We start from the raw sequence: 54902 nt of genomic DNA, 5'->3' as shown, positions 1-54902 counted from the left end.
CGGTCGGTTCGTCCAGCACCAGCCAGGGCGCGGAGCGCAGATAGGCGCGGGCCAGGCCGAGGCGACGGCGTTCGCCGCCGGACAGGCGCTCGCCATTGGGGCCGACGCGGGCGTCCAGACCGAGCGGGTCGGCGCGGACCCGGTCGGCCAAGGCGGCGTCTTCGAGCGCGGCCCATAGGGTTTCATCGTCCGCAGGACCGGCCAGCAGCAGGTTTTCGCGGATCGTGCCGTCGATCAGGCGGATGTCCTGGGCCGCGTAGGCGAACAGGGACAGTCGGTCGTGGGGGGCGATGTCGGCGATGTCCAAGCCGCCCAGTCGAGCCTCGTCCGCGACGGCGTCGCGCAGACCGACCAGGCGTTCGATCAGGGTGGTCTTGCCCGCGCCTGACGGACCGATCAGGCCAAGACGCAACGGCGGCGACATGCGGTCGCCGTCTGCGGAAAGGGTCAAGGTTGCGGTGGTCGGAGCAGACCCCTGCCGCGCCGACGAGGGCGAAGCCAGGGCGTCGAGGCGGGCCGTGGCCTCCACGGCGGCGCCGTTCTGCAATAGGGCGCCGACCAGACCGGCGGCGGATTCGATGCCCATGACGGCGGCCAGGGCGGCGAGGGCCGTCATCGGCAAGGGCGCGCCCAGGGTGGCGGGAATGACGGCGGCGACGGCGAGGCCCGTGACCGCCGCCTGCCAGGCGGCCATCCAGCCGCCGGCCTGGCTCAGGGCGATCTGGGCGCGGTCGAGACCGGCGGCGGCGTGGGCTGCCTCGCCGGCCGCCCAGCGATCCAGGCCATAGGCCTTCAGCTCCGGGGAGACGGCCTCGAGCGCGGACAGCCGATCCTTGAGCGCGCCCGTGGCGATCTGAACCTGGCGACCGGCGGGGGCGGCCAGGCGACGGGCGAGCAAGACCGAGCCCGCCGCGCCGAGACCCATGGCGAGCAGCAGCATCAGACCGGCGAGGGGGCTGGCCATGCCCGCGAGCAGGGCGGACGAGGCGACGCCCGCACCCATGGCCCAGGGCGCCGAGAGCCGGACGAACAGGGTCTGGACCGCGTCCACATCCTGCACCAGTCGGGCCGAGGCCTCGCCCGAGGACAGAGCCAGGGCCTGGGCCGGAGGCGTGGAGGCGAGGGCGTCGAACAGTTGCGGTCGCAGCCGCGCCAGAGCCTTCAGCGCCGCCTCATGGCCGGCGACGCGTTCGATATAGCGGGCGCCGGTGCGCAGGACGGCCAGCAGACGGATGGTGGCGCTGGGCATCATATAGTTGAAGGCCTGCACGGCGGCCGATCCGGCGACGCCCGCGATGGCGGCGCCGGTGATGAACCAGCCTGACAGGCCCAGCAGACAGGCGGCCGCGACCGCAACAGTCGCGCCCCCAGCGGCGGCGAGGCGCAGGCGGCTTCGTTGAGCCTGACGTTGCGCGGCGATCAGGGCGCCGACGCGCGAGGGAAAGGGACGGTTCGTCACAGGCGCACCACGCGGTCGGCCATGGCCGCGACGGCGGCGGAATGGGTGGCGATCAGGGTCGTGCGGCCCCGCGTCGCCTGACGGATCAGGTCCAGCATGGCCTCTTCCGAAGCGGGGTCCAGATTGGCCGTCGGTTCGTCCAGCAGCAGGATGGGGGCGCGCTTCAGAATGGCGCGGGCCAGGCCCAGACGCCGCCGCTCGCCGCCCGACAAGCCGCCGCCGCGTTCATCGATGGGGCGGTCCAGGTCGCCGAACAGGCCGGCCTCTCCGGCGGCGACCAGAATGCGGCCGGGGCAGGCGGAGGGATCGGCCAGACGGATATTGTCGCCCAGCCCGCCCGGCACGACGACGGGGTTCTGGCTGGCCCAGGCGATCTGGCCGGCGAAGCCACCCGCCTCGCTGAGCCGCGCGCCGCCGACTTCGACCTCGCCGGCGGTCAGGGGCGACAGGCCCAGGAACAGGTGCAGCAGGCTGGACTTGCCCGAACCGCTGGCGCCGACCAGGGCCACGATCTGGCCGGGGCGGACGTCGAGGTCGAAATCGGCGATCACGGGGGCGGCGTCGCCATAGGCAATGGCGACCTTGGTGAAGCGGATCGCCGGGGCGTCTTCAGGCAGGATATGGCGGTCCCGGGCCCGGGCCTCGGGCGTGATCAGGGCGGGGACGGCGGATTCGGCGGCCTGACGGTCGTGATAGGCGGCGGCGAGGCGACGCAGGGGCTGATAGACCTCGGGCGCGAGGGCCAGGACGAAGAAGGCGCGGCCCAGGTCCAGCTGTTCGGGGGCCGGGAAGGGGAGCAGTTTCAGCAGGTTGAAGCCACAATAGACGGCGATCAGGGCCACGGACAGGGCCGAGAAGAACTCCAGCACCCCTGACGACAGGAAGGCGATCCGCATGACGCGGTTGGTGCGCCGCTCCAGCTCGTCGGAGGCGCGGGCGATTTCAGCCGTGGTGCGGGCGCGGGCGTCGAAGGCCAGAATAGCGGGGAGGGCGCGCACCCGGTCCACGAACAGGCCCGACAGCCGTTCCAGCGCCTGGAACTGGCGGCGGCTCTCGCCCGCTGCGGCGGTTCCCGCCAGGATCATGCCGAAGATGAAGGGCAGCAGGGTGAAGATGAGGATGCCGGCCGAGAAGGGGCTGGCCACGGCGGCGACGGCGATGATCAGCAGGGGCGACAGGCCCGCAGCCATCTTCAGCGGGGTGAAGCGGGACATGTAGCCGTCCAGCGCGCCGACGCCTTCGACCACGGCGGTCAGGCGATCATCGGAACGGGCGCCGCGTCCGAACAGGTCGGCCAGCAGCCGGTCGCGCACGCTGGTCTTGACCGAGCGGCCCAGGCGCGCGCCGACCACGACTGCGGCCTGGCCCACCAGGCCGCGCGAGATCAGGCTGACGACCGCCAGCAACAGCCAGGGCAGGGCGGCCAAGGGCGAGACGCCGAAGGTGGCCACGGTCATGGCCAGGCCGCCGGCGAAACCGACCGCCGGAACCACGTCCGCCACAGCCAGAAGACCCGCCAAGGCCGTCAGCCGGCGCCAGGGCGCGGCGGCCTGTTTCAGCCAGGCTGCGGGGGAAGCCGTGATCGGCGCCGAGGTCATTCGAACACTCCAGCCTCGGGACGCCCCGAAAGCCATTGGACAAACCGTCGTTGGGCGAAATGTCCAAGGACGATCAGTCCACTACGACCGACCGTGCAACAGGGCTTTGATCGAAATCAAGGCGACCGCCCCGCCTTGGTTCTAGGGCGGGAGAAACGTCGGTCGTCGTGGCCGGCGGCTTAGGAGCCCAAGCCATGATCGACCTCGCGGTCGTCGACCTATCCAGGCTGCAGTTCGCGCTGACAGCCCTCTATCACTTCCTGTTCGTGCCCCTGACGCTGGGGCTGTCGTTCATGCTGGTCATCATGGAGTCGATCTATGTGATGACCCGCCGGCCGATCTGGCGAACCATCACCCGCTTCTGGGGCACGCTGTTCGGCATCAACTTCGTGCTCGGCGTCGCGACCGGGATCACCATGGAGTTCCAGTTCGGCATGAACTGGAGCTACTACAGCCACTACGTCGGCGACATCTTCGGGGCCCCGCTGGCCATTGAAGGACTGATGGCCTTCTTCCTTGAAGCCACCTTCGTCGGGCTGATGTTCTTCGGCTGGGAAAAGCTGAAGCCGTCGGCGCACCTGTTCGTCACCTTCATGGTGGCCCTGGGCACCAATCTGTCGGCCGTGTGGATCCTGATCGCCAACGGCTGGATGCAGAACCCGGTCGGCGCCGCCTTCAATCCCGACTCGATGCGGATGGAAGTGACGGACTTCATGGCCGTGATCTTCAACCCGGTGGCTCAGGCCAAGTTCGTCCACACCGTCAGCGCCGGCTATGTCTGCGCTTCGGTGTTCGTGCTTGGGGTTTCGGCCTTCTATCTGCTGCGCGGCAAGCATGTCGGCTTCGCCAAGCGGTCGATGACGGTGGCCTCGGCCTTCGGCCTGGCGGCCTCGCTGTCCGTCGTCGTCCTGGGCGACCAGTCCGGCTATGCCCTGACCGATAACCAGAAGATGAAGCTCGCCGCGCTGGAGGCCATGTGGCACACCGAGCCCGCGCCGGCCGGTCTGACCCTGATCGGCATCCCCAGCATGAAGGACCGCGAGACCCACTACGGCGTTCATGTGCCGTGGGTCATGGGCCTGATCGCCACCCGCACCATCGACAAGCCGGTTGAGGGCATCTTCGAACTGGTCGCCACGGCCGAGACGCGGATCGAATCCGGCGTCATCGCCTATGACGCCCTGGAGAAGGTCAAGGCCAACCCGGCCGATCCCGTCGCCCGCGGCGTCTTCGAGACCCATCGCCGCGACCTGGGCTATGGCCTGCTGCTGAAGCGCCACGTCGCTGATCCGCGCCTGGCCTCGCCCGAGCTGATCCAGCAGACGGCGTGGGAGACGGTGCCGAACGTGCCGGCCCTGTTCTGGAGCTTCCGCATCATGGCCGGCGTCGGGATGTTCATGATCCTGTTCTTCGCCACCGCCTTCTTCCTGTGCACCGTGCGCAAGCATGACACCCGCTGGTTCCTGCGCCTGGCCGTCCTGGCCATCCCGCTGCCGTGGATCGCGATCGAGTTCGGCTGGATCCTGGCCGAGTTCGGGCGTCAACCCTGGGCGGTGGAAGGCGTGCTGCCGACCTTCCTGGGCGCCTCGTCCCTGACCGTGCCCCAGCTGTGGGCGACCATCATCGGCTTCACCGCCCTGTACGGCGCCCTGGCCGTGGTCGAAGTCCGGCTGATGCTGTTCGCCATCAAGAAGGGGCCGTTCCACGAGCAGGAAACCTTTGCACCCGCCCCCGAGGCGCCCGCGACGACCGTCGCCGCGCCCGCCGTGGCCTGAACCAGAGAGATTTTAGGACATCCGACCATGGATCTTCCAATCGACTTCGCAACCCTTCGCCTGATCTGGTGGGCCCTTTTGGGGGTTCTGCTGATCGGCTTCGCCCTGACCGACGGTTTCGACCTGGGGGTCGGCTCGCTTCTGCCCTTCGTCGCCAAGACCGATGAAGAGCGCCGGATGGTGATCAACACCGTCGGCGCGACCTGGGAAGGCAACCAAGTGTGGTTCATCCTGGGCGGCGGCGCCATCTTCGCCGCCTGGCCCTTCGTCTACGCCGTCAGCTTCTCGGGCTTCTACCTGGCCATGTTCCTGGTCCTGTCGGCCCTGATCCTGCGGCCGGTGTCGTTCAAGTACCGCTCCAAGCGGGCGTCGCCCAAGTGGCGGTCGTTCTGGGACTGGTGCCTGTTCATCGGCGGCTTCGTGCCGGCCCTGGTGTTCGGCGTGGCCGTCGGCAACGTCCTCTTGGGCGCGCCCTTCCGCCTGGATAGCGACCTGCGCTCCTTCTACGACGGCAATCTGCTGGGGCTGTTCACGCCCTTCAGCCTGATCGCCGGCCTGCTGTCGGTGGCCATGCTGGTGCTGCACGGCGCGGCCTGGCTGTCGGTCAAGGCCGAAAAGGGGCCGGTGCTGGAGCGGGCGCGTCTGTACGGTACGATCGCCGGCGTCCTGGCCCTGGTGCTGTTCGCGGCCGGCGGACTCTATATGGCTTACGGCGGTGTCGGTTACCGGATCACGGGCGACCTGGACATTCAGGGCTTCTCCAACCCGCTGCGCACGACGGTCGAGTCCGCGTCGGGCGCCTGGCTGGACAACTACGGCCGCTATCCGTGGATGATGATCGCCCCCACCCTGGGCTTCGTCGGCGCGGTGGTTGGACTGTCGGGCATGTGGCTGCGGTCGGCGCCCCTGGCCTTCGGCGGTTCGTCGATCTCGACCGTCGGCATCATCTCGACCGTCGGCCTGTCGATGTTCCCCTTCATCCTGCCCAGCTCGATCGATCCGCAGTCCAGCCTGACGGTCTGGAACGCCTCCTCCAGCCACCTGACCCTGTTCATCATGCTGGTCTGCACGCTGGTCTTCCTGCCGATCGTCCTGATCTACACCAGCTGGGTCTATTCCGTGCTGTGGGGCCGCACCTCGACCGCCGCCCTCAAGACCAACCCCGACCTGTACTGATCGCAAGGAGCATCAAGTCATGTGGTATTTCGCCTGGATACTGGGCCTGGGTCTGGCGGTGGGCTTCGGCGTGCTGAACGGCCTGTGGCACGAGTTCCACCTGTTCGACGAGGGCGACCAAGGCCTGTCGGTCGATGCGGCGAAAGAGGGCGATGTCCCTCTCTAGCCCCCCCGGCGCGCTCCATGGCGGCGTGAAGACGACTCGCGAGCTGATCGACCGCTACGACGCCCACGCGCCGCGCTACACCTCCTATCCGACGGCGGCGCAGTTCACGCCCGCCGTCGGGGCCGCCGACTGGGGGGCGTGGCTGTCGGCCGCGCCCCTCGACCGCGCGGTGTCGCTGTATCTGCACATCCCCTTCTGCAAGCGGCTGTGCTGGTACTGCGGCTGCAACACCCGGGCGATGAACCGGATCGCGCCGATGAGCAGCTATGTCGACCTGCTGCTGAAGGAGGCCGACCTCGTGCTGTCGCGGATCGGTCGCCCGGTGCGGGTCGGCTCGATCCACCTGGGCGGCGGCACGCCCAATATGCTGCCCCCCGAAGAACTGGAGCGGCTGTTCGCCGGTCTGGCCGCGCGGTTCGACCTGGGCGACTGTTTCGAGATCGCCGCTGAACTGGACCCCGAAGTCCTGACCCAGGACTGGGTCGAGACGGCCGGGCGGATCGGTTTGAGCCGCGCCAGTCTGGGCGTGCAGGACCTGTCGCCCAAGGTTCAGGCGGCGGTGAACCGGCCCGAATCCTTTGAGACCATCCGATGGGCGGCCGAGGCGCTGAGGGCGCAGGGGGTCACCTCGCTGAACCTGGACCTGATGTACGGCCTGCCGCTTCAGGCAGTCGAGAATGTGATCACCACCGTGGCCCAGGTCGCGGCGCTGCGGCCCGACCGGATCGCTCTGTTCGGCTATGCCCATGTGCCGTGGATGAAGCCGCACCAGAAGCTGATCAACGAGGCCGACCTGCCGGGACCCGAGGCGCGCTTCGCCCAGAGCCAGGCGGCGGCGCGGTATCTGGTGCAGAAGGGCTGGCAGGCGGTCGGCCTGGATCATTTCGCCCTGCCGCACGATTCCATGGCCGCCGCCGCGCGGGCCGGTCGGCTGCGTCGCAACTTCCAGGGCTATACGACCGACGAGGCGCCGGTGCTGATCGGGCTGGGGGCGTCGTCGATCAGCCGTACGCCGCAGGGCTTTGTTCAAAATCTGACGCAGGAGCGCGAATGGCGCGCCGCCGTCGAGGCCGGAGACCTGCCGGTCGCGCGGGGCGTGGCGCTGGACCCGCGCGACGCCTTCGTGGGCGAGATCATCGAACGGCTGATGTGCGACTTCGCCGTCGATGTCGCCGCGATCGCCGGACGACACGGGCGAGCCTTGAGCGAAGTCGACCGGGCCTGGCCCCGGTTGCTGCCGTTCCAGCTGGACGGACTGGCCGAGGTGAACGGGTCGATGGTGACGGTCACTGATCTGGGTCGCCCGTTCGTGCGGGCGGTCTGCGCCGCCTTCGACCCGGGCGCCGTCGATCTCGAGAAGCGGCACGCCCGCGTGGTCTGATTGGACAGATTGTCCAACCCCTGCATGGGTTTGCGCTGGATCAAGGCCGGGCCCGTGCAGGGGGCGCATCTCCCCCTTCAAGACGCTCGGAACGGGTCGCATGAGGCGACAGCGGGCGTCGGGGATGAGCAAGATGAAACTGAAAACCCTGATCCTCTCGGCCGTCGCCGCCGCCGCTTTTGCTGCACCGGCTCTGGCGCAAACCGCCGCCTGGGAAATGCCCAAGAAGGGCGACTGGATCATCACCGGCCGTGTGACCGACGTCTTCTCCGACGCCGACAACGCCATCACCACCGCCGCCGGCGTCGATTCCGGCCTGAAGGTTGATGTGGGCGACAGCGTCATGCCGACCCTGGGCTTCACTTATTTCCTGACCGACCATTTTGCGGTCGAGGCGATCCTGGGCACGACCAAGCATGAGATCCGCGCCCAGGGCGGAACGACTGACGTCGCCGTGCACGAGACCTGGGTCGTGCCGCCGATCGTGACCCTGCAATATCGCCCGCTGACCGAGGGCCGGTTCAGCCCCTATGTCGGCGCGGGGATCAACTACATGCTGTTCTACAGCGGCGAGGACAAGAACGGCTTCACCGTCGATCTGGACGACGGCTTCGGCTACGCCCTGCAGGCGGGCGCCGATGTCGGCATCCAGGGGCCGTGGAGCCTGAATGTGGACGTCAAGAAGGTCTGGTTCAACACCGACGCCGACGTCAACAACGGCGCTCTGAAGAGTGATGTGGATCTGGACCCGTGGGTCGTTTCCGTGGGGGTGGGCCGTAAGTTCTAAGAAAATCGACATCGGAAATGCGTTCGAAATGGAAGCCCCGCCGGTCCGCCGGCGGGGCTTTCGTCCGTTTGTGGAGGCGCTCGACAAATCCCGCGTCGCGCCCTAGGCGGGGTGCGGCCGCGTGTCGCGGCGCAATCTGGGGATTCTCGCATGCCTTCCGGTCTGATCGCCCTGCTCGACGATGTGGCGGGGATCGCCAAGATGGCGGCGGCGTCGATCGACGATGTCGGGATGGCGGCGGGCAAGGCCTCCACCAAGGCCGCAGGGGTGGTGGTGGACGATGCGGCGGTGACGCCGCGCTATGTCACCGGTCTGTCGCCCAGCCGCGAACTGCCGATCATCGGCAAGATCGCCCTGGGGTCTTTCCGTAACAAGCTGCTGCTGATCCTGCCGGCGGCGCTGCTGCTGAGCGCTTTCGCCCCCTGGGCTATCACCCCGATCCTGATGTGCGGCGGGGCCTATCTGTGTTTCGAGGGCGCCGAGAAGCTGATGGAGGCCTTTGGGCACGCCGGCCACGAAGAAGAGGCCGCCGCCGAGGGCGATCCTGCGTCGCTGGAAAAGGCGACGGTGGCCGGGGCTGTGCGAACCGACCTGATCCTGTCGGCCGAGATCATGGCCATCGCCCTGGCTGATGTCGCCGACCAGCCTATCGTGACCCAGGCGGCGATCCTGGTGGTGGTCGGCGTCGCCATGACGGTCGCCGTCTACGGCGTCGTCGGCCTGATCGTGAAGATGGACGACATCGGCCTGCATCTGGCCGAGCGCCCCAATGGTGCGGTGCGTGCTCTCGGTCGCGGCCTGGTCAAGGGCATGCCGGTGGTGATGGACGCCCTGTCGGTCATCGGCACGGCGGCGATGCTGTGGGTCGGCGGCGGCATTCTGGTGCACGGAACCCATACGCTGGGGCTGCACTGGCCGGCGGAGCCGCTGGAGCAGCTGGCCCATGCGGTCGGGGCGGCGACTGGGCCTCTTCACGGCGTGGTCAGCTGGGGGGTGACGGCGTTCGGGTCAGCCGTCATCGGCGTGATCGTGGGCGGGGTCATCGCCCTGCTGGTTCATCAACTGGGGCGTCTGCGGTCCACGCCCGCCCACTGACCGTTCGACCGGCCGGCTGTCACGCGATTGCCATCGCCGGCCCTTAGAGCGCCTGCCTGAATATCGGAGTAAGCTCATGTCCTTGTCGCGCACCATGGTTGCGGCCCTGGCCGCCCTTTCGATGGGAGCCGCCGTCCCGGCCATGGCCCACACTGGGGCGCTGCAGGCGGCCGCTCCGCAGACTGCGCGCGCGGCCCTGACGCCGCCCAAGCTGATCGTGACCATCGTGGTGGACCAGTTCAGCGCCAATCTGTTCGACCAGTATCGCGGCCGCTACACCGGCGGCCTGCGGCGGATGGCGGATCAGGGACTGGTGTCGATCAACGGCTATCAGACCCACGGCCTCACCGAGACCTGCCCCGGCCATTCGACGGTTCTGACCGGCATGCACCCGACCGAGACCGGCATTCCGGCCAACGACTGGATCGACGGAAAGACCGGCAAGGAGGTCTATTGCCTGGCGGCGCCCGCCAACCATCTGGCGAACGGTCGTGACGACGTGGACAACGGTCCGGTCGGGCCGGAACAGCTGCGCGCCACGACCCTGGGCGACTGGCTGAAAGCCGTCAGCCCCCAGAGCAAGGTCTTCGCGGTCTCAGGCAAGGATCGGGGCGCGATCAATCTGGCCGGCCATCAGGGCCAGGCCTTCTGGTTCACCGAAGGCTTCGGCCTGACCACCTATGTCGAACCGGGCGAGACGGCGCAGGCCAAGCTGGCGCCGGTCAATGCGTTCAACAGCGGGTTCCGGGCGTGGGCGGCGGCGACGCCGGTCGCCTGGGACTATGCCCACAACCAGTGCCGGGCGCTGGCCGGCGACTGGACCATTCGCGGCCAGACCTTCCACTCGACCCTGCCGCCGGCGGGGCTGAAGTTCGACACCTCGCCCCTGCTGGACGAACAGACGCTGAAGGCCGCCGAATATCTGCTGGACAGCCAGAAGCTGGGGCAGGGGGCGGCGACCGACATGCTGGGCGTCAGCTTGTCGGCGACGGACCGGATCGGCCACATGTACGGCACCCAGGGGCCGGAGATGTGCGAGCAGATGCTGCGGCTGGACGCGGCCCTGGGCGCGTTTCTGGACCGGTTGGCCCAGGTTCCGGGCGGCGCCCTGGTGGTGCTGACGGCGGACCATGGGGGATCGGACTTCGTCGAACGCCTGCACGATCACGGCTATCCGCATGCGCGCCGCGCCGATCTGGCCGCGATCCAGGGCGTGAACGACGCGCTGAAGGCCCGGTTCAATCTGAGCGCCGACCCTCTTCAGGTCGGGGGCAGCGGCCTGATGGTCGCCGACGCCCAGCATCGGTCCTTGCCCGAGCCGCTGCGGACCCAGGTGGCCGAGGCGGCGGTCGAGATGCTGCGCGCCCTGCCGGACGTGGCCTTCGCCGAGACCCGCGACCGGCTGCTGGCGGAGCCCCTGCCAGACAGCCGCCAACCGGAGATGATGAGCCTGCGCGAGCGGATGCGCCTGTCGACCGTCCCGGAACGGTCGCCGGACATCCAGTTCGCCTGGGCGCAGAACGTCACGATGGGCGGGCGGGTCGGCTCGACCCTGGCCGGGCATGGCACGCCGTGGGAGTATGATCGCCGCGTGCCGATCCTGTTCTGGTGGCCCGGCGCGACCGGCGAGGAGCGGTTCCTGCCCATCCGCACCATCGACATCGCCCCGACCCTGGCGCATGTCATGGGGGTGGCGTCGCCCAAGGTTGAAGGGCGTTGCATCGACCTGAACGGGTTCGCTGTGGCCGATTGTCCGGCGACGGAGATGACGCCGGCGCGATAAACTCCTGTTTCGCACCCGTAAACTCGTGTTTCCCAGCGGGGGCGCGGCCTTACGTCGGGACAGTTTCATCGGCAGAAGGGGGCAAATCGTCCCAGCTGTCCCTTTCCGGGGCGGGACGACCCAGAAACGAACAGGAAGCGTCCCCCATGAACAGAGCCCGCCGCGCCCGCATCGTCGCGACCCTTGGTCCTGCGAGCCGCGCCCCCGGCACGGTCAAGGCCCTGGCCCAGGCCGGGGTGGACGTCTTCCGCCTGAACTTCAGCCACGGCACGCACGAAGATCACGCGGCCGCCCTGAAGGCCGTGCGCGGCGCCGAGATGGCGCTTCAGCGTCCGCTGGGCGTGCTGGCCGACCTGCAAGGGCCCAAGCTGCGGCTGGGGCGGTTCAAGGACGTCGAGATCGCCGTCAAGCCGGGTCACAAGATGCGGTTCGACCTGGACCCGACGCCCGGCGATGAAACCCGGGTGCAGATGCCGCACCCCGAAATCTTCAAGGCCCTGCGCACCGGCATGCTGCTGCTGCTGGACGACGGCCGGGTGCGGCTGCGGGTTAACGACCGGGCCGACGACTGGGCCGATGTGACGGTCGAGAGCGGCTCCAAACTGTCGGACCGCAAGGGCGTGGCGGTCCCCGAGGCCGTCATCCCCGTCTCGGCCCTGACCCCCAAGGACCGCGAGGACCTGGCCTTCGCCCTGCGCCAGGGCGTGGACTGGGTCGCGCTCAGCTTCGTGCAGAAGCCCGAGGACATGGCCGAGCTGAAGCGGATCGTGAACGGTCAGGCGGCCTGTCTGGCCAAGATCGAGAAGCCGGCGGCCCTGGCCGATCTGGAGGCTATCCTCGACTATTGCGACGGGGTCATGGTGGCGCGCGGCGACCTGGGCGTCGAACTGGACCCCGAGGACGTGCCGGTGGCGCAGAAGCAGATCGTTCGCGCGGCCCGTAATCGCGGCGTGCCGGTGATCGTGGCGACCCAGATGCTGGAGTCGATGACCAGCGCCCCGTCGCCGACCCGCGCCGAGGCCACCGACGTCGCCAATGCCGTCTATGAGGGCGCGGACGCCCTGATGCTGTCGGCCGAGACGGCGTCGGGCGACTATCCGCTGGAATCCGTCGAGATCATGAGCCGGATCATCGAACGGGTCGAACGCGATCCCATGTGGCCCAAGCTGATGGGCGCCGAGCACGCCGGCATGGACGAGCACGACGTCGACGCCCTGGTCGGGGCGGCGGCCATGGCGGCCAGCGCGCCGTCGACCGGATGTCTGGTGGTGTTCACCACCCTGGGGGGGACGGCCCGGCGGATGGCGCGCGAGCGGCCGCTGAAGCCGATCCTGGTCTTGACACCCAATGCGAACACGGCGCGTCGTCTGGCCCTGGTCTGGGGTCTGGAGCCGCGGCTGGGGGAACAGCCCGCCTCGCTGGAGGACGTCACCGACGATGCGGTCAACAGCGCGGTGAAGTATGGCCTGGCCGAGCCGGGTCAGCGGATCCTGATCCTGGCCGGCACGCCGTTCGGGGCCCCCGGCGCGGCCAATCTGCTGCGTCTGGCCCACGCCCCGGCGGCCAAGGCGGCGGCGCGGAAGAAGGGCTGAAGCCGCCCTGGGTCAAGACTCTGGCGCGGGCGCTCGATCCGGCTACTGTATGCGGATGAATCGGCGGTCCGCATGATCAAATATATCGGCTCCAAACGCGCCCTGCTGGGGCATGTGACCGGCGCCGTGGCCGGCGTGCTGCCGCAGGGCGGGCGGGTCTGCGATCTGTTTTCGGGCACGGCGCGGGTCGGTCATGCGCTGAAGAAGCAGGGGTTTCAGGTCTGGTCGAACGACCACAACGCCTATGCCCACACCCTGGCGACCGCCTATGTCCAGGCCGATCGCGAGCGCTGGATCGAGCGGGCCGAGACGGTGCTGGCCGAACTGCGGACGGTTGCGCCGCAGGCCGGCTGGTTCACCCAGGCCTTCTGTCACGACGCCCGCTACTTCCATCCCGACAACGGCGCGCGGATCGACGCTCTGCGCGACCGGATCGAGGCCATGGGGCTGGAACCCGAGCTGAAGGCGGTGGTCCTGGTCAGTCTGATGGAGGCGGCGGACCGGGTCGATTCCACAGCCGGGGTGCAGATGGCCTATATGAAACAGTGGGCCCCCCGCGCGCTGAAGCCTTTGGAGCTGCGCCTGCCCGACCTACTGCCGTCGGTCGGCGCGCCGTGCCGCGCGACGCAGGGTGACGCCGTCGAAATGGCCGAACAGGTCGAGGCGGACCTGGTCTATCTGGACCCGCCGTACAACCAGCATTCCTATCTGGCCAACTACCACTGCTGGGAAAGCCTGGTGCTGTGGGACCGGCCCGAGACCTATGGGATCGCCAACAAGCGGGTGGATGTGAAGACCCGCAAGAGCGCCTTCAACAGCCGCCCCGGAATCGGCCCGGCCCTGCGGTCGGTTGTCGAGCGGATCAAGGCGCCCAATCTGATCGTCAGCTTCAATGACGAGGGCTATCTGAGCCGGGCGGACCTGGTGGAGATGCTGTCGGCGCGCGGCCATGTCCAGGTGTTCGAGATCGCTCACCCTCGCTACGTCGGCGCCCGCATCGGCATCCATAATCCGCGAGGGGTGAAGGTGGGGCAGGTGGGGCGGTTGCGGAACGTCGAACATCTGTTCGTGGTCACGGACCGGCCAGTCGAACTGCCCGTCGCGGCCTGACGTCAGGTCAGCTAGCGTCGGGAACCCGACTCGGCGGGCGCCGTTGATCAACCATGCAACCGCCCGTCACACACACTGGAATTCCCACTCGCGAAGACGATTATCGCGTGCGCCCGGCCGCCGAGCCGAAGTCCTGGGTGTCGGATCAGCCGGTCGAGGCCCTAAGGGCTGACGCCCAGGTCTGGCCGGATCGCGGCGCGGGCCTCTATACCCACAATGTCGAGCATTTCTGCCGCAAGGACGCGACGCCGGCCGAGGCGGCGGAGCCGGATGTCGAGCCGACTTTAAGTACACCGCCCCATTGGATGATCATGATCGCCGGCGCCGCCGTCGCCGCCCTGATGGGCGCGCTGCTCGGCGGGTTCATGCATATCTGAGGCGAGCCTCAGGCCTCTTCCAGCAGAGCCTTGATCGGCGCCCAGCTGCGGCGATGGGCGGGGCAGGGGCCCAGCGCCTTGAGGCCCGCCGTATGGGCTGGGGCGTTGTAGCCCTTGTGCCCCGCGAAACCGTAGCCGGGATACTGGGCGTCCAGTTCGATCATCAGCCGATCCCGCGCCGTCTTGGCCAGGATGGAGGCCGCCGCGATGGATAGGGACAGGCCGTCGCCGCCGACGACGGTCTGGATCTCGCACGGCAGTTTGAACCGATAATTGCCGTCCACCAGGGCCGCGACCGGCTGGACCGACAGGGCCTCGATGGCGCGGCACATGGCCAGGCCGGTGGCGTGCAGGATGTTCAGGTCCTCGATCTCCTCCACCGAGGCGAAGCCGACGCCCCAGGCGACGGCGCGGGCCTTAATCTCGGGCTCGAGGGCGGCGCGGCGTTTTTCGGTCAGGGCCTTGGAATCGTCGATGCCCGGCGGCAGGTCGTCGGGATTCAGGATCACCGCCGCCGCCGACACCGGCCCCGCCCACGGCCCGCGCCCCGCCTCGTCCACGCCGCAGACGGGGCCGCTGACGCGCTGGATCAGCACGGTCTCGAGCGCGAGGGTGGGGAAGGCTTTCGGATTCGCGGGGGCTTTAGCCATGGCCCGCCATCGCACGAACCTGGGCGTGACGGAAGCGGAGCAGTCAGGCGTTTTGCGGAGAGGTCTCGTTCGCCTACTTGGCGCACGTCCTTTCTCCGGGGCTGGGCGAGGCGGAGAAGGCCTGAATCTCTTCTACCGCGCAGGCCTCAGCCGTCAGCAAGACGAAATGCGGCGCGCCTTCAATACGCACGAACCTGACTACGCCCGCACGGGAGAGCCGCTCGGCATGCGCGAGGGCTCCGGCATAGGGGGTCTTCGGGTCCATATCGCCCTGGAGCACTAGAACGGGCGGCATGGACCGGGGGGTGACGCCGAACGCGGCGTCGCGCGGATAGGCGAGCGACGCCCCGCCGATCAGTTGCGACGGGATGCTGCTGGTGAACAGCAATTCGGCTTCCTCGGCCGTGATCATATCGCGGGTCAGGTTGGGGCGGGCGTTATTCTCAGACGCCGAGATCAGGGAGACCAGGGGGATGGAGGAGGCCGCCTGGGCCGCCTCGAAAGGCGCGCCGAAACGCTCGAGCCGACCTCTCGCTACTTCCAGCTTCGACCAGTCTCCGACCCTTGCGCCTGCAATCACATCTGGGATGAGCGCCCGTGCGTCCTGACTGTTCAGTAGGGCGCCGAAGACCAGTTTGGGGCGACCGCCTGGGAACTTCGCCGCCATCTCCGGATCCTGTTCGAGCGCCTTCAGAGCGTCCACCGCCGACCCGCCGAGGCGTTGCCGACAGTCGGCGTCCCGGTCGCATTCCGTCAGGACCTGGCGTCCGACCGCATCGACGACCTGGGAGCGTCGGCTCAGGTCCCAGACCTCATCGGTTTCCGGCGGGATGAGGGAGTCGAGAATGATGCTGTCCACCGGCGCGGCGTCGGCCACGACCCGCGAGCGCAAGACCAGCTGGGTGCCGTAGGAAACGCCGTAAAGGACCGTCTTTCGGCCCGCCGAGACCTGGCCGATCAGGCCGTTCAGATCGTGCGCGGCATTGGTGATGGTGAAGGCCTGCGTCCGCGCCGACCGGCTGTTGAGCAAATCGAAGCAGGTCTTCCATTCCGCACCTTCCAGCTGATAGCCGCCGGGCGAGGTCTCCGCCTCTTCCTCAACGCACAGCCGGCTCGAAAGGCCGGTTCCCCGGTGATCGGGGATGATCAGGTCGTAGCCGGGGAACGCGGTTCGAAGACGATCGATCAATGGATAGAAGCTGACGCCCGCTTCGCCTGGACCTCCGGCGATCAGCCAGACGTCCCCCTTGCTGACGCCCGGTGCAGGAAACTTGCGCACGAAGAGATCGACCTGACCGGCCTCCGGTACAGCCGGATCCAGCGGGGCCTGCATCGTCGCGCAGAGGCTGCCCTCAAGCGCCTCGCCGACGGCCGCGTCGCGGCAAGGCATGAAGTCGCCATCCGACGCCTGCACCGCCACGGGCAAGGCAAACACAGCCGCCGTCACTGCGGCGAACACGGTGGGAATCTGCATCTTCATTGTCATGGGCGGGGCCTGACAGATTTTACCGATCGCTACAGCTTAACGATTGATAATGATCCAAACGCCGGTCCGAGCGCAGACTGCCGGGAAGTCGCCTATGAGTGGATTGAGGACGTCAGGCCCGGCTTTCGGTACCGAGGCGGATGGGATGCAGGCTATACCAGACGACGAAGCCGACCATCGCCGCCATACCGACAGCGGACGGCAGAACCTGGCTCAGCGGCTGCCACTCGGCCAGCAGATTGCCGGCGCCGGCCGAAAGCATGGCGAAGTAGAAGCCGATCATCTTTACACCGTGGTCGAGGGAGCGGACCCTGCGATACCAGACCCCGACCCACAGCGGCCGGCTGAGATCATACGCCGTCATCGTCAGCAGGTAGCCGATGGTTGTATAGCCAATGGCCGGGGTCCAGGACGCCGTGCCGTGGCCCATCTGGAAAGCCACGAGCAGGGCCATTCCCACGCCGAGGATCGACAGCAGGGTGTCCGGCAGGCGCGGCCCGCGCCGAGTCAGCGAAAGGGTCCGCAGGCCACTCAGATACTGATACCCGGCCGTCAGGGTCGCGGCGACCAGCGGCGCCGGCGGTCGAAACAGGATCACCGCCAGCACCGCGCAGGACAGGACCACAAGTCCCAATCCCGCAGTGGCGCGCCCCGACCAGCGATGCAGCGGACCGCCTTTGCGGCTGAACAACGGTATGAGGCCGATGAGCAGGGCCAGCGCTCCGGTCGATACGTGGGCGAGAATGTTCAACGTGTGTGCATCGGTCATTCGAAGACCATGCTGAAGCGAAACCCACCATGGCAAGCAAAATAGGGATAGTGTCGGCCTAGTATCCCGCACCGCGAATGTCCGACTTGGGTCGATCTCGGTACATCGTTCAAGGCCTGAATCCAGACCTTGGAATCAGAGGCTCATCGCCCGGACTTCCCTATGTCGGAAGCAGGTCGTCTGGTGGTCGTTGACCATGCCCACGGCCTGCATGAAGGCATAGACGATGACCGGGCCGCAGAAGTTGAAGCCGCGCTTCTTCAGGGCCTTGGCCATGGCGACGGACTGTTCGGTCTGGGTCGGGGCCTGGCGGAAGTCGGCGAAGGGGGTGTGGATCGGTTGGCCGCCGACGAAGGACCAGAGCCATTCGGAGAAGTCCTCTCCGTCATCACGCATCTGAAGCCAGATCTGGGCGCCGCGGATGGCGGCGTTGATCTTGGCGCGCGAGCGGATGATGCGGGCGTCGCCCAGCAGGCGCTGGATGTCGGCCTCGTCATAGCGGGCGACGATCTCGGGGTCGAAGCCGTCGAAGGCGTCGCGGATGCCCTCGCGCTTTCGCAGGATGGTGATCCAGGCGAGGCCGGCCTGGAAGCCGTCGAGGACCAGCTTCTCCCACAGGGCGCGGGGATCGCGTTCCGGTACGCCCCATTCGGTGTCGTGGTAGGCGATGTAGAGCGGGTCGGTGGTCCCGCACCAGCCGCAGCGGCCCGAGGTGTGTGAGTCGGTCATGCGGCGATGTTGCCGGTTTGTTCGAGCGTGTCCAGTTCCCTCTCCCGCTGGGAGAGGGCTTGAGCGCCCGGGAGCGTAGCGATCGGTCTTGCGCGACCCGAAGGGCGGCGCGAAGCAGCCAAAGGGTGAGGGGTGAGGTGGTGCGAGTTGGCCCACCGCTGGACCCCTCATCCGGCCCTTCGGGCCACCTTCTCCCGCAAGGGGAGAAGGGAAGGGAGTGGGGTTCAGTCCCGCACCAAACCCCCGTCCACCACCAGGTTTTGACCCGTCACCGCGCGGCTCCAGGGGGAGGCGAAGAACAGGGCGGCGTCGGCGAACTCTTCGGGCGTGGTGACGGACCGCAGCGGGGTCATGCCGGCGATCAGGTCGAAGACGGCTTCCGGCGTGGCGGCGCTGGCGTCGGTGGTGCGCAGCAGGCCGCCGGAGACCATGTTGACGGTGATCCCGTCGGGGCCCAGGTCGCCGGCCGCGGTGCGGGTGAGGGACAGGAGCGCGGCCTTGGCGGCGGTATAGTCGTGATAGGGCACGACCGGGTTCTGGAACAGGTTGGTGCCGATGTTGATCACCCGCCCGAACTTGCCGGCGGCCATGCCCGGCGCCGTGGCCTGGATGGTGTTCAGGGCGCCGCGCACCACGGTCGAGAACTGGGCCGCCAGTTCGTCCCAGCCGATGTCGGTCATCTGCGAGCGGGCGTCGCCGTTGAAGCTGTAGTCCAGGGCGTTGTTGACGACGGTGGTGACGGGGGCGCCGAAATGGGCATGTGCGGCGGCGACCAGGGCGTCGACGGCGGCGCGGTCGGTCACGTCAGCCTGAAGGGCGACGGCGCGGTCGCCGATCTCGGCTGCCAGTGCGGTCGCGGAATCGCCGCTGGCGCGCCAGTTGATGATCACGCGCGCCCCTTCACGCGCGAAGGCGCGGACGGCGGCGGCGCCGACGCCGCGCGCGCCGCCGGTGACGAGGACGATCTGGTCGGCGATCTTCATGGGAGACTCAGTCGGTTGAGGAGGGAAGGACGTCCTGACCCATCCAGGCGGGTTTGCGCAAGCGCACGGGACGCCCCGCGACGGTCAGGTCGCCGTCGAGACGGTCGATGCGCACAAGCGCCATGGCCGAGCCGTCTCGGCCCGACAGCACCTCGCCGGCGCGCAACTCGCCCTTCAGCACCTCGGCGCCGAAGGCGGGCGGGGGGCCGTCGAAGTCGAGCGGCATCATCCGGTTCTTGATCACGCTCCGGCGCTTCATGCGCGACGTCGTCTCCTGGCCGACGAAACAACCTTTCTGGAAGTCGATCCCGTTCAGCAGGTCGAAGTCCGCCTCGATCGGGTAGGTCTTGTCTTGGGGGGCGTCGGCGGTCGGATCGGGGACGCCGACCGACAGACGGTGCAGGTCATAGTCGGCCTCGGTCGCGTTGGCGGCAGCCTCGCCATACCGGCGGCCGCCCATCAGGGCGGTGCGGGGGTCGGGAATGAAGCCGGCGGCCGCATCCGGCCAGGCGGCGAAGACCGGGCGGTCGTCGGCGGCCACCTGGACCTTGGCGCGCAGCTTGTACATCGACAGCCGCTGGATCAGGGCGTCGCGGCGGTCGGCGGCCACGTCCAGTAGGACGCCCTCGGCCTCGCCCAGAATGAACAGGTCGAACAGCAGCCGTCCGGGCGGCGACAACAGGGCGCCGAACCGCAGTTCGCCGTCGCCCAGCGTCTCCACGTCCTGGGTCAGCAGATTGTGCAGGAAGGGCCTGGCCTCCTCGCCCGTGACGGAGATGAGGGCGCGGGAGGAGAGGCGGGCGATGGGCATGGCGCCAAGATAGGGACGCGCACGCCTGGGCTCCAGACCTGTTGTCGCCGCAAGCCGTCAGTGGGGCGTTCGGGCCTGGATGAAGGCCGCCACATCCTCGACCACGCCGGGCGCCAGGGGCAGGTCGGCGTTGGAATAGGCGGCGATGTTTGCGGCCCGGTCGGCGGGGGCGGTCTTCAGCACATGATTGACGCCGTCCCACAGTTTCAGCGTCGCCTGCGGATCGGCGGCGGCCAGGCTCTGGGCGTCGACGACGCCGACCTGAATGTCGGTGGTCCCCTGTCCTATGAAGACCGGGCCTTCATAGGCGGCGATTAGGGCGGCGGGGTCCAGCGGCAGCCACGAGATCAGATAGGGTTGGACCGAGGGACGGAACAGGGCGGCCAGGGCGGGCGGCGTATCGGCGACGGTGCGGCCGGCCTCCAGTTCGGTCAGGGCGGAAAAGGCCTGGGCCTTCATCGGTTCGGGCAAGGCGGCCAGCTGTTCGCGGATGACCGCGCCCGCCGGACGGCCGGCGCCGGACAGCAGGACCAGGCCGCAGACTTTGCTGGATTCGGGGCCGTCGCCGCCCTCGACGGCCTTCAGGGCAATAAGGGCGCCCTCGCTGTGGCCGATCAGCCAGGCGCAGGGCTTGTCGGCGCGGCCGGCGGCCTCGGCGGCCCAGGCGCGGGCGTCGGCGACATAGGCGTCAAAGCGCAGATCGATCTCGGCCGGACCCGCCGCAGCACTGGCGGCGATACCGCGCTTGTCGATGCGGACCGTGGCGACGCCCTTGGCCGCCAGCCCCTCGGCCAGCAGGCGGTAGGTCGAGGCGGAGACGCCCATAGGGCTGTTCCCATCCCGATCCGTCGGGCCGGAGCCGGGCAGGATGACCCCGACGGCGCTGGGATTTTCGGGCGCCAGCAGGGCGCCGTGCAGGGGGGCGGGCTGGGCGGGCAGGGCGATCTCGGTGGAGACCGGTCCGGCGAGGAATGCGGCTAGAAGGCTCAGCATGGCGTGTTTCCAAACGGCGATCAGGGAGCGGGCGCGACGAAGAGGGGCGCAATTCGTCGCGCGGTCAATCTAGGTGCGGCAAGACGCGCGGAGGCAAGACAGGGCGCGCCATTGCAAGGCAATCGCATCTGGGGGTATGCAGCCGTCTCCCTCCCTGATCTTGAGAATATTTCGCAAACCATGGCTCGCTCGACCCGCCGTTTCGCCTGCGCCGCCAGCCTGCTGGCCCTCACTGTCGCCACGCCCGCCCTGGCCCAGCAGGCGACGACCACGCCCGCCGAGCTCGGCGAGATCGTCGTCACCGGCTCGCAAGTGCGGCTGACCGGTGTGGCGGCCGGTGGTCAGGTGGCTACGGGCGGACGGGTCGGTCTGCTGGGCAATATGGATGTGATGGACACGCCCTTTTCGACCAGCAACTACACCGAGAAACTGATCCGCGATCAGCAGGCGCGCGGCATCGGCGACGTGCTGCAGAACGATCCGACGGTGCGGGTGTCCAAGGGGTTCGGCAATTTCCAGGAGCTATATGTGGTCCGGGGCTTCCCGGTCTATTCGGACGACATGAGCTATAACGGTCTGTACGGCGTGTTGCCGCGTCAGTTCGTGGCGGCCGAACTGGTCGAACGGGTCGAGGTGTTCCGAGGCGCGACGGCCTTCCTGAACGGCGCCGCGCCCGGCGGCAGCGGCGTGGGCGGCGCCTTCAACCTGACGCCCAAGCGGGCCGGCGAACCTCTGACGCGCCTGACCGCCGGGGTGTCGGGCAACGACGAGATCTACGCCGCCGCCGACCTGGCCCGCCGCTTCGGGGCCGAAGACCAGTGGGGCGCCCGCCTGAACATCGCCAGCCGTGACGGCGAGAGCTCGGTCGAGGGCGAGAACGGCCAACTGCGCGTGATCGGCCTGGGCGTCGACCGCCGGGGCGCCCGCGCCCGCTTCTCGGCCGACTTGGGCTGGCAGGACCACCGCCTCGACGCGCCCCGTCCGACGGTGACGCCGTCCGGCGGCATTCCCGAGGCCCCCGCCGCCGACAAGAACTTCGCCCAGCCGTGGACCTATACCGACGAGGAACAGCTGTTCGGCGCCGCGCGCGGCGAGTTTGACATCACCGACAGCGTCACCGCCTGGGCGGCCTTCGGCGGGCGTCAGGGCAAGGAGGACAATGTCCTGGCCAACCCGACCGCCCAGGCCGACGGAAGCCTGAGCGCCTATCGGTTCGACAATGTGCGCGAGGATACGGTCTGGTCGGGCGACGTCGGCGTGCGCGCCGATGTGACCACGGGGCCGGTCGAACATCGTCTGGTGGTGTCCGCCTCGCAGGTGCAGTCGAAGTCCAGGAACGCCTACGCCTTCTCGAACTTCTCGGGTTTCGCCAGCGACCTGTACAATCCCGTCTCCGTCGCCGCCCCGACCCCCGACTTCTTCGTCGGCGGAGATCTGGACGATCCGAACGTGACCGAGCGGGTGCGCAACTCTTCGGTCGCCGTGGCCGACCGACTGTCGTTCCTGAACGGCCGGTTGCTGGCGACCGTCGGCGTCCGTTATCAGGAGATCAAGACCGGCTCCTACGACTACAATACCGCCGCGAGGCTCTCGTCTTATTCCAGCGACGCGACCACGCCGGCCTTCGCCCTAGTCTACAAGCCCAGCGACAAGATATCGCTCTACGCCAACTATGCCGAGGCGCTTGTGCCCGGCACGACGGCGCCGGCGGTGGTCAACGGCGTGACGGTCTCGAACGGCGGCGAGGTCCTGTCGCCCTTCCGCGCGGAGCAGGCCGAGATCGGCGCCAAATATGACGCCGGTGCTTTCGGCGGAACCTTGAGCGTCTTCCGCACCACCCTGCCGAGCGCCTATTTCGATACCGACACCGCCGTCTATTCCGACGGCGGCGAGCAGGAGAACCAAGGCGTCGAGCTGACCGTCTATGGCGAGCCGTTCGCCGGCCTGCGCCTGATCGGCGGCGCGACCTGGCTGGACGCCGAGATCAATCGCTCGCTGACTGCCGCCAACGAAGGCAAGTCGGCCATCGGCGTGCCGGACTTTCAGACTAATCTGAATGTCGAATGGGATGTGCCGGCGGTTTCGGGTCTGACGCTGGAAGGCCGGGCCGTCTACACCGGCGCACAGCCCGCCGATTCGACGAACACTCTGGAGCTGGAGGAATGGACCCGGTTCGACGCCGGCCTGCGCTACGCCTTCGTCGCCGGCGGTAAGGATCTGACGGTGAGGGCGCGGGTCGAGAACGTCGCGGACGAGGACCAGTGGGTCGCCGTCGGCGGCTATCCGGGGTCGAACTATCTGACCCTGGGCGCGCCGCGCACCTTCCGGCTGTCGGTTTCGGCGGAATTCTGATCGGATGAAGACGCGGACGATCCGCGCCTGGTCGTGGACGCACAAATGGTCGAGCCTGGTCTCCACGCTCTTCCTGCTGATGCTGTGCGTCACGGGCCTGCCGCTGGTCTTCACTCACGAGATCGAAGAGGTGCTGCTCGAGCAGGCCTGGGTTGCCGCCAACCCGGACGGGCCGCTGCTGAGCCTGGACGAGGTGCTGGCCGCAGGCCTGGCCCTTCATCCGGGCGAGGTTCCCGCCTTCATGAGCTTCGACGAGGACCGGCCGGTGGTGAACGTCACCAGCGTGGATCCAAACGGCCCGGCCGGCGCCTACAGCTTCGAGCCGATCGACCAGACCAGCGGGTCAGTGGCCCCGCCGGTGGCCGGCCATCCGGTCATGGAGTTCCTGCTTCAGCTGCACACGGACATGTTCCTGGGCCTGCCGGGGATGCTGTTCCTGGGCCTGATGGGGCTGATGCTGATCGTGGCGTTGGTGTCTGGGGTGGTGCTGTACGCGCCCTTCATGCGTCGGCTGCCGTTCGGCACGGTGCGCGCGGCCAAGGCGGCGCGAACGCGGTGGTTGGACTATCACAACCTGCTGGGCGTGGTGACCGTGGCCTGGGTGCTGGTGGTCGGGGCGACGGGGGTGGTCAACACCCTGGCGACGCCGATCCTGGCCTATTGGAAGAACACGGCGCTGAAGGAACTGACCGTCGCCTATGACGCCCCGGCGCCGGCCGGTGAGCGGGCCTCGCTGGATGCCGCGGTGGAGCGGGCGAAACAGGCGCTGCCGGGCATGAAGCTTCAGTTCGTGGCGTTTCCGGGCACCGAATATTCCACCGATCACCACTATGCCGTCTTCTTCCACGGCGACACGCCGCTGACGACCCATCTGACCACGCCCGCCCTGATCGACGCCCGGACGGGGGCGCTGGCGGCCGTGGCTCCGACACCATGGTATGTGAAGGCCCTGTCCCTGTCCCAGCCGCTGCACTTCGGCGACTATGGCGGGCTGGGGCTGAAGATCCTGTGGGCGCTGCTGGACCTGGCGACCATCGTCATCCTGGGGTCAGGCCTCTACCTCTGGCTGGTCAAGGCGCGGCGGAAACCGGCATGAGCCGCAAGGATCTGAGTACCTGGGCCATCTTCGGCGTGCCTGTCGTGGTGTTCGTGCTCAGCCTGACGGGGCTGGTCGGCGCCTTGCTGGGGGACGGCGTCTGGGATGCGGTCTTTTCGATCCTGCTGGCCTCGACCGTGATCGTTACGGTTTGGGCCTTGATCCGACGCCGACGCTGACCGTCGTCAGATCGAGAAGCTGACGCCGCAGCCGCAGCTGGAGGCGGCGTTGGGATTGCGGACCACGAACTGGGCGCCGGCCAGTTCGTCGACATAGGCGATCTCGGAATTCTTCAGGAAGGGGACTGAGACCGGGTCGATCAGGGCGGTCTGGCCGTCGGCCTGGATGCGCAGGTCGTCGTCCTCGGCCGTCTCGACCAGTTCGAACCGGTACTGGAAGCCCGAACAGCCGCCGCCGTCCACCGCCACGCGCAGCATCAGGGTCTTGCCCTCGGCCGCGCCCAGCTTGGCCAGGCGTTTGGCGGCGCTGGCGGCCAGGATTATGCCTTCCGGCGCGCGCGTGGCGACCGTAAAGGCGGGTGTGGACGGTTCTGTGGATTGGACGGTGCTCACGGCTGTCTATATGAGGCGCGCAAGGGCGTTCGCAAAGGCCCGACCGCTTCAAAGTTGATGACTTGAGCCAGACACCTCTCGCCCCCTACGCCGAACGCGCCGATCTGACCCAAGGCCGCCGCTTCTTCGAGCCGCCCAGCCGGACCCGCACGGCCTTTGCCCGCGACCGCGACCGGATCATCCATGCGACCGCCTTCCGCCGCCTGAAGGAGAAGACCCAGGTCTTCGTCGCGCACGAGGGGGATCACTACCGCACCCGCCTGACCCATTCGCTGGAGGTGGCGCAGATTGCGCGCTCCCTGGCCCATGCGCTGAGGCTGGACGACGACCTGGCCGAGACGGTCGCCCTGGCCCACGACCTGGGCCACCCGCCCTTCGCCCATGCGGGCGAGGACGAGCTGGTCATCCAGATGGCCGACCACGGCGGCTTCGACCACAATGTCCAGAGCTTCCGCGTCGTGACCGAACTGGAGAACCGCTATCCGCAGTTCGACGGGCTGAACCTGAGCTGGGAGACGGTCGAGGGGGTCATCAAGCACAATGGTCCGGTATTGCATCGGCTGGACGAACCGGCTTGGTCGGTGGTGCGCCCGTACCGGACGGACGGCGAGGCGGGCTGGGATCTGCGCCTGGGCACCTTCGCCTCGCTGGAGGCCCAGTGCGCCGCCATCGCCGACGACATCGCCTATAACAACCACGACGTGGACGACGGGGTGCAGGCGGGGCTGATCACGCTTCAGGATCTGGACCAGGTGCCGCTGATCGGGCCGATGCTGGCCGAGGTGCGGCGTGACTGGCCCGCCATCGACGACCGAATGCTGCGGATCGAGGCCGTGCGGCGGATGATCGGGGTCATGGTCGAGGACGTCCTGGCCGAGACGGCGCGGCGGCTGGATGAGGACCGGATCGGCTCGACCGAGGATGTCCGCACGGCGTCGCGGACCATGGTGGACTTCTCGCGGTCGATGCACGCGGACCTGGCCATTCTGCGCAAGTTCTTGTTCGAGCGGATGTATCGCCACTACCGGGTCAACCGCACGCGCAGCCAGGCGCGACGGGTGCTGTCGCAACTGTTCGAGCTGTTCATGGCCGAGCCGGAGGTGATGCCGCCGGAGTGGAGCGTGCCCGCCATGACCGAGGACCGGACGGCTCGGGCCCGTGCGGTGTGCGACTATATCGCCGGGATGACCGACCGCTACGCGATAGAAGTCCACCAGAAACTGTTCAGCCTCGACCTGGCGCTCGATCTGTGATTCGAAAGACGGCGGCGGGGCGTTAGACTAACCGTTCGACGCGCCGATTCGCTGCGTCGGACAGAACGGCGGAGCGCGACCATGTCTTTTGATGACGACAACCGACCCGGCCAGGGCGCCTATACGCCCCCTACCGACGACGACCTGCCGTTCCGTCGCAATTCCTATGATCCGCGCGCCGGCGGTGGCGGCGGCCGCAATGTCGGGTCGGGCGGGGGCAAGTCGCCGCCCGTGACCCTGATCGTCAGCGCGGTGATCCTGCTGGTGCTGATCATCGCCGTGATCTTCTTCTATCGATCCGGCATGCGCGCCTCGACCGATGCGCCGCCGGCCGTCGGCCAGCCCGTCGGCGAGATGAAGACCGCCGCCCCCATCGACGCCCAGCCGGTCGATCCGGCCGCAGGCGTGCGCGTCTATCGCGACGAGGCCGAGACCACCGACGCCCCCGTCACCTTCACCCCGCCGCCCGAGGCGCCCCAGCCGCGTCCGGCCGCGCCGCCGGCCGCCGCTCCGACCGGCCAGGGCCTGCCTCCGACCAAAGCGACGACGCCAACGGCTCCGCGTCCGACCACGCCTGCGCCGGCCGCTCCGGCGCCGACTGCTTCCGCCGCCGCCGGCGGTTCGGCCTCGGTCCAGATCGGCGCCTTCTCCTCGACCGAGATCGCTGACCGGGAATACGCCGCCGTCGCCGGTCGCTTCGGCCAATATGCGTCGGGCGCCGAGAAACGCGTGACCGAGGTGACCTCGTCCAGCGGCTCGACCCTTTATCGCACCACCTTCACCGGCCTGTCGCGCGAGCGTGCGGTCGCCTTCTGCAACGCCCTGAAGGCCGCCGGACGGGATTGCATCGTTCGGTGACATCCGCCGCGATCTACGGCTGTTCGGGCCATCGGCTGACGGAGGACGAACGCGCCTTCTTCGCCGAGACGCGTCCCTGGGGCTTCATCCTGTTCCGGCGCAACATCGACAGCCCGGAACAGGTGCGGGCCCTGACGGACGAACTGCGCGCCGCCATCGGCGACGCCGACGCCCCCATCTTGATCGACCAGGAGGGCGGACGGGTCCAGCGGATGGGGCCGCCGCACTGGCCCAAATACCCGCCGGGGAACGCCTATCTGAAGGCGACGAACGACTTGGCGGACGCGCGCGAATTGGCGCGGCTGGGCGCGCGGCTCATGGCCCATGATCTGCGCGAGGTCGGGATCACCGTCGACCTGCTGCCCGTGCTGGACGTGCCGGTTCCGGGCGCCCACGACATCATCGGCGACCGCGCCTATGGTCCCGATCCGCAGACCGTGGCCCTGCTGGGACGGGCGGCGGCGGAGGGGCTGCTGGCGGGCGGGATTCTGCCCTGTATCAAGCACATGCCGGGGCACGGCCGCGCTTTCGCCGACACCCACAAGGACTTGCCGACGGTCCATGCTGATCTTGAAACGCTGGACGCCTGGGATTTCGCCCCGTTCAAAGCCCTGTCCGACATGCCGATCGGCATGACGGCGCACATCGTCTTCACCGCCATCGACCCAAAACGCCCCGCCACCCAGTCGAAGAAGGCGATCCGGCTGATCCGCGAGCGTCTGGGCTTCGGCGGTCTGCTGTTGTCGGACGATCTGGTGATGAACGCCCTGTCCGGCAGTCTGACCCAGAGGGCGCACAAGGCGTTGAAGGCCGGATGCGACATCGTCATCCACTGGAACGGCGACATGAACGAGATGCGTCAGGTCGCCGAGGGCGTCGGCGCGCTGAAGGGCGGGGCGCTTCGCCGCGCCGAAGCGGCCCTGGCCCGGATCGTTCGAACGCCGGAGCCGCTAGATCCCGTTGCGGCCCATGAACGCTTCTTCCGCGCAATGGCGGGCAAGACGGACGCAGCCAAGGGGCCGGACGTGGGCGAGGCGCAGGCATGAGCCGCCTGAACCCGATCGGCCTCAAGCCGCGCGAAGCGCGGTAGGCCAACAAGAATGACCGACGCCTTTCAGCCCAATCTGGATTTCAGCGCCGTCGCCGAGGTCGAGGAGCGCGAGGCCTTCGTCGTCGATCTGGACGGCTATGAGGGACCGCTGCACGTGCTCCTGGCCCTGGCGCGGACCCAGAAGGTCGATCTGCTGAAATTGTCGATCACCCGGCTGGCCGAACAGTATCTGGCCTTCGTGCATGAGGCGCGGCGGCGCAACTTCGCCCTGGCGGCCGATTATCTCGTGATGGCGTCGTGGCTGGCCTATCTGAAATCGCGCCTGCTGCTGCCGCGCACCGAAAAGGACAAGGGCGAGGAGCCGCCGGCTGAGGCCCTGGCCGCCGCCCTGGCCTTCCGGCTGCAAAAGCTGGAGGCCATGCGCAAGGCGGTGGACCAGCTTTTGGCCCGGCCCCAGCTGAAGCGCGACGTCTTCACCCGAGGCGACCCCGAGGCGACGGTGATCGTTCCGTCCGACCGGATCGACGCCAGCCTGTATGACCTGATGAGCGCCTATGTGACCCAGCGCCGCCGCGAGGAGTCGCGGCGCTATTCGCCCGGTCAGCGGGTCGAGGCCTTTCCGCTGGAGGCGGCGCGCGACTGGTTGCGCGAGATCATGCCCCGGCTGGCCGACTGGACCCCGCTGGACCAGGTGGCGCCCCATCGCGACGACGACGAAGGGCCCAGCCAGGCCAGCTATACCGCCTCGACCCTGTCGGCCAGCCTGGAGCTGGTGAAGGAGGGGGCCATGGACATCCGCCAGACGGCGCCGTTCGCGGACCTGTATCTGAAGCAGCGGGGCGGCGGGCATCCGCTGGAGCTGACGCCGTGATCCGCGGATATCCCGATGTCTGACCTCTCCTTCCAACCCGACGACGGCGAGATCGAGCGCCGGGTCGAGGCCCTGCTGTTCGCCGCCGCCGGCCCCCTGAGCGCCGCCGAGATCGCCGCCCGTCTGCCCGAAGGCGCCGACGTCGCCCGCGCCCTGTCGGGGCTGCGCGCCCGGTACGAGGGGCGAGGCGTAGAACTGGACTGCGTCGCCGATCGCTGGCGGTTCCGCACGGCGGCCGATCTGGCCTTCATGATGACCGAGGAGCGCGAGGAGCCGCGTCGCCTGTCCCGGGCCGCGCTCGAGACCCTGGCCATCATCGCCTATCACCAGCCCGTCACCCGCGCCGAGATCGAAAGCGTGCGCGGCGTCACGCTGTCGAAGGGCACGTTGGACCTGTTGTTGGAGATGGGGTTCGTCCGGTTGAGGGGGCGTCGGCGCACGCCGGGCCGGCCCGTCACCTACGCCACCGCCGACCGTTTCCTGGAGCATTTCGGCCTGGCCAGCCTGTATGATCTTCCCGGCGTGCAGGAGATGAAGGCCGCCGGCCTGCTGGATCTGTCGCTGCCGGTCGGGTTCGAACTGCCTGACCCCGGCCGCACCGACGCCGCCGAGGATGAGGGGCCCGTCATGGACGACGACGCGCCCGAGTTCGCCCAAGACTTCGTCGGCGACTAGGGGGAAGCCCCTATAGCTCCATTAACGAGGGTCTAGCGCGCACCGCCGTTAGCTTGCGGCAGTATACGGGGGACGCTGCGTGAAGTCAGATTTGACCGGGTTCCGGCTTGTGGCCGTGCTGATGCTGGCGGTCGTCGTCGGCATGATCGGCGTGTTGAGCATCGTCAGCAAGGGCATCGACGACCACCAGCGCGCGCTAGACCGGGTTAGGGTCGGCATCAAGCTGACCCGTGTCGTGGAAGCCATTGGAGAAGACCTCGCGCCGGTGACGGTCTGGGACAACGCGGTGCGGGAACTGAGCGCGCCGACCCCAGCGCCCTGGTTTGATCACTTCGTGGGGGGCGCATCCGCCGGCCGGCGTGGACACCTGGCCACGCTCAGCTTTGATTCGTCAGGCCGTCAGGTTCGCGCGAACGCGAACGGGCCGCTCAATGTGAGTAAGACTGATTTTCTGGCCCCGGCTGCGCGGCGCCTAGTCGAAAAAATCGCTGCCCAAGCCCAGAAGCGCGATCGTTCGACCTATGGGCCGGCGGCGGCCCTGGTCAAGACAGGCTTCATTAGCGTCAATGGCGTCGTCTATGTCGTCGGCGCCTCGACCGTCGTCCGGGACACGCCCGATGGACCTGTTCCAGCCGCCGACCCGATCATCGTTTCCTTCAAATCTTTCGACGCTGAGTTGGACTGGATCCGCAGCCGCATGGGGAAGGCCGACGCCAAGTTTTGGCCCGGAGCCCAGCCGCCCGACGGCATGACGGGGGTCACGATTTTCGATCCCGATGGCCTCCCGCTAGGACTGGTGGTGTGGACGCAGGACCGCCCCGGATACAGTATCCTGACCCATGCCCTGCCGCTTCTGCTGTTGATGATGGCCGTGCTGGCGGCGGGCGGCGGGCTGCTGATGTGGCGGATGTTGAAGGACATGCGGCGTCTGCGGGCCTCGGAGGCCGCGCTGTTGGCCGCCCTGCAACACGCTGAGGCGGCGAACGCGGCCAAGACCCGCTTCCTGTCCAACGTCAGCCATGAACTTCGCACGCCGCTGAACGGCGTCCTCGGCATGGCCGAAATCCTCGGCCAGGACGTCCTTACGCCTCGGCAGCGGGAGCGCCTGAATATCCTGAAGGAGTCCGGCAATCGCCAACTACGGTTGATCGAGGACTTGCTCGACGTCATCAGGCTGGGCGACGGCGCCGTGACGCTGGACGAACGCCCCTTCCGACCCGTTTGCCTTTTGCGCGGCCTCTATGGGGATCATCGCGGCGAGGCCGCCGCCAAGGGGCTGAAGCTGAAGGTTGAGGCGGTCGAAGGCGAATGGATGGGGGATGTCGTGCATCTCGAGAAGCTGCTCGGCGCCCTGGTCCACAACGCCATCCGCTTCACGGCTTCGGGCGAGGTGGTGGTGCGCGCGCTGGACCGCAACGGTCTGACCTTCGAGGTTCAGGACACGGGGCCAGGCATGACCAAGGCGGAGGCGGCGGTTCTGTTCGAAGCCTTCGTCCAGGGCGATGACAGCAGCACCCGTACGGCCGAGGGGCTGGGCCTCGGCCTGACGGCGGCCAATGGTCTGGCGCGGCTGATGGGCGGTCGGATCGAGGTCGAAAGCAGCCCGGGCTGCGGCAGTCTGTTCCGCGTCACCCTGCCGCTGGCGCTCGCGCTCAGGTCGTCAGAAGCCGAGGCAGCTTGAAGGTCACGGTCTCGCGCGCGCCCCCGTCCTCTGTCACCGTGGCGTCGAACCGTTCGGCGATAGCGTCCACCAGGGCGGCGATTAGCGGCTCGGGCGCCGAGGCGCCGGCGGTCACGCCCACCGTCTGAACCCCGTCGAACCAGGCCCAGTCCACCTGTGAGGCGTCATCCACTAACCGGGCGTCGCGGGCGCCGGCGCGCATCGCCACCTCGACCAGCCGCGCCGAGTTGGACGAGTTCTTCGACCCGACGACCAGCACCAGTTCGCAGCCCTCGCCCAGGACCTTGACCGCCTCCTGGCGGTTGGTGGTGGCGTAGCAGATGTCTTCCTTGTGCGGATCGGGCAGTTCGGGGAAGCGCCGCTTCAGCACCTTCAATATGCCCGCCGTATCGTCGACCGACAGGGTGGTCTGGGTCGCATAGGCCAGGGGGGCGTCGCCGGGCCGTTCGAACGATTCGGCGTCGGCCTCGGTCTCGATCAGGCTGATGGCGCCTTGCGGCAGTTGGCCCATGGTGCCGATCACCTCCGGGTGGCCCGCGTGGCCGATCAGGATGATGTGGCGGCCTGCGTCATGATGACGCTCGGCCTCGACATGGACCTTGGACACAAGGGGGCAGGTGGCGTCGAGGAACAGCAGGTCGCGCGCCCGGGCGTTGGCGGGCACCGACTTCGGCACCCCGTGGGCGGAAAAGACGACCGGCCGGTCGTCCGGGCATTCGTCCAGTTCCTTGACGAACACGGCCCCCATGGCCTTCAGCCGCTCGACGACGTGGCGGTTATGGACGATCTCGTGGCGCACATAGACGGGGGCGCCGAACTTCTCGATGGCCCGCTCGACGATCTGGATCGCCCGGTCCACCCCGGCGCAGAAGCCGCGCGGCGTCGCCAGCCGCACCGCGATGGAGCGGCGTTCGGACGAGGGGGAGGGGACGTGCATGTTCATGGCCGCCAACCTAGTCGTTCGCGCGCCATATCGCCATGAGGGGCGAGCGAATCCCCGCCCTCAGACAGCGACGCATCGCCACGGTCAGGCCCTGTCCGGCGAAAATCGAGCTCGAACAAAGATTTAGCCCGTATTCACGACGCCTTGACCAACCGGCCGCTCACGATTAGTTTCCGCGCCGAATTCAGACCCGCCCGAACACCTTGTTCAGGCGCTGAGCGCACAGGTCCTGTCCCCTATGTCGGAATCGCGCGAAGAGGCGATCAAACGCCTCCAAGACAGCGCATCCGCATTGGAGGCGCGGACGACGGCGGAGAAATCCGCCGAGCTGACCGGCCATCAAGTGGCGGGGCAGGCCTACAAGATCATCGCCGAACTTCTCGGTGGGGTTCTGATCGGTCTGGCGTTTGGTTTTATCGCGGATTGGGTCTTTGGGACTCGCCCGTGGGGTTTGATCGGCGGGGTCCTGTTGGGCTTCGCCTTGTCGATTTACATGGCGCGTCGCACAGCCAACCGGCTGATGGCGCAGGCCAAGGCGTTAGGGACACCGGCTCCGGCCGATCCTTACGTCGAGGCCGACGAAGACGGGGAACGATAGGGCTTCATGGCCGATCCGATTCATCAGTTTCAGATTCAGAAGGTCATCGACCTTCCTGACGTGAGCCTGCCTGTGCTGGGCGTCGTCGATCTGGCGATCACCAACTCGCACATCGCCATGACGGCCGCCTTCGTCGTGATCGTCGGCTTCTTGGCCGCCGTGACGTCGAATGCCCAGGTCGTCCCAGGCCGTCTGCAGGCCGCCGGCGAGGGGCTGTTCGGCCTGATCGACAACTTGGCCGACTCCATCATCGGTCACGAAGGCCGCAAGTATTTCCCGTTCGTCTTCACCCTGTTCATCCTTATCCTGGGCATGAACATCCTGGGTCTGTTCCTGACCTTCACGGCGACGTCGCAGTTGGCCATCACGGTCACCTTCGCCCTGATCACTTTCGGTCTGGTGCTGGTCGTCGGCTTCGCCAAGAACGGCCTGGGCTTCTTCAAGCTGTTCTGGCCCATGGGCGCGCCGCTGGCGCTGCGTCCGGTCGTCGGCCTGATCGAGTTCGTCTCCTTCCTGCTCCGTCCGGTCACTCTGGCGCTTCGTCTGTTCGGCAACATGCTGGGCGGCCACGTGGCGCTGAAGATCTTCGCCGGCTTCGTCGTGTCCCTGGGCCTGCTCGGCCTGGGCGGCGGCGTGGGCCTGCTGGCCTTCCCGGTTGCGGCCCTGTCGCTGGGCATGGTCGTCGCCCTGACCGCGCTGGAGTTTCTCGTGGCCTTCCTTCAGGCCTTCGTCTTCGCCGTTCTGGCCTGCATCTATCTGAATGATGTGGTCAACCTGGACCACGCCCACTAAGGGCAGGCCCAGTCTCTTCACCCCAACCACCAACGACTTTAATCTAGGAATACAATCATGGACGCTGAAGCCGCCAAGTACATCGGTGCCGGTCTCGCAACCCTGGGCATGATCGGTTCGGCCCTGGGCGTGGGCAACATCTTCGGCCAGTTCCTGGCCGGCGCTCTGCGCAACCCGTCGGCCGCCGCCGGCCAAGTCGGCAACCTGTTCGTGGGCGCCGCCCTGGCCGAAGCCCTGGGCATCCTGGCCTTCGTGCTCGGCATCCTGATGATCTTCGGCTGATATCAGCCGATACCGGCGCGCGGGGTTCGCCCGCGCGCCGTTTCATCTGATTCTGCAGCAGACGGTTCATGGCCAGCACCCACACCAACGACGCGCTTCCCGCTTCGGTCGAAGCGGACCTGCACGCCGAGACGGCGACCGCCGCCGAGCACGGCTCGGGCGGCCTGCCGCAATTCCAGTTCGAACACTGGGCGGGCCAGATCGGCTATCTGCTGATCCTGTTCGTCATCCTGTACGTCCTGGTCTCCAAGGTCTTCGCGCCGCGCCTTCGCAAGGTGATGGACGAGCGGGCCGATACGATTTCCAACGCCGTCGCCACCGCGCGTCAGGTTCAGGCCGAGGCCGCCGAACAGGCCGCTCAAGCTCAGGCCGAGGTCGCCAAGGCTCGCGCTGACGCCCGCGCCATGGCCGCCGCCGCCAAGGCCCGCGTGACCGAAGACGCCAACGCTCGTCAGGCCGCTGAAGAAGCCGTGGTCAACGATCGCATCGCCGAGGCCGAGACCGCCATCGGCAAGACGCGCGACGCGGCCATGGCCAATGTCGCGACCATCGCCTCCGACGCCGCCGCCGCCATGGTCGAGCGCCTGACCGGCAAGGCCGCCACCTCGGCCGAACTGGCTACGGCTAAGGGAGCCGCCTGATGAATCTGATCTTTGAACACGGCATCTGGAGCTTCGCCAATGCGGAGATCTGGGTCGGGATCGGCCTGCTGATCTTCTTCGGCATCCTGATCGCCGCCGGCGTGCCCAAGATCGCCGCCGCACAGCTGGACGCCAAGGGCGCCAAGATCCAGGCCGACCTGGACGAGGCCGCACGCCTGCGCGCCGAGGCCGAGGCCCTGCTGGCCCAGATCCGCAAGGAGAAGGCCGAGGCCGAGGCTCAGGCCGCCGAGATGATGGCCCAGGCGGAAGCCGACGCCCGTCGTCTGGAAGTCGAGTCCAAGGCCAAGCTGGAAGAAACCCTGGCCCGTCGCCAGAAGATGGCCGAGACCCGCATCGCCCAGGCGGAGGCCCAGGCCTCGGCCGAGGTCAAGGCCGCCGCCGCCGACTTGGCCGCCAAGGCTGCGGAACAGATCCTGGCCGCCCGCCTCGCCGGCGGCGCTAAGGACCCGCTGCTCGACGCCGCCATCGCCCAGATCGGCGACCGCCTGAACTGAGCGCGGTTGGCTTAGCCGAACGAAAAAAGGCCCCCGGCGTCGCTGGGGGCCTTTTCTTGTATCCTGAGGCTCGCTGTCAGTGGGCGGTGGCGCCGCCCATGAAATGCGCCGCCTGGCGCTTCTCGCGCGTCACCAGCCGCGCATAGACATTGCCCAGCACGATGCCGAACACCGCATGGGTGATCAGCAACCAACCGAAGGTGCCGAAGCCGGCCGCCGCGGTGAAGGTGCGGTAGTCGCCGAACATCATGATGGCGCCCATCATCACCACCCAGGCTCCGACGGCGAAGACTATGCCCTTGGTTTCCGGGGTGTCGGTGGGCAGGCGGGGACACAGCACGCCGAACAGCGGCCCCAGGATGAAGACGCCGCTGACGGCGTGGATCGCCCAGCCGACGGCCATGTTGCCGGGCATGCCGATCATGGTGGCGATGACACCCTGGAAGGGATCGAACCAGTTCAGGAACAGATTGGGTATTTCAAGCAAGGAAACGGCGATGGTGGCGGCTAGCCCCGCAATCATGCCCTTTTGTACGCGTGACATCATGACCTTAGCGCCTCCCAACGCATTGGTGGTTCTCTGATAACGCCCAGGCAGAATACGCTTGTAGAGGGAGAAGGGCGTTCACGATGATGTGGTTAGCAGTTGCGATAACGCAACCGCGAGACGACGCATCAACTAGCGGAAAAGCTTCCGGAAATAGCGGCGCAGCTTCTTCCGCGCCCGGGTCAGGCGACGACGGGGTCTCTTGAGCACGACCTTTTCGGCGCGCAGGGCCTGCTGCCAAAAGACCGGGGCGAACTCGGGCTTCTTCCGCATGAGTCGGCGGAAGGGATAGACCCATTTCGGCCGGGCGTACTGGGCGCGAATGAACTGGCGCTTGGCCCAGAAGGAGCTCTTCAGAATCAGCATCAGGCCGACGGCGATGACGGGAACGCCGCCCGGACCGGGCAGGGGCGCGATCAGAATGCCCAACAGGACCACCAACAGCCCGCCGACCATCAAGGCCCAACGCTTCAGCGCGCGCAGCGTGCGGCTGCGCGAACGGAACGACGGAAGGCGGATCGCAGTTGCGAAGGTCAAGTCGGGGCCAGACGGAGAGGAGGGAGGTCCAATGACAACGATCGTCACGGCCGCCCGATCCCGGCTCGGGAGAGGAAAGAGCGACCGTGGCCAGCCTGCCACATGCCCCGTTAAGACCGTGCGTCCATGGCCGATCCGTGTCTGCGATGTGAAGCTTTGGTCATGATTGACCGAGGGTCGATGCCTGTTGCCGAAAGGACACGATACCGGGCGTTCACCCTCTAAACCGCCGTCATCCTCGTCCTTGTGGCGAGGATCCATACTCCCGGTGCGTCCACAGTAGGCGGACCCGTCGACCACCGGGAGTATGAATCCTAGGGACAAACCCTGGGGATGACGGGACGTTGTTTGTCGGGCCTTAGGCCGCCTGGTTCGAACCTTCCGGCGCGGTCCAGCGCAACACCGGCGAGCGGGCGGCGCGGGTTTCGTCCAGGCGCTTCAGCGGGGCGTGGAAGGGCGCGCCCTTGAAACGGTCGACGTCGCCGGCTTTCGCCGCCTCGGCCAGCAGGCGCATGGCGTGGATGAAGCGGTCCAGCTCGGCCTTGGACTCGGTTTCCGTCGGCTCGATCAGCATGGCCCCGTGGACGACCAGCGGGAAATACATGGTCATCGGGTGGAAGCCCTCGTCGATCATCGCCTTGGCGAAGTCGAGCGTGGTGATGTCCGTGCCCTTCAGCCATTCGTCGTCGAACAGGGCCTCGTGCATGCAGGGGCCGTCGGGGAAGGCCGCCGACATCAGGTCCGACAGGCGGGCCTTGATGTAGTTGGCGTTCAGCACCGCATCCTCGGCCACCTGACGCAGGCCGTCAGCGCCGTGCGACATCATGTAGGAGAGGGCGCGCACATACATGCCCATCTGGCCCTGGAAGGCGCACAGGCGGCCAAAGGCCTGAACCGCCTCGTCTTCCTCGCGCTCGATCAGGCGATAGCCGTCCGCGTCATGCACGACCCAGGGGGCCGGCGCGAAGGGAGCCAGGGCTTCGGACAGCACCACCGGACCGGCGCCCGGACCACCGCCGCCGTGCGGCGTCGAGAAGGTCTTGTGGAGGTTGATGTGCATGGCGTCGACGCCGAGGTCGCCCGGACGAACCCGGCCGACGATGGCGTTGAAGTTGGCGCCGTCGCAGTAGAAATAGGCCCCCGCCTCGTGCGTCAGGCGGCTGATCTCCAGGATGTCGCGCTCGAACAGGCCGCAGGTGTTGGGGTTGGTCACCATGATGGCGGCGACGTCGTCGCCCAGCTTGGACGCCAGGTCCGCCACTTCCACGCGGCCGTCCTCGGTCTGGGCGACCTCGACGACGGTGTAGCCGACGAAGGCGGCGGTGGCCGGGTTGGTGCCGTGGGCGGATGTCGGCACCAGGACCTTGCGGCGCTTCTCATGCTGGCCCGAGGCCTCGTGCGCGGCGCGGATGGCCATCAGGCCGCACAGTTCGCCATGCGCGCCCGCCTTGGGCGACAGGGCGACGGCGGGCATGCCGGTCAGGGTCTTCAGCCAGTGGGACAGGGTGTCCATCAGCTCCAGCGCGCCCTGCACCGTCGAGATCGGTTGCAGCGGGTGGATGTCCGAGAAGCCGGCCAGGCGCGCCATCTTCTCGTTCAGGCGCGGGTTGTGCTTCATCGTGCACGAGCCCAGCGGATAGATGGCCAGGTCGATGGCGTGGTTCTTTTGCGACAGGCGCACATAGTGGCGCATGGCCTCGGGCTCGGACAGGCCGGGCAGGCCGATCGGATCCTTGCGGACCAGGTCGCCCAGGTCCGATCCATCGGTCTTCGGTTCCGGCAGATCGACGCCGGTCTTGCCCCAGCCGTCGCCCTCGAAGATCAGGGCTTCATTCTGCAACAGGCCCCGGCCGCCGGTCAGGGTGGCGGGCTTGGACTGGACTTGGTTCGGGGCGGTCGGGCGGCCGACGGTGTTCATGGTGCTCATGGTCAGTATCCCTTAGGCGCCGAGGACTTGGGTAAGCGCTTTGGCCAGGATCCGGATGTCTGCATCCAGGGTGGTTTCGGTCGCGGCGACCAGCAGGACGTCGTCCATGCCGGCGGCGGGCGCCAGGCGGCTATAGGGCACGCCGGCCAGCAGATGATGCCCGGCGAGCGTATCGACGACCTCGGCCGCGTTCTTGGGCAGGCGCACCGCGAACTCGTTAAAGAAGCGGTCGGTCAGGATCTCGACGCCGGGGATGGCGGCCAGGGCGTCGCGCGTGGCGACGGCCTTTTCGTGGTTCAGCAGGGCCAGTTTGCGCAGGCCGGTCTCGCCCAACAGGCTCATGTGAATGGTGAAGGCCAGGGTGCAGAGCCCTGAGTTGGTGCATATGTTCGACGTCGCCTTGTCGCGGCGGATATGCTGTTCCCGCGTCGACAGTGTCAGGACGAAGCCGCGCTCGCCGTCGGCGTCCACGGTCTCGCCGGTCAGGCGGCCGGGCATTTGGCGGATAAGCTTCTCGCGCGTGGCGAACAGGCCGACGTAGGGGCCGCCGAAGTTCAGGGCGTTGCCGATCGACTGGCCCTCGGCCGCGACGATGTCCGCGCCCATCTCGCCGGGCGACTTCAGCAGGCCCATGGACACGGCTTCTGTGACCACGACGATCAGCAGGGCGCCGGCGGCGTGGGCGGCCTCGGCGATCTTGGTGACATCCGTCGCCGTGCCGAAGACGTTCGGGGTCTGGACGACGACGCAGGCCGTGTCGGGACCGATCTGGTCGATCACGGCGGCCTCGGCGTCGATGGCGGCGGCCAGGACCTGGGTCTCGACGCCGACGGCGTGGACGACGGTCTCGGTCGCCTTGACGTAGTGCGGGTGAACGCCGCCCGAGATCACCGCCTTGTTGCGGCGGGTCACGCGGGTCGCCATCAGCACGCCCTCGGCCATGGCGGTCGAGCCGTCATAGAGGGAGGCGTTGGCCACCGGCATGCCGGTCAGGTTCGCGACCTGGGTCTGGAACTCGTACAGGTACTGGAGCGTGCCCTGTGCGATTTCCGGCTGATAGGGGGTGTAGCTGGTCAGGAACTCCGACCGCTGGATGATGTGGTCCACCGTCGCCGGGACATGGTGCTTGTAGGCCCCTGCGCCGCAGAAGAAGGGCGTGGCGCCGGCCGTGGCGTTCTTGGCCGCCATGGCGGACAGGGCGCGCTCGACCTCCAGCTCGCCGGCCACGCGGGGCAGGTCCACGGGCCCATCCAGCCGCGCCGCCTCGGGCACGTCCACGAACAGGTCGTCGATCGATTTCGCGCCGATGGCGGCGAGCATCGCCGTGCGGTCGTCGGGCGTCAGGGGGAGATAACGCATTGCCGGTTTCCTTCACCCGTCATCCTCGGGCTTGACCCGAGGATCGGATGTTGTGCGGCTCGTGCGTCGAAGGCTTCGCACGAGTGGTTGATCCTCCGGCCCTCGGGTCAAGCCCGAGGGTGACGGAGTTTGAGATTAGAGGGTGGCGAGGAAGGCGTCGTAGGCCGCCTGGTCCATGAGGGCGTCCAACTCCGAGGCGTCCGACACCTTGATCTTGGCGAACCAGCCGTCGGCCTGCGGGGCCGAGTTGACGGTTTCCGGCGCGGTCGACAGGGCGTCGTTGGCCTCGACCACTTCGCCCGAGACGGGGGCGTAGACGTCCGAGGCGGCCTTTACGCTCTCGACCACGGCGAAGCTGGCGCCCTTGGCGACGGTCTTGCCGACCTCAGGCACTTCCACGAACACCACGTCGCCCAGGGCGTCGGCGGCGTGCTTGGAGATGCCCACGGTGGCGATGTCGCCGTCCAGGCTGACCCACTCGTGATCCTTGGTGAACTTCATGATCTGATCCTCAGACGGTCTTCGGTTTGCGGTAATAGCGTTGCGCCACGAAGGGCATGGTGACGACTTCGGCGGCGGCGGTCTTGCCACGCACGATGACCTTCAGATCCGCGCCCAGCGCGGAAAACGCGGGGGGAACGAAGCCCATGGCGATGTTCTTGCCCAGGGTGGGGGAGGGGCCGCCCGAGGTGATCTTGCCGATGACGTTACCGTCCATGTCGGCGATCTCGGCGCCTTCGCGGGCCGGGGCGCCTTCCTTGACGATCAGGCCGATGCGGACGCGCGCGGCCCCATCGGCCAGTTCCTTCAGGATGCGGTCGGCGCCGTTGAAATCTGCGCGCTCCTTGCGCGACTTGGACAGGGCGAAGGTCAGCGCCCCTTCGACCGGGCTGGTCGTCGGGTCGATGTCATGGCCGTGCAGCGGCAGGCCGGCTTCCAGGCGCAGGCTGTCGCGGGCGCCCAGGCCGATCGGCTTGACGCGGGCGTCTTCCAGGAGGGTGTTCCAGACGCGCTCGGCCTGGTCCGCCGGCACCGAGATTTCATAGCCGTCCTCGCCGGTATAGCCCGAACGCGAGACATAGCAGTCGACGCCGAACAGCATCAGCCGGGCGCATTCCATGAAGCCCATCTCGGCCAGGATCGGCTCATGCGCCGCCATGACCTCGGCGGCTTCCGGCCCCTGGATGGCGATCAGGGCGCGGTCCAGCACGGTCAGCTTGGCGTCGCCTTCGAGGTTCGCCTCCCAGAAGGTGAAGTCCTCGTCCTTGTTGCCGGCGTTGACGACGACGAACAGGCCGTCGTGGTCGGGGCGGCCGGCCATCAGGTCGTCGATGATCCCGCCGTCCTTGTTCAGCAGCAGCGAGTATTTCTGCTTGCCGGCCTTCAGGATTTCATAGTCGCCGGGCACGAACCGCTCGAACTGGGCGGTGGCGTCGCCGCCGGTGATCTTGCACTGGCCCATGTGCGACACGTCGAACAGGCCGGCGTGTTCGCGGGTCCAGCGGTGCTCGGCCAGGACGCCCTCATACTGGACCGGCATGTCATAGCCGCCGAAGCCCACCATCCGGGCCCCCAGGGCGCGGTGCGCGGCGTTCAGGGGCGTGGTCTTCAAGGCTTGGTCGGTCATGATTCAGGCTTTCACGGTCGCGTTTGGTGGCGGAGCTCCGCCGTCTTCGCGCCCCCGCTGTCCTGAAGCCTGAGAGATTCCGGCGGTCAGACCACCTTGCTCCGTCGGCGCGCCCGTAAAGAGCGACTTTCCAGCGTCCGTATGCTTTCGCGGTCCGTTTGCCTGAGCGTTTCCGGGGCGGTTGCGCCTTCGGCGTCGAGCCCGGCCCCAAAAGCTTGGAAAACCAGTCTCGAACTCTCCCGCGAGAGCGCCCGACCTAAGGCATCGACTCAGGCTTCAAGTCAAGCGCCGGGGGAACAAGCCTGCGTGGGGCGGGTTGTCGCCTAGAGCCCCCACGCGAAACCCAGGAATTCAAAATGTCGATTATAGACAAGCTGTTCGGCGAGTCCGACAAGCCGCGCACCAGCCCGGCCAAGCCTGACGGCCCGATGCAGAAGGTGCTGGACGAATTGGCCTCGCTCGGCGGCAAGCCGATCGAGACCCTGTCCCCCGCCGAGGCCCGTCTGCAGCCGACCCCGACCGACGCCGTCCATTCCCTGCTACGCAAGAACGGCAAGGAACCCAAGTCGGACGATCTGGGCGTCAAGACGACCGACATCGTCATCCCCGGCGCCGCCGGCCCGATCCAGGCGCGCATCTACAAGCCGCACGACCATTCCGAGGACAAGCTGCACCCGGTCGTGGTCTATTTCCACGGCGGCGGCTTCGTCATCGCCGACCTCGACGTCTATGACGGCGGCCCGCGCGGCGTATCGAAGATGGCCGACGTCATCGTGATCTCGGTTCACTATCGCCAGGCGCCGGAGCACAAATTCCCCGCCGCCCATGACGACGCCCTGGCCGCCTATCGCTGGGTGCTGGACAATGCCCAGAGCTTCCACGGCGACCCGCAGAAGGTTGCGGTGATGGGCGAGAGCGCGGGCGGCAACCTGGCCATCGGCGTGTCGCTGATGGCGCGCGACGCGGGGCTTCCGGCGCCGGTGCACCAGGTGCTGGTCTATCCGGTCGCAGGCGTGGACATGGACAACGCCTCCTATGTCGAGAACGCCACCGCCAAGCCGCTGAACAAGCCGATGATGGAATGGTTCGTGAAGCACATCTTCCAGACCCCGGCTGACGCCCAGGATCCGCGCATCAATCTGGTCGAGAACGCCGACCTGATCGGCCTGCCGTCCTCCACCGTCATCTGCGCCGAGATCGATCCGCTGCGCACCGAAGGCGAACTTCTGGCCGAGAAGCTGGAGCAGGCCGGGGTGGAGGTGCGCCACAAGACCTTCCACGGCTCGACGCACGAGTTCTTCGGCATGGCCCTGGTCCTGCCCGACGCCATGGCGGCCCAGACCTTCGCCGCCCACGAACTGAAGCGCGCGTTCAACACGGCGATCCTGCCGATCTGATCTCTCCCCAAAACCCGTCATCCTCGGGCTTGTCCCGAGGATCCATAAGCCCGGCGCCGCCGGTGCGCACCGTCCTCAACGGAGTCTATGGATCCCAGGCACAAGGCTTGGGATGACGGGGGAGGAGGGGAGAGGGTTTCTTGTCTTGCGGTTAAGCCGTCCGCCCGCCAAGAACGGTGCGACGCTCCCAGCCGCACCGGACCGACCCCATGACCGCCGACCGCACCCGCCTCGACGCCCATATCGCCGCCCTGGATGCGCCCGACGGTCTGAAGACGGTCCTGACCGTCGCCGCCGCCACCTGCGCTGACATCAGCAAGGTCGTCGCCGGCGGCGCCCTGGCCGGCGCCCTGGGCGCCTCGGGCCAGATCAACGTCCAGGACGAGGAGCAGAAGAAGCTCGACGTCATGACCAACGAGATGTTGACCGATGCGCTTCTGGCCAGCCCCGCCGTCGCCGGCGTCGCCTCGGAAGAGATGGACGAGGTCCAGCCGGCGCCCCATTCGACCGGCGACTATCTGGTCCTGTTCGACCCGCTGGACGGCTCGTCCAACATCGACATCAACGCCATGGTCGGCACCATCATCTCGGTGCTGAAGTCCGCTACGCCTGCGCCGACCGAGGCCGACTTCATGCAGCCGGGCCGTAACCAGGTCGCGGCCCTCTATGCGCTCTATGGTCCCCAGACCATGCTGGTCCTGACCACTGGGGCGGGCGTGAAGGGTTTCACCCTGTCGAACGACGGCGACTGGATCCTGACCCACGACGACATCGCCATCTCGCCGGACACCAAGGAGTTCGCCATCAACATGTCGAACCTGCGCCACTGGTCCCAGCCGGTGCAGACCTATATCGGCGACCTGCTGAAGGGCGACGAAGGCCCGCGCGGCAAGAACTTCAACATGCGCTGGGTCGCCGCCATGGTCGCCGACGTCCACCGCATCCTGATGCGCGGCGGCGTCTTCCTGTACCCGTGGGACAGCCGCGAGCCGACCAAGCCCGGCAAGCTGCGCCTGATGTACGAGGGCAATCCGATGGCCTTCCTGGTCGAACAGGCCGGGGGCAAGGCGACGACGGACGGCGTGCAGCCCATCCTGGACATCCAGCCCGAGCACCTGCACCAGCGCATCCCGGTCGCCCTGGGCTCGACCAACGAGATCGACGCCTACGCGGGCGTGTGATGCTGATCCGCCCGACTGACGCGCTCCTGGTCATCGACCCGCAGAACGACTTCTGCGAGGGCGGCAGTCTGGCGGTCGCGGGCGGGGCGGGGATCATGCCGCTGATCAACCGGCTGGCCGATCAGTTCCCGCGCGTGGTCCTGACCCAGGACTGGCACACGCCGGATCAGATCAGCTTCGCCTCCAACCACCCCGGCGCGGCCCCCTTCACCGAGATCGAGGTCGCCTACGGCCGCCAGATGCTTTGGCCGGATCACTGTATCCAGGGCTCGCCCGGCGCCGACTTCCATCCCGACGTCGCGCCGACGGTGCAAAAGGCCCTGGCCGTGATCCGCAAGGGCTACAACCCGGCGGTCGATTCCTATTCCGGCTTCTTCGAGAACGACCATTGCACCCCGACGGGCCTGGCCGGCCTGCTGCGCGACCTGGGCGTGACCCGCGTCTTCCTGGCGGGCTTGGCCTTCGACTACTGCGTCCGCTTCACCGCCGAGGATGCTGTGCGCGAAGGCTTCGAGGCCGTGGTCATCTCCGACGCAAGCCGCGCCATCGCGCCCCAGACCGAGGCTGCGGCGCGAGACAGTGTTCGGGCGCTGGGGGTGTCGGAGGTCGGGGCCACAGCCCTTTTGGGCTGATATTCCTTCTTCCTTTCGTCATTCCGGGCGCAGCGCAGCGGAGACCCGGAACCCAGCGGCGCGCGAGAGCGCGAACCTGTCGCGGACTCGCTGTTCCCACATCCTGCGGCTTAAAGATTTCGCCTTCAGCGCCGCTGGGTTCCGGGGCTTCGGGCCAAGCGGCCCTTCGCCCGGAATGACGAAAGGGGAATGAGTCACCCCGCCTTGGCGTAGGCCTCCACCTCCGCCACGAAGGCCGCCTTTTCCGCCTCGCCCAGGAACGACCCCTCGAAACTGTTCCGCGCCAGCAGCGTCACCTGATCCTTCGTCAGTCCGACCGCCGCCGCCAGCCGGCTGTAGTTGTCGTTCACATACCCGCCGAAATAGGACGGGTCGTCCGAGTTCAGGGTGACGTGCAGGCCCCGGCGCAGCATCTCGGGCACGGGGTGATCCTTCAGGTCGTTGACCACGCACAGTTTCAGGTTCGACAGGGGGCAGACGGTCAGTGTCATCTGTTCCTTCGCCAGCCGCTCGACCAGGGCCTCGTCCTCCATCGAGCGATTGCCGTGGTCCATCCGGTCGATGTGCAGCAGGTCCAGCGCCTCGTGGACATAGGCCGGCGGGCCTTCCTCACCGGCGTGGGCGCACAGTTTCAGACCCAGCTCACGCGCGGCGGCGAAGACGCGCTGGAACTTGGACGGCGGATGGCCGACCTCCGACGAGTCCAGCCCCACGCCGATGAAATGATGCAGATAGGGTTTGGCCGCCTCCAGGGTCGCGAACGCCTCTTCCTCGGTCAGGTGGCGCAGGAAGCTGAGGATCAGGCCCGAACTCACGCCCAGTTCCGCCTTGGCCCGATCCATGCCCGCGATCAGCCCCTCGACCACCACGCCGAAGGGCACGCCCCGGTCGGTATGGGTCTGGGGATCGAAGAAGATCTCGGCGTGGCGCACGTTATCGGCGGCCGCCCGCTGGAAATAGGCGAAGGCCAGATCCTCGAAATCCTGGCGCGTCAGAAGCACGGCCGCCCCGGCGTAATAGATGTCCAGGAAGTCCTGCAGATTCGAGAAATCATAGGCCGCCCGTACCGCCTCGACGCTGTCATAGGGGATGGACACCCCATTCCGCTGCGCCAGTTCGAACATCAGCTCCGGCTCCAGAGAGCCCTCGATATGCAGGTGCAGCTCCGCCTTGGGCAGGCCGGCGATATAGGCGTCCAGTGTGGTGTCAGCTTGTACGTTCATAGGCCGTTCTCCCGTGCATAGTCGTCCAGACCCATGATCTGGATGGTCGTCGCGTCGGACGCCCGCGTCTTGGCGATGAGTTTCTTGTCCGCCGTCAGAAGGGGCGCGCCCAACTGTTCGGCGTGGGCGATGTAGAAGCAGTCATAGGCCGGATGGTCCAGCGTGATCGCCAATTCCACCGCCCGTTCCATCAGCCGGCGACCGGGCTCTAAATCCAGGGTCATGGTTTCGATCAGTGCGACCGCCTGCATCGCCTGTTCGCGGGTGATGTCGCCCATCCGACAACGCTTCCAGATGATGTTGGCGCATTCCGACAGTATCAGATCGGGCGCCGACCAGGGCTGGGCGCGCAGGGCGGCGACGGCGGTGGGGCTGTCGGGTTCATAGAGCGCGACCTTGATCGCCACGCTCGCGTCCACGACGATCAACGAGAATCCCGATCTTCGCGGATCAGGACTTCAGAAGCCGTGCTGAGCTTGCCCTTGGTCGCGTCCCGCAGAGCGGCGGCGCGACGGTCCCACTCCGCGTCGATACGAGGCGTCAAAGCCTTGCGGAGAATCTCGCGATGCTCCGCCTCGGCCGAGCGATTGTTTTCCTGTGCCCGCTTCTTCAGGGCGATGGCGATGTCGTCGTCGATGTTGCGGACGTGGAGGTTGACGGGCATGGTCGCTCCTTGTGCTAGCACATATAGCATGAGGCCCTCGCCGCGGCTAGGCGTTCGACACCACCAGCCGCAGATGTCCAGCCTTGGTCTTCCCTGCGTCGTCGGTCGGCGGCGGATCGGGGGGCGGGGGCAGGCTGGGCCGCGCGCTCCAGGCCTCGGGCCGTTCGATCCAGCCCTTGGCCGTCTTCAGCCGGTCGGGCAGCATGGACCGGGCCACCAGATTGGGGCCGACGCCCACCAGTTCGTCAGTCCAGTTCGCGATCTGGCGATTATGCATCCGGCCCGGCGGCGCGACGCTGACGATCCGCTTGTTCGGATAGGCCTCGCGCACGAACCGCACGGTGGCGGCGTGGTCCCCGTCGGTGGTCAGCAGATAGACGCTATCGACCCGGTTCGCCGCCACATCGTCCGCCACCGCCAGGGCCAGGTTGACGTCGCTCTGCTTCTCCGTCGCGGAACTCCAGCCGTGTCCGCAGGCGCGGCAGTGTTCGCCATGGACGATGAAATGGCCCATCAGACAGCGCACGCCCCGCGCCCTCAGCGCGGCCTCATAGCGGAACTGGGCCTCCATTCGCGCCCTGGCCTGGGGCCGGTGGGCGCTGACCCAGACGACGCCGGTCAGCCGCTCCATCGGGTCGATCAGGCCCCGCCCCAGGGCCTGCAAGTCCAGCCACAGCCACTCGCGCCGCTTCTGGTCCAGCAGGGCGTGGAACAGGTTGAACCCATCGACATAAAGCACGGCCCTACGTTTCAGAAACGGCGGCGTCAGGTCGCCGGGCCCGAACGGGCGCAGGCTCGCATCCGCCATGCGGATACGTCCCCGGTGCTGCCCCCAGGCCTTGCGTCCCTTCTGCCGCCCGTCGGGTTTCCCCATCCGTCGTCCGCTCCCTGTCCCCGGCAAAGGTTAACCAGAGCTGTCGAGCGGAGTCCGCGTCTTTCAGGTCACAGAACGGCGGTCACATCCGTTCGGGCGTCTCGATCCCCAGCAGGGTCAGGGCCGTCTCGAGCTGACGCAGGGCCGCCGCCGACAGGGCCAGACGCGAGGCCCGCGTCGCCGCATCCGGCGCGACCAGCACCGGGCAGGCGGCGTAGAATTTCGAGAAGGACTGGGCCACCCGATAGGCGTGTTCCGCCACCAGATGCGGCATCCGCTTGTCATAGGCGTCCGAGACGGCGGTCGAGAAGGCGTCCAGCGTCAGGGCCAGATCGCGCTCCGCCTGTTCGGCGATGACGATGGCGCCGGGCTCCGCCCCCTGTTCAGCGGCCTTGCGCAGCAGGGATTTGATCCGCACCGACTGGTACAACAGATAGGGGCCGGTCTTGCCCTCGAAGCTCATGAACCGGTCCAGGTCGAAGACGTAGCTGGTGGTCCGCGCGTTCGACAGGTCGGCGAACTTCAGGGCGGCGATGGCCACCTTGTGCGCGATGGCCTCGAATTCTTCCGGCGACAGGTCGTCGCCCAGTTTGGCCTCGTGCAGCCGCTCGCGCGCCTTGTCCGTCGCCTGATCGATCAGGTCGCGCAGCTTCAGCACCCCGCCCGCCCGGGTCTTGAACGGCTTGCCGTCCTGGCCGTTCATGGTGCCGAAGCCCAGATGCTCCAGCGATCCCTCGACGGCGTAGCCGGCCAGATAGGCCGCGCGGAACACCTGTTCGAAATGTTCGGCCTGGCGTTCGTCGACGACATACAGGGCCAGGTCCGGCGCCAGGGCCTTCTTGCGGTCCAGGATCGTCGCCAGGTCGGTCGTGCCGTACATGGCCGAGCCTTCCGAGCTGATCACCAGCAGGGGCGGGGGCGACGGGGCCTCGATCACCGAACCGTCGGCCAGCTTCTTCTTGCGCGTCTCGCCCGGCTTGGCGACGTGCACCACCTGGGCGCCGTCGTCCTCGACCAACAGGCCGGTCGCCTTCAGGTGCGCCAGCATTTCGGGCATCTGGGGATCGGCGTCGCTCTCGCCGTTCCACAGGTCGAAATCGACCGACAGGTCGCCGTACTCACGCTTCAGCGCCTCGCGGCTGACCGCCACGAAATGGGCCCACAGGGCGCGATAGCCGGGTCGGCCGTTCTGCAGTTCGGCCGTCGCCTTGCGGGCGCGGTCGCGGAAGGCCGGGTCTTCCTTGGCCTTGCCGGCGGCCAGCGGATACAGCCGGTCCAGATCGGCCAGGGTCACGGGACTGTCGGCCGGGAAGGGCCCGTCGCCCTCGACCAGGAAACCTTCAGCCAGACCCTCGTCGCCACAGGCCACGATCAGCAGCCCCATCTGGAAGCCCCAGTCGCCGAAATGGGCGTCGCCGGTGACGTGGTCGCCGCGGAAGCGGAACAGCCGCTTCAGGCTCTCGCCGATGATGGCGCTGCGCAGGTGTCCGACGTGCATGGGCTTGGCCACGTTCGGACCGCCGTAATCGATCACCACCTTGCGCGGATCGGCCACGAGGGCGGCTCCCGCGTGTTCGATGTCGGCGGCGACCTCTGCGGCGCGTTCGGCCAGCAGCGCGTCGGCCAGCTTCAGATTGATGAAGCCCGGCCCCGCCACCTCGACCGAGGCGAAGCGCGGATCGGCGGTCAGGCGTTCGGCGATCTTGCCCGCCAGTTCGCGCGGATTGGCCTTCAGCGCCTTGGCGGCGGCCAGGGCGCCGTTCGACTGGAAGTCGGCCAGGTCGGGCCGGTCGGACGGGGTGACGCGCGCCAGGGCCGCGTCCACGCCTTCGGCGGCGAAGGCGGCGGCGACCGCTTCGCTGAGGACGGTCTTCAGGTCAGACATTATTGGCTCGGCGTAGAGGCTTGGGCCGCTCCGGCGGTGACGCGGAAGCGGCTGCCCGAGCGGTTGAACTCGGCCATTTCAGGCGTGACGTCGAAGCCGATCAGCACCTCGAAATTGCCGCCGCTGGTGTCGATGCCCGCGCGCGGAATAACGATGCTGCGCTCCTGGTGGACCGAGGCGGTGCGCTGACCGTCGAACTTCACCGGCAGGTCGAAATATTCCTTGGCCAGGACGGCGCTGTTGCGCTCGGTCACCGCGACCCAATAGCGATAGGTCTTCTCGTCTGCGGTCGCCTGCTCGCCCCGGCCCAGCTCGAACAGGATGTCCATGTCCAGCTTGATGGGGTCGTCTTCGCGATACTCGCAGTCGGCCGAGACGCCCTGGATCTCACCGGTAAAGCCGACGTTGGAGATGGCCGCGCGGCCGCCTTCCAACTCGACATAGCGGGCGGCGTCGTACAGCACCTTTACGAAGGGGCAGGGGCCGGCGTTGGCGCGGCGACGCAGCGGCGCGAACCGGGGTGCGCGCTCGGCAGGCGCATTCGCCGATCCATCAGCCTGCTGGCCGCTGGATCCACGTTCCCGTTGTCCCGGCGACATCTGCGCCTGGGCGGCGGTGGGCAGGATGGAGGCCGCGATCGAGACGGCGGCCAGGGCGGAAAGCACGCGACGCATCAGTTATCTTCCGACAGCGAGAGGACCAACGCCGTGGCAGGCGTCCTTGGAACAGGGTTGTGGGTCTTACAGGCCCGGCAGCTTGAAGCCGCCGCTGCGGCGCGGCTGGATCGTGATGGCCTGCTGGCCGCCGGTCAGCGCCTGAAGCCGGGCGGCCTCGGTCGAGGCGTCGATCGTCTGCTGGCCGTCGGCCGTCTGGCGCACCGTGGGCGCCTGGGTCGCGGCGTCGTTCTTGCGCCAGAACATCACGCGGTCGGCGAAGCTTTCGTCCTTGTGCGCGATGTCGCCGAACTCGTCGTCGATGACATAGCGGGCCAGGGGATCGGCCTGTTCGGCGCCGGCCTGGGCCACCAGCACCTGTTCGCCCGGCGTGCGGGTGACGGCCTGGCGTTGACCCAGCAGGATCTGACGGGCGGCGCTTTCAGGCGCCAGCTCTTGCGGGCGCGGCTGGCCCGGCGCCGGCGGGCGCAGGCCGTACTCGGGCGGCACGCTCAGCGGCGCGGTGGAGACGGTCACGAACTCGTCCGGCACGACCTTGGTCAGGCCGACGCCTTGTCGGATGCTGCTGCAGGCCGAAACGGCGAGCGCGGCTGAGGCGGCGAGGGTCAGTACGGCGACGCTGCGAATACGCATGTGTTCAGGCTCTGATCGGCTGATGCTCGAAACGCCTCTGCGGGCGTTGTTGGCATAGTGAAGAGGGGGTGATTACGACTTTTCGGGGGCCGCGCCAACCTTGGCGGCCTTGTCGGACAGGAAGCTGTCCAGAATCAGCAGGACGACGCCGATGGTGATGGCGCTATCGGCGATGTTGAACACCCAGGGGAAGACGCCCGTACCCGAGACATCGATGAAGTCGACGACATAGCCGAACCGGATTCGGTCGATCACATTGCCCAGGGCGCCGCCCATGACGAAGCCGATGGCGGTGATCAGCAGACGGCGATCCGACTGGGTCGCCCACCAGGCCAGGCCGGCCGAGACGATGACCGAGAAGATGGTCAGACCCCAGCGCGCCTCGCCCCCGCCGAACAGGCCGAAGCTGACGCCGGTATTCTGCACGAAGGTGAATCGCAGGATCGGCGGCAGCACCTCGGCGAAGACATAGCCGACGGGGATCTGGCTGACCGAAGCCACGTCCGGCAGGCTCAGAATCCAGGCCTTGGTCAGCTGGTCGAGAACGATGATCAGAAGGGCGATGCCGTAAGCGGCCCGGGCGATGCGAGTGATCTTCATGCGGCGGCGGTTAGCAGGAAGCGGCGCCGGGGCGAAGCGGAAAACCACCCGGACCCGAACTTCACGTCGGCGAATTCAGGATGGGAAAAGAAAAATGGCGCGCAGGACGATTCGTGCGGCCATCGGCGTTTGCCGGGCGAAAGCCTCGTTCAACCCGCCTGAGATGAGAACCGGTTAGAATGACGTCATGGTCCGGCCGCCGCTCATACCTGTCGAACCCGTCCCGTCGGCGACCCATGCCGGTCCGGCGGCTTGGCACGATTAGCGCCCTGTCACCCTGTTTTCGCGCCAGGCGCCGATTGGCAGGTTGGCGCTTTGTCACCCTGTTTTTACGCCAAGCGCCAACGGATCAGAACAGGTCGCCCTGTTTTGGCGTTGGCGATCCTGGAGTCGGTGGTTTCGGCCTTGGCGTGGGCTTGAGCGCAGGCGCCGACGCGACTCGGCCATCCCCACCGTCGATGGTCGCGCCCCGTGCGCCGTCCCCGAACACCAGCCGCACTGCCTGGCCGGGCTCCAGTCCCGCCGCCGCCGTGATCCAGTCGCCCTCGGCGGTCTCGACCCGTGCAAAACCGGGCTTGGGCCGACCGGGGTCCAAGGTCGCCAGCGCCCGCGACAGGGCGTTCAGCCGATCCTGGTCGCGGGTCAGCCGTCGCTCGACCGTCGGCTTGAACCGGGCGGCGACGGCGGACAGCCGGTCGCCGCGACGCTCCAGCGCCCGGTCCAGCAGCCCCCGTCCAAGCCGTCCGCCGACGCCGGCCAGCCGCCGTTCGTGGACCGAGACATTGCGTTGCAGCCCCGACCCCAGCCGGCTCGACACATGGTCCAGCCGCTGCTGCGCCAGGGCCAGCAGGTCTTCCGGCCGCGCCGGCAGGCCGCGCGCGACCGCACGCAGCCGGGTGCGCCGATCCTCGATCAGTCGTCCGCCGGCCAGGACCATCCGCCGGTCCAGGTCGGCGACGGCATATCTCAGGTCCGCCAGCACCGGCGTGGCGATCTCGGCCGCGCCCGTGGGCGTCGGCGCGCGCCGGTCGGACACGAAGTCGATCAGGGTGGTGTCCGTCTCGTGCCCCACGGCCGAGATGATTGGGATCCGCGCCGCCGCCACCGTCCGCGCCAGGGCTTCGTCGTTGAAGCACCACAGGTCCTCGACCGAACCGCCGCCACGCGCGACGATCAGCAGGTCGGGGCGCGGGATCGGTCCATCCGGCGTCAGGGCGTCGAAGCCGCGAATGGCGTTGGCCACCTGGCCGCTGGCCGCCTCGCCCTGGACCACCACCGGCCAGACGATCACCCGGCAGGGCCAGCGTTCGGCGATCCGGTGCAGGACGTCGCGGATCACCGCGCCCGTAGGGCTGGTGATGACGCCGATGGTGCGGGGGAACTGGGGCAGGGGCTTCTTGCGCCCCGGTTCGAACAGGCCTTCTTCGCGCAGCCGGACCTTCAGCCGCTCCAGCTGGGCCAGCAGGGCGCCGGCCCCGGCCGCCTCCATGCTCTCGATGACGATCTGGTACGAGGACCGCGCCGGATACGAGGTGATCTTGCCGGTGACGATGACCTCCAGCCCCGCCTCCGGCTGGACCCCCAGGCCGCGCACCGATCCCTTCCAGATCACCCCGTCGATGGCCGACTTGTCGTCCTTCAGGGTCAGATAGATATGGCCGGACGCATGCCGATTGACCTTGGACACCTCGCCCCTCAGCCGGACGTGGCCGAATCGCTCCTCAAGCGTCCGCTTCAGCGCGAACGACAGTTCCGAGATCGACAGGGGCGGATTGTTGTCGCGCGGGGCGGCGGCCTCGGCCGGGCCTTCGAACACATAGGAGTCGTCGCTCATCGGCCCATCCTAGCCTGCGTCGATCCGCGCGGGAACAGGATCGACGCCGTCCCGTTCGCCTTTCATGGCCGCCGACCCCCCAGGAACCGACCCCGACGACCGCGACCCGCGCGAGCGCGGCCTGACACGTCGCAGCGGCGCAGGCGGGGCCATGAGTCCCTGGCTGATCATCGGTGGGATCGCCCTGATCGGCCTGGCCGTCTACGTCCTTTCCGCCCTGTTCTGACGCTTCGGCCCGCCCGACGCTTGACCGCCCGGCGCAGGCCCGTCATTTCCGACTTCATGATTATTCTTCTCGTCGGATCGGGCGGGCGCGAACACGCCCTGGCCTGGAAGATCGCCCAGTCGCCGCTGGTCAAACGCCTCGTCGCCGCCCCCGGCAATCCCGGCATCGAGAAGCTGTGCGAGCTTCGCCCGGTCAAGGCTGACGACGCCGAGGGCCTCGCCGCCCTGGCGCGTGAGATCAAGGCGGACCTGGTCGTGGTGGGGCCTGAAGTGGCCCTGGCCGCCGGTCTCGCCGACCGCCTGGCCTCGGCCGGCATCCCCTGTTTCGGGCCCACAGCCAAGGCGGCCCAGCTGGAAGTGTCCAAGGCCTTCTCCAAGGCCTTCCTGGAACGCCACGAAATCCCCACCGCCGGCTACGGCGTCTACGACACGGTCAAGGACGCCAAGGCCGCCCTGGACGTGTTCAAGCCGCCCTATGTGATCAAGGCCGACGGCCTGGCCGCCGGCAAGGGCGTGGCCATCAGTCCCGACCGTCCCGACGCCGAGGCCGAGATCGAACGCATGCTGGGCGGCCGCTTCGGCGCCGCCGGCGCCCGCGTCGTGATCGAGGAGTTTATGGACGGCGAGGAGGGATCCCTCTTCGCCCTGTGCGACGGCCAGCGCGCCGTGCTGTTCGGCGGCGCCCAGGACCACAAGCGCGCCTTCGACGGCGACACCGGCCCCAATACCGGCGGCATGGGCGCCTATTCGCCCGCGCCCGTCTTCACCGCCGGCCTGGTGCAGCAGGCCGACGAACGGATCGTCCAGCCCACCATCCGCAAGATGGCCGAGGAGGGCGCCCCCTATCGCGGCGTCCTCTACGCCGGCCTGATGGCCACCGCCGACGGCCCCAAGGTGGTCGAGTTCAACGCCCGCTTCGGCGATCCCGAATGCCAGGTGCTGATGATGCGCATGGCTGGGGACATCGTCCCCTATCTGCTGGGCTGCGCGCGGGGCGACGTGTCCGGCCTGCCGTCCCCGGCCTTCAAGCCCCAGACGGTGATCTGCGTGGTCATGGCGGCCAAGGGCTATCCCGACAGCCCGCTGGAAGGCTCGATCATCCGCGGCGTCGACCAGGACTTCGGCCCCCACGTCCAGGTCTTCCACGCCGGAACCCGACGCCGCGACGACGGCCAGCTGTGCGCCGCCGGCGGCCGCGTCCTGAATGTCTGCGCTGAAGGCGATGACATCGCCCAGGCCCGAGACCGCGCCTACGACGCCATCCGCAAGATCGACTGGCCCGGCGGCTTCAACCGCTCCGACATCGGCTGGCGGGCCCTGGGCCGGGGCTGACCGTATCGGCGGGACGTGCTAGGCTCGAGCCATGGCTGATCCCGCAATCGATCACGACGAAGAAGATCTGTTCTCGACGCCGGACGACGCGGCGGATGAGGCGGCGACCCTGCGGGGCCTTGCCGATGCCGCCGCTGGACGGGTCGTAGACAACGAGACCGTGATGCGATGGGTCGAGTCCTGGTCGACGGCCAATCCTCTGCCCCGGCCTAAATGCGGTTAGTCGTCTGGACGGATCAGGCGCTGAGCGATTTGGAGGACATCAGCCTCTATATCGCCGACTTCAATCCAGCTGCTGCGGCGCGCTTCTTCATTCGATTGAAGGCTGCTGCCGAGAGCCTCGCGCATTTCGCGGACCGGGGACGCCCTGCCATTCACGGAACACGCGAACTGACTCTGGTGAAGCCCTATCTCATCCGGTAGGCGATCCTGCCTGATCGGGAGGTCGTCACCATCCGGCACTCCGCCCGACAACCCGAGCGATAGGCCTCACGCCCAAGCAAACAGAAGCCGACCTTCGCCCATTCGTTCACGCAGTTCCGGCAGATCGGTGTGGGCGACCGAGAAACAGCCGTAGCTGCGGCCCAGCTTGCCTTCACGCGCCAGGAAGTCGGGGTCGGCGTAGTCGGCGCCGTGGATGATGATGGCCCGCTCGCGCGCCTTGTCGTTGGTGTATTCCAGCCCGTCCAGCAGGACATTCGGCCCCTGCTGCGCGCCCCAACCGGCGCCCGCAGTCGCATAGGCGCCGACCGAGGACATGTTGGAGTCCGGCGTGTTGGAGAAGCGCTGGGCGTAGCCGGTGTGGCTCGGGTCAGAACCGCGCCCGTGGCAGGTGCGCAGCACCTTGACCT

General features: G+C 67.9%; 57 protein-coding genes, 1 pseudogene and 2 riboswitches (2 of these 60 running past the window's edge). Of the genes and pseudogenes, 31 read left to right on the top strand and 27 right to left on the bottom strand.

All coding sequences use genetic code 11. The features are described 5' to 3' along the window. Together PKE72_RS08090 and cydD are read right to left on the bottom strand one after the other, a co-directional pair. Positions 1–1459: the 5' portion of an amino acid ABC transporter ATP-binding/permease protein gene (locus tag PKE72_RS08090; protein ID WP_271164864.1), read on the bottom strand. It extends 197 nt beyond the left edge of the window; only the first 1459 of its 1656 coding nucleotides appear in the window; the start codon lies at positions 1457–1459; its stop codon lies off the left edge, out of view. After that, positions 1456–3057 carry a thiol reductant ABC exporter subunit CydD gene (gene cydD, locus PKE72_RS08085; RefSeq protein ID WP_271164863.1) on the bottom strand — a complete coding sequence of 534 codons (1602 nt, stop codon included), beginning with the start codon at positions 3055–3057 and terminating at the stop codon, positions 1456–1458. Before cydD ends, PKE72_RS08090 begins: the two co-directional genes overlap by 4 nt. 197 nt (positions 3058–3254) lie before the next feature. Here cydD and PKE72_RS08080 point away from each other — a divergent pair, with 197 nt between their 5' ends. The 10 genes from PKE72_RS08080 to PKE72_RS08035 all read left to right on the top strand — a co-directional run bounded on the left by PKE72_RS08080 (position 3255) and on the right by PKE72_RS08035 (position 14299). After that, positions 3255–4832, top strand: coding sequence for a cytochrome ubiquinol oxidase subunit I (locus PKE72_RS08080; RefSeq protein WP_271164890.1), 1578 nt, complete (start codon positions 3255–3257; stop codon positions 4830–4832). 27 nt (positions 4833–4859) lie between these two features. Continuing rightward, a complete protein-coding gene (cydB, locus tag PKE72_RS08075) occupies positions 4860–6008 on the top strand; it encodes a cytochrome d ubiquinol oxidase subunit II (RefSeq protein ID WP_271164862.1) in 1149 nt (382 codons plus the stop codon). Positions 6009–6027: 19 nt separating this feature from the next. Beyond that, entirely contained in the window at positions 6028–6174 is a 147-nt protein-coding gene (gene cydX, locus PKE72_RS08070; protein WP_271164861.1) for a cytochrome bd-I oxidase subunit CydX, read from the top strand. Positions 6175–6199: 25 nt separating this feature from the next. Continuing rightward, the gene (gene hemN / locus PKE72_RS08065; RefSeq protein WP_271164860.1) at positions 6200–7555 is read left to right on the top strand and encodes an oxygen-independent coproporphyrinogen III oxidase; all 1356 of its coding nucleotides are present in this window, start codon (positions 6200–6202) and stop codon (positions 7553–7555) included. A 124-nt stretch (positions 7556–7679) separates the two neighbouring features. After that, entirely contained in the window at positions 7680–8342 is a 663-nt protein-coding gene (locus PKE72_RS08060) for an OmpW/AlkL family protein (protein WP_271164859.1), read from the top strand. Between the two features lie 150 nt (positions 8343–8492). Beyond that, on the top strand, positions 8493–9437 hold the full coding sequence (locus PKE72_RS08055; RefSeq protein ID WP_271164858.1) for a DUF808 domain-containing protein: 945 nt from the start codon (positions 8493–8495) through the stop codon (positions 9435–9437). Between the two features lie 76 nt (positions 9438–9513). After that, the gene (locus tag PKE72_RS08050; RefSeq protein WP_271164857.1) at positions 9514–11220 is read left to right on the top strand and encodes an alkaline phosphatase family protein; all 1707 of its coding nucleotides are present in this window, start codon (positions 9514–9516) and stop codon (positions 11218–11220) included. A gap of 146 nt (positions 11221–11366) precedes the next feature. After that, positions 11367–12812: a pyruvate kinase gene (gene pyk / locus PKE72_RS08045; RefSeq protein ID WP_271164856.1), complete on the top strand. Its 1446-nt coding sequence runs from the start codon at positions 11367–11369 to the stop codon at positions 12810–12812. A gap of 72 nt (positions 12813–12884) precedes the next feature. Then, positions 12885–13922 (top strand): DNA adenine methylase, encoded by a 1038-nt coding sequence (locus PKE72_RS08040; RefSeq protein ID WP_271164855.1) that lies wholly within the window; start codon positions 12885–12887, stop codon positions 13920–13922. 107 nt (positions 13923–14029) lie between these two features. Continuing rightward, positions 14030–14299, top strand: a complete 270-nt coding sequence (locus PKE72_RS08035) for a hypothetical protein (RefSeq protein ID WP_271164854.1) — start codon at positions 14030–14032, stop codon at positions 14297–14299. A gap of 8 nt (positions 14300–14307) precedes the next feature. Here the strand turns inward: PKE72_RS08035 and rnhB are convergent, their stop codons facing one another. The 7 genes from rnhB to PKE72_RS08000 all read right to left on the bottom strand — a co-directional run bounded on the left by rnhB (position 14308) and on the right by PKE72_RS08000 (position 20720). Beyond that, positions 14308–14949, bottom strand: a complete 642-nt coding sequence (gene rnhB / locus PKE72_RS08030; RefSeq protein WP_271164853.1) for a ribonuclease HII — start codon at positions 14947–14949, stop codon at positions 14308–14310. 73 nt (positions 14950–15022) lie between these two features. Further along, positions 15023–16423 carry an alpha/beta fold hydrolase gene (locus PKE72_RS08025; protein WP_271164852.1) on the bottom strand — a complete coding sequence of 467 codons (1401 nt, stop codon included), beginning with the start codon at positions 16421–16423 and terminating at the stop codon, positions 15023–15025. Positions 16424–16547: 124 nt separating this feature from the next. Then, positions 16548–17204 carry a DUF2306 domain-containing protein gene (locus tag PKE72_RS08020; protein WP_271164851.1) on the bottom strand — a complete coding sequence of 219 codons (657 nt, stop codon included), beginning with the start codon at positions 17202–17204 and terminating at the stop codon, positions 16548–16550. A 135-nt stretch (positions 17205–17339) separates the two neighbouring features. Next, complete coding sequence (locus PKE72_RS08015; RefSeq protein WP_271164850.1) at positions 17340–17933, bottom strand: DNA-3-methyladenine glycosylase I; 594 nt, start codon at positions 17931–17933, stop codon at positions 17340–17342. Between the two features lie 224 nt (positions 17934–18157). Then, positions 18158–18916 (bottom strand): 3-oxoacyl-ACP reductase, encoded by a 759-nt coding sequence (locus PKE72_RS08010; RefSeq protein ID WP_271164849.1) that lies wholly within the window; start codon positions 18914–18916, stop codon positions 18158–18160. A gap of 7 nt (positions 18917–18923) precedes the next feature. Then, entirely contained in the window at positions 18924–19727 is an 804-nt protein-coding gene (gene ygfZ, locus PKE72_RS08005) for a CAF17-like 4Fe-4S cluster assembly/insertion protein YgfZ (protein ID WP_271164848.1), read from the bottom strand. 57 nt (positions 19728–19784) lie between these two features. Further along, positions 19785–20720 (bottom strand): alpha/beta hydrolase, encoded by a 936-nt coding sequence (locus PKE72_RS08000; RefSeq protein WP_271164847.1) that lies wholly within the window; start codon positions 20718–20720, stop codon positions 19785–19787. Positions 20721–20900: 180 nt separating this feature from the next. Here PKE72_RS08000 and PKE72_RS07995 point away from each other — a divergent pair, with 180 nt between their 5' ends. The 3 genes and pseudogenes from PKE72_RS07995 to PKE72_RS07985 all read left to right on the top strand — a co-directional run bounded on the left by PKE72_RS07995 (position 20901) and on the right by PKE72_RS07985 (position 24347). Then, positions 20901–23072 (top strand): TonB-dependent receptor, encoded by a 2172-nt coding sequence (locus PKE72_RS07995; protein WP_271164846.1) that lies wholly within the window; start codon positions 20901–20903, stop codon positions 23070–23072. After that, positions 22982–24168: pseudogene (locus PKE72_RS07990) on the top strand (PepSY-associated TM helix domain-containing protein). Before PKE72_RS07995 ends, PKE72_RS07990 begins: the two are co-directional and overlap by 91 nt. Continuing rightward, positions 24165–24347 (top strand): hypothetical protein, encoded by a 183-nt coding sequence (locus PKE72_RS07985; RefSeq protein WP_271164845.1) that lies wholly within the window; start codon positions 24165–24167, stop codon positions 24345–24347. Before PKE72_RS07990 ends, PKE72_RS07985 begins: the two are co-directional and overlap by 4 nt. Before the next feature lie 6 nt (positions 24348–24353). Here PKE72_RS07985 and erpA read toward each other — a convergent pair whose 3' ends face one another. Continuing rightward, a complete protein-coding gene (gene erpA / locus PKE72_RS07980; protein WP_271164889.1) occupies positions 24354–24671 on the bottom strand; it encodes an iron-sulfur cluster insertion protein ErpA in 318 nt (105 codons plus the stop codon). 131 nt (positions 24672–24802) lie between these two features. On the opposite strand from erpA, the gene PKE72_RS07975 reads away from it, so the two are divergent. From PKE72_RS07975 to PKE72_RS07950, 6 genes are all read left to right on the top strand, one after another. Further along, complete coding sequence (locus tag PKE72_RS07975) at positions 24803–25993, top strand: deoxyguanosinetriphosphate triphosphohydrolase (protein ID WP_271164844.1); 1191 nt, start codon at positions 24803–24805, stop codon at positions 25991–25993. A gap of 81 nt (positions 25994–26074) precedes the next feature. Beyond that, complete coding sequence (locus tag PKE72_RS07970) at positions 26075–26851, top strand: SPOR domain-containing protein (protein WP_271164843.1); 777 nt, start codon at positions 26075–26077, stop codon at positions 26849–26851. Further along, complete coding sequence (nagZ, locus tag PKE72_RS07965) at positions 26848–27897, top strand: beta-N-acetylhexosaminidase (protein ID WP_271164842.1); 1050 nt, start codon at positions 26848–26850, stop codon at positions 27895–27897. Before PKE72_RS07970 ends, nagZ begins: the two co-directional genes overlap by 4 nt. A 54-nt stretch (positions 27898–27951) precedes the next feature. Further along, positions 27952–28773 carry a segregation and condensation protein A gene (locus PKE72_RS07960; RefSeq protein WP_271164841.1) on the top strand — a complete coding sequence of 274 codons (822 nt, stop codon included), beginning with the start codon at positions 27952–27954 and terminating at the stop codon, positions 28771–28773. 15 nt (positions 28774–28788) lie between these two features. Continuing rightward, positions 28789–29448: an SMC-Scp complex subunit ScpB gene (scpB, locus tag PKE72_RS07955; RefSeq protein WP_271164840.1), complete on the top strand. Its 660-nt coding sequence runs from the start codon at positions 28789–28791 to the stop codon at positions 29446–29448. Positions 29449–29527: 79 nt separating this feature from the next. Next, positions 29528–31129: a sensor histidine kinase gene (locus PKE72_RS07950; protein WP_271164839.1), complete on the top strand. Its 1602-nt coding sequence runs from the start codon at positions 29528–29530 to the stop codon at positions 31127–31129. Here the strand turns inward: PKE72_RS07950 and ispH are convergent. Further along, entirely contained in the window at positions 31101–32072 is a 972-nt protein-coding gene (gene ispH, locus PKE72_RS07945; RefSeq protein ID WP_271164838.1) for a 4-hydroxy-3-methylbut-2-enyl diphosphate reductase, read from the bottom strand. The genes PKE72_RS07950 and ispH overlap by 29 nt on opposite strands. A gap of 292 nt (positions 32073–32364) precedes the next feature. Here ispH and PKE72_RS07940 point away from each other — a divergent pair, with 292 nt between their 5' ends. The 5 genes from PKE72_RS07940 (at position 32365) to PKE72_RS07920 (ending at position 34900) form a co-directional block, all read left to right on the top strand. After that, positions 32365–32670: an AtpZ/AtpI family protein gene (locus PKE72_RS07940; RefSeq protein ID WP_271164837.1), complete on the top strand. Its 306-nt coding sequence runs from the start codon at positions 32365–32367 to the stop codon at positions 32668–32670. A gap of 6 nt (positions 32671–32676) precedes the next feature. Continuing rightward, the gene (locus PKE72_RS07935; RefSeq protein WP_271164836.1) at positions 32677–33462 is read left to right on the top strand and encodes a F0F1 ATP synthase subunit A; all 786 of its coding nucleotides are present in this window, start codon (positions 32677–32679) and stop codon (positions 33460–33462) included. 57 nt (positions 33463–33519) lie between these two features. Further along, positions 33520–33744, top strand: a complete 225-nt coding sequence (locus PKE72_RS07930; protein WP_008261286.1) for a F0F1 ATP synthase subunit C — start codon at positions 33520–33522, stop codon at positions 33742–33744. A 68-nt stretch (positions 33745–33812) separates the two neighbouring features. Then, the gene (locus PKE72_RS07925) at positions 33813–34385 is read left to right on the top strand and encodes a F0F1 ATP synthase subunit B family protein (RefSeq protein WP_271164835.1); all 573 of its coding nucleotides are present in this window, start codon (positions 33813–33815) and stop codon (positions 34383–34385) included. Next, positions 34385–34900, top strand: coding sequence for a F0F1 ATP synthase subunit B (locus PKE72_RS07920; RefSeq protein ID WP_008258724.1), 516 nt, complete (start codon positions 34385–34387; stop codon positions 34898–34900). The genes PKE72_RS07925 and PKE72_RS07920 overlap by 1 nt, the downstream gene beginning before the upstream one ends. 76 nt (positions 34901–34976) lie before the next feature. On the opposite strand, the gene PKE72_RS07915 is transcribed toward PKE72_RS07920, so the two are convergent. From PKE72_RS07915 to gcvT, 6 genes are all read right to left on the bottom strand, one after another. After that, a complete protein-coding gene (locus PKE72_RS07915; protein WP_271164834.1) occupies positions 34977–35447 on the bottom strand; it encodes a DUF6789 family protein in 471 nt (156 codons plus the stop codon). Positions 35448–35579: 132 nt separating this feature from the next. Then, positions 35580–35984 (bottom strand): PGPGW domain-containing protein, encoded by a 405-nt coding sequence (locus PKE72_RS07910; RefSeq protein ID WP_271164833.1) that lies wholly within the window; start codon positions 35982–35984, stop codon positions 35580–35582. 358 nt (positions 35985–36342) lie between these two features. Further along, positions 36343–37911, bottom strand: a complete 1569-nt coding sequence (gene gcvPB, locus PKE72_RS07905) for an aminomethyl-transferring glycine dehydrogenase subunit GcvPB (protein ID WP_271164832.1) — start codon at positions 37909–37911, stop codon at positions 36343–36345. 12 nt (positions 37912–37923) lie between these two features. Further along, a complete protein-coding gene (gene gcvPA / locus PKE72_RS07900) occupies positions 37924–39270 on the bottom strand; it encodes an aminomethyl-transferring glycine dehydrogenase subunit GcvPA (RefSeq protein ID WP_271164831.1) in 1347 nt (448 codons plus the stop codon). 135 nt (positions 39271–39405) lie between these two features. Next, entirely contained in the window at positions 39406–39771 is a 366-nt protein-coding gene (gene gcvH, locus PKE72_RS07895) for a glycine cleavage system protein GcvH (protein WP_271164830.1), read from the bottom strand. Between the two features lie 10 nt (positions 39772–39781). Further along, on the bottom strand, positions 39782–40897 hold the full coding sequence (gcvT, locus tag PKE72_RS07890; RefSeq protein WP_271164829.1) for a glycine cleavage system aminomethyltransferase GcvT: 1116 nt from the start codon (positions 40895–40897) through the stop codon (positions 39782–39784). Positions 40898–40952: 55 nt separating this feature from the next. Continuing rightward, positions 40953–41033, bottom strand: a riboswitch (glycine riboswitch). 4 nt (positions 41034–41037) lie between these two features. Then, positions 41038–41149: riboswitch (glycine riboswitch) on the bottom strand. Between the two features lie 104 nt (positions 41150–41253). Between gcvT and PKE72_RS07885 the strand changes: the two genes are divergently transcribed. The 3 genes from PKE72_RS07885 (at position 41254) to PKE72_RS07875 (ending at position 44107) form a co-directional block, all read left to right on the top strand. After that, a complete protein-coding gene (locus PKE72_RS07885) occupies positions 41254–42294 on the top strand; it encodes an alpha/beta hydrolase (protein WP_271164828.1) in 1041 nt (346 codons plus the stop codon). Between the two features lie 209 nt (positions 42295–42503). Beyond that, entirely contained in the window at positions 42504–43475 is a 972-nt protein-coding gene (locus tag PKE72_RS07880; protein WP_271164827.1) for a class 1 fructose-bisphosphatase, read from the top strand. Continuing rightward, positions 43475–44107, top strand: a complete 633-nt coding sequence (locus PKE72_RS07875; protein WP_271164826.1) for a nicotinamidase — start codon at positions 43475–43477, stop codon at positions 44105–44107. Before PKE72_RS07880 ends, PKE72_RS07875 begins: the two co-directional genes overlap by 1 nt. A gap of 194 nt (positions 44108–44301) precedes the next feature. Here PKE72_RS07875 and PKE72_RS07870 read toward each other — a convergent pair whose 3' ends face one another. The 9 genes from PKE72_RS07870 to xseA all read right to left on the bottom strand — a co-directional run bounded on the left by PKE72_RS07870 (position 44302) and on the right by xseA (position 52494). Then, positions 44302–45330 (bottom strand): adenosine deaminase, encoded by a 1029-nt coding sequence (locus PKE72_RS07870; protein WP_271164825.1) that lies wholly within the window; start codon positions 45328–45330, stop codon positions 44302–44304. Beyond that, positions 45327–45749: a type II toxin-antitoxin system VapC family toxin gene (locus PKE72_RS07865; RefSeq protein ID WP_271164888.1), complete on the bottom strand. Its 423-nt coding sequence runs from the start codon at positions 45747–45749 to the stop codon at positions 45327–45329. The genes PKE72_RS07870 and PKE72_RS07865 overlap by 4 nt, the downstream gene beginning before the upstream one ends. A gap of 5 nt (positions 45750–45754) precedes the next feature. Next, a complete protein-coding gene (locus PKE72_RS07860; RefSeq protein WP_271164824.1) occupies positions 45755–45994 on the bottom strand; it encodes a FitA-like ribbon-helix-helix domain-containing protein in 240 nt (79 codons plus the stop codon). A gap of 46 nt (positions 45995–46040) precedes the next feature. Continuing rightward, entirely contained in the window at positions 46041–46868 is an 828-nt protein-coding gene (locus tag PKE72_RS07855) for a PIN domain-containing protein (RefSeq protein ID WP_271164823.1), read from the bottom strand. Between the two features lie 82 nt (positions 46869–46950). Then, complete coding sequence (argS, locus tag PKE72_RS07850) at positions 46951–48753, bottom strand: arginine--tRNA ligase (RefSeq protein WP_271164822.1); 1803 nt, start codon at positions 48751–48753, stop codon at positions 46951–46953. After that, positions 48753–49427, bottom strand: a complete 675-nt coding sequence (locus PKE72_RS07845; protein ID WP_271164821.1) for a Tat pathway signal sequence domain protein — start codon at positions 49425–49427, stop codon at positions 48753–48755. The genes argS and PKE72_RS07845 overlap by 1 nt, the downstream gene beginning before the upstream one ends. A gap of 66 nt (positions 49428–49493) precedes the next feature. After that, a complete protein-coding gene (locus tag PKE72_RS07840; RefSeq protein WP_271164820.1) occupies positions 49494–50060 on the bottom strand; it encodes a DUF3035 domain-containing protein in 567 nt (188 codons plus the stop codon). A gap of 72 nt (positions 50061–50132) precedes the next feature. Then, positions 50133–50660: a signal peptidase II gene (lspA, locus tag PKE72_RS07835; protein ID WP_271164819.1), complete on the bottom strand. Its 528-nt coding sequence runs from the start codon at positions 50658–50660 to the stop codon at positions 50133–50135. A gap of 349 nt (positions 50661–51009) precedes the next feature. Further along, complete coding sequence (xseA, locus tag PKE72_RS07830; RefSeq protein WP_271164818.1) at positions 51010–52494, bottom strand: exodeoxyribonuclease VII large subunit; 1485 nt, start codon at positions 52492–52494, stop codon at positions 51010–51012. A gap of 64 nt (positions 52495–52558) precedes the next feature. On the opposite strand from xseA, the gene PKE72_RS07825 reads away from it, so the two are divergent. From PKE72_RS07825 to PKE72_RS07810, 4 genes are read left to right on the top strand one after another with little or no spacing between them, the layout of a single operon-like run. Next, the gene (locus PKE72_RS07825; protein ID WP_271164817.1) at positions 52559–52720 is read left to right on the top strand and encodes a hypothetical protein; all 162 of its coding nucleotides are present in this window, start codon (positions 52559–52561) and stop codon (positions 52718–52720) included. A gap of 56 nt (positions 52721–52776) precedes the next feature. Further along, the gene (purD, locus tag PKE72_RS07820) at positions 52777–54051 is read left to right on the top strand and encodes a phosphoribosylamine--glycine ligase (protein ID WP_271164816.1); all 1275 of its coding nucleotides are present in this window, start codon (positions 52777–52779) and stop codon (positions 54049–54051) included. Positions 54052–54082: 31 nt separating this feature from the next. Continuing rightward, positions 54083–54274 (top strand): CopG family transcriptional regulator, encoded by a 192-nt coding sequence (locus tag PKE72_RS07815; protein WP_271164815.1) that lies wholly within the window; start codon positions 54083–54085, stop codon positions 54272–54274. Beyond that, the gene (locus PKE72_RS07810; RefSeq protein WP_271164814.1) at positions 54265–54474 is read left to right on the top strand and encodes a type II toxin-antitoxin system RelE/ParE family toxin; all 210 of its coding nucleotides are present in this window, start codon (positions 54265–54267) and stop codon (positions 54472–54474) included. The genes PKE72_RS07815 and PKE72_RS07810 overlap by 10 nt, the downstream gene beginning before the upstream one ends. A 66-nt stretch (positions 54475–54540) precedes the next feature. On the opposite strand, the gene PKE72_RS07805 is transcribed toward PKE72_RS07810, so the two are convergent. Continuing rightward, positions 54541–54902: the 3' portion of a murein L,D-transpeptidase catalytic domain family protein gene (locus PKE72_RS07805; protein WP_271164813.1), read on the bottom strand. It continues 286 nt past the right edge of the window; only the last 362 of its 648 coding nucleotides appear in the window; its start codon lies off the right edge, out of view; its stop codon occupies positions 54541–54543.

It is taken from the genome of Brevundimonas intermedia (assembly GCF_027922165.1).
Classification (GTDB): domain Bacteria; phylum Pseudomonadota; class Alphaproteobacteria; order Caulobacterales; family Caulobacteraceae; genus Brevundimonas; species Brevundimonas intermedia.
Note: the sequence above shows the minus strand (reverse complement) of the source record. Positions and strands in the feature narration are given on the sequence as shown.

Excerpts from the sequence above, each read along its gene's own strand:
- PKE72_RS07880 (WP_271164827.1), top strand. The coding sequence starts at position 42,504 with ATGACCGCCGACCGCACCCGCCTCGACGCCCATATCGCCGCCCTGGAT.
- PKE72_RS07815 (WP_271164815.1), top strand. The coding sequence starts at position 54,083 with ATGGCTGATCCCGCAATCGATCACGACGAAGAAGATCTGTTCTCGACG.
- ygfZ (WP_271164848.1), bottom strand. The coding sequence starts at position 19,727 with ATGCCCATCGCCCGCCTCTCCTCCCGCGCCCTCATCTCCGTCACGGGC.
- argS (WP_271164822.1), bottom strand. The coding sequence starts at position 48,753 with ATGTCTGACCTGAAGACCGTCCTCAGCGAAGCGGTCGCCGCCGCCTTC.
- gcvH (WP_271164830.1), bottom strand. The coding sequence starts at position 39,771 with ATGAAGTTCACCAAGGATCACGAGTGGGTCAGCCTGGACGGCGACATC.
- PKE72_RS07885 (WP_271164828.1), top strand. The coding sequence starts at position 41,254 with ATGTCGATTATAGACAAGCTGTTCGGCGAGTCCGACAAGCCGCGCACC.
- PKE72_RS07935 (WP_271164836.1), top strand. The coding sequence starts at position 32,677 with ATGGCCGATCCGATTCATCAGTTTCAGATTCAGAAGGTCATCGACCTT.
- PKE72_RS07915 (WP_271164834.1), bottom strand. The coding sequence starts at position 35,447 with ATGATGTCACGCGTACAAAAGGGCATGATTGCGGGGCTAGCCGCCACC.
- PKE72_RS07810 (WP_271164814.1), top strand. The coding sequence starts at position 54,265 with ATGCGGTTAGTCGTCTGGACGGATCAGGCGCTGAGCGATTTGGAGGAC.
- PKE72_RS07860 (WP_271164824.1), bottom strand. The coding sequence starts at position 45,994 with ATGCCCGTCAACCTCCACGTCCGCAACATCGACGACGACATCGCCATC.
- gcvT (WP_271164829.1), bottom strand. The coding sequence starts at position 40,897 with ATGACCGACCAAGCCTTGAAGACCACGCCCCTGAACGCCGCGCACCGC.
- ispH (WP_271164838.1), bottom strand. The coding sequence starts at position 32,072 with ATGAACATGCACGTCCCCTCCCCCTCGTCCGAACGCCGCTCCATCGCG.
- PKE72_RS08055 (WP_271164858.1), top strand. The coding sequence starts at position 8,493 with ATGCCTTCCGGTCTGATCGCCCTGCTCGACGATGTGGCGGGGATCGCC.
- pyk (WP_271164856.1), top strand. The coding sequence starts at position 11,367 with ATGAACAGAGCCCGCCGCGCCCGCATCGTCGCGACCCTTGGTCCTGCG.
- PKE72_RS07930 (WP_008261286.1), top strand. The coding sequence starts at position 33,520 with ATGGACGCTGAAGCCGCCAAGTACATCGGTGCCGGTCTCGCAACCCTG.
- PKE72_RS08040 (WP_271164855.1), top strand. The coding sequence starts at position 12,885 with ATGATCAAATATATCGGCTCCAAACGCGCCCTGCTGGGGCATGTGACC.
- scpB (WP_271164840.1), top strand. The coding sequence starts at position 28,789 with ATGTCTGACCTCTCCTTCCAACCCGACGACGGCGAGATCGAGCGCCGG.
- PKE72_RS07985 (WP_271164845.1), top strand. The coding sequence starts at position 24,165 with ATGAGCCGCAAGGATCTGAGTACCTGGGCCATCTTCGGCGTGCCTGTC.
- PKE72_RS07995 (WP_271164846.1), top strand. The coding sequence starts at position 20,901 with ATGGCTCGCTCGACCCGCCGTTTCGCCTGCGCCGCCAGCCTGCTGGCC.
- PKE72_RS07960 (WP_271164841.1), top strand. The coding sequence starts at position 27,952 with ATGACCGACGCCTTTCAGCCCAATCTGGATTTCAGCGCCGTCGCCGAG.
- PKE72_RS07855 (WP_271164823.1), bottom strand. The coding sequence starts at position 46,868 with ATGGGGAAACCCGACGGGCGGCAGAAGGGACGCAAGGCCTGGGGGCAG.
- PKE72_RS08025 (WP_271164852.1), bottom strand. The coding sequence starts at position 16,423 with ATGCAGATTCCCACCGTGTTCGCCGCAGTGACGGCGGCTGTGTTTGCC.
- gcvPA (WP_271164831.1), bottom strand. The coding sequence starts at position 39,270 with ATGCGTTATCTCCCCCTGACGCCCGACGACCGCACGGCGATGCTCGCC.
- PKE72_RS07845 (WP_271164821.1), bottom strand. The coding sequence starts at position 49,427 with ATGCGTCGCGTGCTTTCCGCCCTGGCCGCCGTCTCGATCGCGGCCTCC.
- PKE72_RS08050 (WP_271164857.1), top strand. The coding sequence starts at position 9,514 with ATGTCCTTGTCGCGCACCATGGTTGCGGCCCTGGCCGCCCTTTCGATG.
- PKE72_RS07970 (WP_271164843.1), top strand. The coding sequence starts at position 26,075 with ATGTCTTTTGATGACGACAACCGACCCGGCCAGGGCGCCTATACGCCC.
- PKE72_RS08060 (WP_271164859.1), top strand. The coding sequence starts at position 7,680 with ATGAGCAAGATGAAACTGAAAACCCTGATCCTCTCGGCCGTCGCCGCC.
- gcvPB (WP_271164832.1), bottom strand. The coding sequence starts at position 37,911 with ATGAGCACCATGAACACCGTCGGCCGCCCGACCGCCCCGAACCAAGTC.
- lspA (WP_271164819.1), bottom strand. The coding sequence starts at position 50,660 with ATGAAGATCACTCGCATCGCCCGGGCCGCTTACGGCATCGCCCTTCTG.
- PKE72_RS08020 (WP_271164851.1), bottom strand. The coding sequence starts at position 17,204 with ATGACCGATGCACACACGTTGAACATTCTCGCCCACGTATCGACCGGA.
- PKE72_RS07875 (WP_271164826.1), top strand. The coding sequence starts at position 43,475 with ATGCTGATCCGCCCGACTGACGCGCTCCTGGTCATCGACCCGCAGAAC.
- PKE72_RS07825 (WP_271164817.1), top strand. The coding sequence starts at position 52,559 with ATGGCCGCCGACCCCCCAGGAACCGACCCCGACGACCGCGACCCGCGC.
- cydD (WP_271164863.1), bottom strand. The coding sequence starts at position 3,057 with ATGACCTCGGCGCCGATCACGGCTTCCCCCGCAGCCTGGCTGAAACAG.
- rnhB (WP_271164853.1), bottom strand. The coding sequence starts at position 14,949 with ATGGCTAAAGCCCCCGCGAATCCGAAAGCCTTCCCCACCCTCGCGCTC.
- PKE72_RS08010 (WP_271164849.1), bottom strand. The coding sequence starts at position 18,916 with ATGAAGATCGCCGACCAGATCGTCCTCGTCACCGGCGGCGCGCGCGGC.
- purD (WP_271164816.1), top strand. The coding sequence starts at position 52,777 with ATGATTATTCTTCTCGTCGGATCGGGCGGGCGCGAACACGCCCTGGCC.
- cydX (WP_271164861.1), top strand. The coding sequence starts at position 6,028 with ATGTGGTATTTCGCCTGGATACTGGGCCTGGGTCTGGCGGTGGGCTTC.
- cydB (WP_271164862.1), top strand. The coding sequence starts at position 4,860 with ATGGATCTTCCAATCGACTTCGCAACCCTTCGCCTGATCTGGTGGGCC.
- PKE72_RS07925 (WP_271164835.1), top strand. The coding sequence starts at position 33,813 with ATGGCCAGCACCCACACCAACGACGCGCTTCCCGCTTCGGTCGAAGCG.
- PKE72_RS07870 (WP_271164825.1), bottom strand. The coding sequence starts at position 45,330 with ATGAACGTACAAGCTGACACCACACTGGACGCCTATATCGCCGGCCTG.
- PKE72_RS07840 (WP_271164820.1), bottom strand. The coding sequence starts at position 50,060 with ATGCGTATTCGCAGCGTCGCCGTACTGACCCTCGCCGCCTCAGCCGCG.
- PKE72_RS08015 (WP_271164850.1), bottom strand. The coding sequence starts at position 17,933 with ATGACCGACTCACACACCTCGGGCCGCTGCGGCTGGTGCGGGACCACC.
- xseA (WP_271164818.1), bottom strand. The coding sequence starts at position 52,494 with ATGAGCGACGACTCCTATGTGTTCGAAGGCCCGGCCGAGGCCGCCGCC.
- PKE72_RS07920 (WP_008258724.1), top strand. The coding sequence starts at position 34,385 with ATGAATCTGATCTTTGAACACGGCATCTGGAGCTTCGCCAATGCGGAG.
- PKE72_RS08000 (WP_271164847.1), bottom strand. The coding sequence starts at position 20,720 with ATGCTGAGCCTTCTAGCCGCATTCCTCGCCGGACCGGTCTCCACCGAG.